The organism is Pseudoxanthomonas sp. JBR18, assembly GCF_028198165.1.
In the GTDB taxonomy this organism is placed as follows: domain Bacteria; phylum Pseudomonadota; class Gammaproteobacteria; order Xanthomonadales; family Xanthomonadaceae; genus Pseudoxanthomonas_A.
On the sequence record NZ_CP116339.1, the window covers coordinates 3,945,605 to 4,003,275 of the forward strand.

49 protein-coding genes and 1 pseudogene (2 of these 50 running past the window's edge) are annotated in these 57,671 nt (G+C 66.3%); 19 read left to right on the forward strand and 31 right to left on the reverse strand.

Annotation, left to right across the window (positions count from 1 at the left end; all coding sequences use genetic code 11):
• Window positions 1-136: the 3' end of an AraC family transcriptional regulator gene (locus PJ250_RS17805; RefSeq protein WP_271645940.1), read on the forward strand. Its footprint begins 716 nt before the window's first position; 136 of the gene's 852 nt are visible here — the last part of the coding sequence; its start codon lies beyond the left edge, outside the window; its stop codon occupies window positions 134-136.
• Between the two features lie 5 nt (window positions 137-141).
• Here the strand turns inward: PJ250_RS17805 and PJ250_RS17810 are convergent, their stop codons facing one another.
• From PJ250_RS17810 to PJ250_RS17825, 4 genes are all read right to left on the reverse strand, one after another.
• Window positions 142-750, reverse strand: a complete 609-nt coding sequence (locus tag PJ250_RS17810; protein WP_271645941.1) for a Fur family transcriptional regulator — start codon at window positions 748-750, stop codon at window positions 142-144.
• A gap of 99 nt (window positions 751-849) precedes the next feature.
• Window positions 850-2,313 carry an efflux transporter outer membrane subunit gene (locus tag PJ250_RS17815; RefSeq protein WP_271648693.1) on the reverse strand — a complete coding sequence of 488 codons (1,464 nt, stop codon included), beginning with the start codon at window positions 2,311-2,313 and terminating at the stop codon, window positions 850-852.
• Between the two features lie 31 nt (window positions 2,314-2,344).
• Window positions 2,345-5,437 (reverse strand): efflux RND transporter permease subunit, encoded by a 3,093-nt coding sequence (locus tag PJ250_RS17820; protein WP_271645942.1) that lies wholly within the window; start codon window positions 5,435-5,437, stop codon window positions 2,345-2,347.
• A gap of 11 nt (window positions 5,438-5,448) precedes the next feature.
• Complete coding sequence (locus PJ250_RS17825) at window positions 5,449-6,588, reverse strand: efflux RND transporter periplasmic adaptor subunit (protein WP_271645943.1); 1,140 nt, start codon at window positions 6,586-6,588, stop codon at window positions 5,449-5,451.
• Window positions 6,589-6,936: 348 nt separating this feature from the next.
• Here PJ250_RS17825 and PJ250_RS17830 point away from each other — a divergent pair, with 348 nt between their 5' ends.
• From PJ250_RS17830 to PJ250_RS17840, 3 genes are all read left to right on the forward strand, one after another.
• Window positions 6,937-9,252, forward strand: coding sequence for a TonB-dependent siderophore receptor (locus PJ250_RS17830; protein ID WP_271645945.1), 2,316 nt, complete (start codon window positions 6,937-6,939; stop codon window positions 9,250-9,252).
• Window positions 9,253-9,325: 73 nt separating this feature from the next.
• Window positions 9,326-9,754, forward strand: a complete 429-nt coding sequence (locus PJ250_RS17835; protein ID WP_271645946.1) for a hypothetical protein — start codon at window positions 9,326-9,328, stop codon at window positions 9,752-9,754.
• An 11-nt stretch (window positions 9,755-9,765) separates the two neighbouring features.
• The gene (locus tag PJ250_RS17840; protein ID WP_271645947.1) at window positions 9,766-10,170 is read left to right on the forward strand and encodes a hypothetical protein; all 405 of its coding nucleotides are present in this window, start codon (window positions 9,766-9,768) and stop codon (window positions 10,168-10,170) included.
• A 635-nt stretch (window positions 10,171-10,805) separates the two neighbouring features.
• On the opposite strand, the gene guaA is transcribed toward PJ250_RS17840, so the two are convergent.
• The 3 genes from guaA to folD all read right to left on the reverse strand — a co-directional run bounded on the left by guaA (window position 10,806) and on the right by folD (window position 15,021).
• Window positions 10,806-12,371, reverse strand: coding sequence for a glutamine-hydrolyzing GMP synthase (gene guaA / locus PJ250_RS17845; RefSeq protein ID WP_271645948.1), 1,566 nt, complete (start codon window positions 12,369-12,371; stop codon window positions 10,806-10,808).
• 183 nt (window positions 12,372-12,554) lie between these two features.
• Window positions 12,555-14,012, reverse strand: a complete 1,458-nt coding sequence (gene guaB / locus PJ250_RS17850) for an IMP dehydrogenase (RefSeq protein WP_271645950.1) — start codon at window positions 14,010-14,012, stop codon at window positions 12,555-12,557.
• A gap of 133 nt (window positions 14,013-14,145) precedes the next feature.
• Window positions 14,146-15,021, reverse strand: coding sequence for a bifunctional methylenetetrahydrofolate dehydrogenase/methenyltetrahydrofolate cyclohydrolase FolD (folD, locus tag PJ250_RS17855; protein WP_271645951.1), 876 nt, complete (start codon window positions 15,019-15,021; stop codon window positions 14,146-14,148).
• Between the two features lie 49 nt (window positions 15,022-15,070).
• On the opposite strand from folD, the gene PJ250_RS17860 reads away from it, so the two are divergent.
• Window positions 15,071-15,367, forward strand: a complete 297-nt coding sequence (locus PJ250_RS17860; RefSeq protein WP_271645952.1) for a DUF1244 domain-containing protein — start codon at window positions 15,071-15,073, stop codon at window positions 15,365-15,367.
• Window positions 15,368-15,557: 190 nt separating this feature from the next.
• Window positions 15,558-17,135: an FAD-dependent oxidoreductase gene (locus tag PJ250_RS17865; RefSeq protein ID WP_271645954.1), complete on the forward strand. Its 1,578-nt coding sequence runs from the start codon at window positions 15,558-15,560 to the stop codon at window positions 17,133-17,135.
• Between the two features lie 32 nt (window positions 17,136-17,167).
• On the opposite strand, the gene PJ250_RS17870 is transcribed toward PJ250_RS17865, so the two are convergent.
• The 11 genes from PJ250_RS17870 to ndk form a co-directional block, all read right to left on the reverse strand.
• Window positions 17,168-18,364: a low temperature requirement protein A gene (locus tag PJ250_RS17870; protein ID WP_271645955.1), complete on the reverse strand. Its 1,197-nt coding sequence runs from the start codon at window positions 18,362-18,364 to the stop codon at window positions 17,168-17,170.
• Window positions 18,361-18,615 (reverse strand): hypothetical protein, encoded by a 255-nt coding sequence (locus tag PJ250_RS17875; RefSeq protein ID WP_271645957.1) that lies wholly within the window; start codon window positions 18,613-18,615, stop codon window positions 18,361-18,363. Before PJ250_RS17875 ends, PJ250_RS17870 begins: the two co-directional genes overlap by 4 nt.
• Before the next feature lie 92 nt (window positions 18,616-18,707).
• Window positions 18,708-19,805 (reverse strand): molybdopterin-synthase adenylyltransferase MoeB, encoded by a 1,098-nt coding sequence (moeB, locus tag PJ250_RS17880; protein WP_271645958.1) that lies wholly within the window; start codon window positions 19,803-19,805, stop codon window positions 18,708-18,710.
• Between the two features lie 41 nt (window positions 19,806-19,846).
• Window positions 19,847-21,064, reverse strand: coding sequence for a molybdopterin molybdotransferase MoeA (gene glp / locus PJ250_RS17885; protein ID WP_271645959.1), 1,218 nt, complete (start codon window positions 21,062-21,064; stop codon window positions 19,847-19,849).
• A 4-nt stretch (window positions 21,065-21,068) separates the two neighbouring features.
• Window positions 21,069-22,466, reverse strand: coding sequence for a ribosome biogenesis GTPase Der (gene der, locus PJ250_RS17890; protein ID WP_271645960.1), 1,398 nt, complete (start codon window positions 22,464-22,466; stop codon window positions 21,069-21,071).
• A gap of 163 nt (window positions 22,467-22,629) precedes the next feature.
• Complete coding sequence (gene bamB / locus PJ250_RS17895) at window positions 22,630-23,817, reverse strand: outer membrane protein assembly factor BamB (RefSeq protein WP_271645961.1); 1,188 nt, start codon at window positions 23,815-23,817, stop codon at window positions 22,630-22,632.
• Window positions 23,817-24,458, reverse strand: a complete 642-nt coding sequence (locus PJ250_RS17900) for a YfgM family protein (protein ID WP_271645963.1) — start codon at window positions 24,456-24,458, stop codon at window positions 23,817-23,819. Before PJ250_RS17900 ends, bamB begins: the two co-directional genes overlap by 1 nt.
• A gap of 61 nt (window positions 24,459-24,519) precedes the next feature.
• Window positions 24,520-25,344 carry a helix-turn-helix domain-containing protein gene (locus tag PJ250_RS17905; protein ID WP_271648694.1) on the reverse strand — a complete coding sequence of 275 codons (825 nt, stop codon included), beginning with the start codon at window positions 25,342-25,344 and terminating at the stop codon, window positions 24,520-24,522.
• A gap of 59 nt (window positions 25,345-25,403) precedes the next feature.
• Complete coding sequence (gene pilW, locus PJ250_RS17910; protein ID WP_271645964.1) at window positions 25,404-26,222, reverse strand: type IV pilus biogenesis/stability protein PilW; 819 nt, start codon at window positions 26,220-26,222, stop codon at window positions 25,404-25,406.
• Complete coding sequence (rlmN, locus tag PJ250_RS17915; RefSeq protein ID WP_271648695.1) at window positions 26,209-27,357, reverse strand: dual-specificity RNA methyltransferase RlmN; 1,149 nt, start codon at window positions 27,355-27,357, stop codon at window positions 26,209-26,211. Before rlmN ends, pilW begins: the two co-directional genes overlap by 14 nt.
• 73 nt (window positions 27,358-27,430) lie before the next feature.
• Window positions 27,431-27,856 carry a nucleoside-diphosphate kinase gene (ndk, locus tag PJ250_RS17920; protein WP_130518656.1) on the reverse strand — a complete coding sequence of 142 codons (426 nt, stop codon included), beginning with the start codon at window positions 27,854-27,856 and terminating at the stop codon, window positions 27,431-27,433.
• A 209-nt stretch (window positions 27,857-28,065) separates the two neighbouring features.
• On the opposite strand from ndk, the gene PJ250_RS17925 reads away from it, so the two are divergent.
• Genes PJ250_RS17925 through PJ250_RS17935 form a run of 3 tightly spaced genes read left to right on the forward strand, consistent with a single transcriptional unit; the run spans window position 28,066 to window position 32,335 of the window.
• On the forward strand, window positions 28,066-28,701 hold the full coding sequence (locus tag PJ250_RS17925; RefSeq protein ID WP_271645965.1) for a TetR/AcrR family transcriptional regulator: 636 nt from the start codon (window positions 28,066-28,068) through the stop codon (window positions 28,699-28,701).
• 28 nt (window positions 28,702-28,729) lie between these two features.
• Complete coding sequence (locus PJ250_RS17930) at window positions 28,730-31,102, forward strand: 3-hydroxyacyl-CoA dehydrogenase/enoyl-CoA hydratase family protein (protein ID WP_271645966.1); 2,373 nt, start codon at window positions 28,730-28,732, stop codon at window positions 31,100-31,102.
• A gap of 24 nt (window positions 31,103-31,126) precedes the next feature.
• Window positions 31,127-32,335, forward strand: coding sequence for an acetyl-CoA C-acyltransferase (locus PJ250_RS17935; protein WP_271645968.1), 1,209 nt, complete (start codon window positions 31,127-31,129; stop codon window positions 32,333-32,335).
• A gap of 102 nt (window positions 32,336-32,437) precedes the next feature.
• Here PJ250_RS17935 and galU read toward each other — a convergent pair whose 3' ends face one another.
• The 8 genes from galU to cmk all read right to left on the reverse strand — a co-directional run bounded on the left by galU (window position 32,438) and on the right by cmk (window position 40,745).
• A complete protein-coding gene (gene galU / locus PJ250_RS17940) occupies window positions 32,438-33,340 on the reverse strand; it encodes a UTP--glucose-1-phosphate uridylyltransferase GalU (protein ID WP_271645970.1) in 903 nt (300 codons plus the stop codon).
• Window positions 33,337-35,244: a polysaccharide biosynthesis protein gene (locus PJ250_RS17945; RefSeq protein WP_271645971.1), complete on the reverse strand. Its 1,908-nt coding sequence runs from the start codon at window positions 35,242-35,244 to the stop codon at window positions 33,337-33,339. The genes galU and PJ250_RS17945 overlap by 4 nt, the downstream gene beginning before the upstream one ends.
• Entirely contained in the window at window positions 35,245-36,228 is a 984-nt protein-coding gene (locus tag PJ250_RS17950) for an MraY family glycosyltransferase (RefSeq protein WP_271645972.1), read from the reverse strand.
• Window positions 36,228-37,406, reverse strand: coding sequence for a lipopolysaccharide assembly protein LapB (lapB, locus tag PJ250_RS17955; RefSeq protein WP_271645973.1), 1,179 nt, complete (start codon window positions 37,404-37,406; stop codon window positions 36,228-36,230). Before lapB ends, PJ250_RS17950 begins: the two co-directional genes overlap by 1 nt.
• A 4-nt stretch (window positions 37,407-37,410) precedes the next feature.
• Window positions 37,411-37,707, reverse strand: a complete 297-nt coding sequence (locus tag PJ250_RS17960) for a lipopolysaccharide assembly protein LapA domain-containing protein (RefSeq protein WP_271645974.1) — start codon at window positions 37,705-37,707, stop codon at window positions 37,411-37,413.
• Window positions 37,708-37,809: 102 nt separating this feature from the next.
• Window positions 37,810-38,118: an integration host factor subunit beta gene (locus PJ250_RS17965; protein ID WP_271645975.1), complete on the reverse strand. Its 309-nt coding sequence runs from the start codon at window positions 38,116-38,118 to the stop codon at window positions 37,810-37,812.
• Between the two features lie 82 nt (window positions 38,119-38,200).
• Window positions 38,201-39,892 (reverse strand): 30S ribosomal protein S1, encoded by a 1,692-nt coding sequence (gene rpsA, locus PJ250_RS17970; RefSeq protein ID WP_271645976.1) that lies wholly within the window; start codon window positions 39,890-39,892, stop codon window positions 38,201-38,203.
• Window positions 39,893-40,064: 172 nt separating this feature from the next.
• A complete protein-coding gene (gene cmk / locus PJ250_RS17975) occupies window positions 40,065-40,745 on the reverse strand; it encodes a (d)CMP kinase (protein ID WP_271645978.1) in 681 nt (226 codons plus the stop codon).
• 180 nt (window positions 40,746-40,925) lie between these two features.
• Here cmk and ykgO point away from each other — a divergent pair, with 180 nt between their 5' ends.
• From ykgO to PJ250_RS18005, 6 genes are all read left to right on the forward strand, one after another.
• Window positions 40,926-41,051 carry a type B 50S ribosomal protein L36 gene (gene ykgO / locus PJ250_RS17980; protein ID WP_010342887.1) on the forward strand — a complete coding sequence of 42 codons (126 nt, stop codon included), beginning with the start codon at window positions 40,926-40,928 and terminating at the stop codon, window positions 41,049-41,051.
• A gap of 102 nt (window positions 41,052-41,153) precedes the next feature.
• Window positions 41,154-41,480, forward strand: a complete 327-nt coding sequence (locus PJ250_RS17985) for a hypothetical protein (protein WP_271645984.1) — start codon at window positions 41,154-41,156, stop codon at window positions 41,478-41,480.
• 103 nt (window positions 41,481-41,583) lie between these two features.
• A complete protein-coding gene (locus PJ250_RS17990) occupies window positions 41,584-42,627 on the forward strand; it encodes an agmatine deiminase family protein (protein WP_271645985.1) in 1,044 nt (347 codons plus the stop codon).
• A gap of 161 nt (window positions 42,628-42,788) precedes the next feature.
• Complete coding sequence (locus PJ250_RS17995; protein ID WP_271645986.1) at window positions 42,789-43,673, forward strand: carbon-nitrogen hydrolase; 885 nt, start codon at window positions 42,789-42,791, stop codon at window positions 43,671-43,673.
• A 22-nt stretch (window positions 43,674-43,695) separates the two neighbouring features.
• Window positions 43,696-44,232 (forward strand): GNAT family N-acetyltransferase, encoded by a 537-nt coding sequence (locus tag PJ250_RS18000; RefSeq protein ID WP_271645987.1) that lies wholly within the window; start codon window positions 43,696-43,698, stop codon window positions 44,230-44,232.
• Window positions 44,233-44,235: 3 nt separating this feature from the next.
• On the forward strand, window positions 44,236-45,468 hold the full coding sequence (locus PJ250_RS18005; RefSeq protein WP_271645988.1) for a TraB/GumN family protein: 1,233 nt from the start codon (window positions 44,236-44,238) through the stop codon (window positions 45,466-45,468).
• Between the two features lie 27 nt (window positions 45,469-45,495).
• On the opposite strand, the gene PJ250_RS18010 is transcribed toward PJ250_RS18005, so the two are convergent.
• The 3 genes and pseudogenes from PJ250_RS18010 to PJ250_RS18020 all read right to left on the reverse strand — a co-directional run bounded on the left by PJ250_RS18010 (window position 45,496) and on the right by PJ250_RS18020 (window position 53,118).
• A complete protein-coding gene (locus PJ250_RS18010) occupies window positions 45,496-48,576 on the reverse strand; it encodes an efflux RND transporter permease subunit (protein WP_271645989.1) in 3,081 nt (1,026 codons plus the stop codon).
• 53 nt (window positions 48,577-48,629) lie between these two features.
• Window positions 48,630-52,016, reverse strand: a pseudogene (locus PJ250_RS18015) (efflux RND transporter permease subunit); the annotation flags it as partial.
• Window positions 52,017-52,026: 10 nt separating this feature from the next.
• A complete protein-coding gene (locus tag PJ250_RS18020) occupies window positions 52,027-53,118 on the reverse strand; it encodes an efflux RND transporter periplasmic adaptor subunit (RefSeq protein ID WP_271648696.1) in 1,092 nt (363 codons plus the stop codon).
• 307 nt (window positions 53,119-53,425) lie between these two features.
• Here PJ250_RS18020 and PJ250_RS18025 point away from each other — a divergent pair, with 307 nt between their 5' ends.
• Together PJ250_RS18025 and PJ250_RS18030 are read left to right on the forward strand one after the other, a co-directional pair.
• Window positions 53,426-53,836 (forward strand): c-type cytochrome, encoded by a 411-nt coding sequence (locus tag PJ250_RS18025; RefSeq protein ID WP_271645991.1) that lies wholly within the window; start codon window positions 53,426-53,428, stop codon window positions 53,834-53,836.
• A 7-nt stretch (window positions 53,837-53,843) separates the two neighbouring features.
• On the forward strand, window positions 53,844-54,299 hold the full coding sequence (locus PJ250_RS18030) for a c-type cytochrome (protein WP_271645992.1): 456 nt from the start codon (window positions 53,844-53,846) through the stop codon (window positions 54,297-54,299).
• Window positions 54,300-54,384: 85 nt separating this feature from the next.
• On the opposite strand, the gene PJ250_RS18035 is transcribed toward PJ250_RS18030, so the two are convergent.
• Complete coding sequence (locus PJ250_RS18035) at window positions 54,385-56,208, reverse strand: hypothetical protein (RefSeq protein ID WP_271645993.1); 1,824 nt, start codon at window positions 56,206-56,208, stop codon at window positions 54,385-54,387.
• 15 nt (window positions 56,209-56,223) lie between these two features.
• Window positions 56,224-56,817 (reverse strand): NfuA family Fe-S biogenesis protein, encoded by a 594-nt coding sequence (locus PJ250_RS18040; protein ID WP_271645994.1) that lies wholly within the window; start codon window positions 56,815-56,817, stop codon window positions 56,224-56,226.
• 116 nt (window positions 56,818-56,933) lie between these two features.
• Between PJ250_RS18040 and PJ250_RS18045 the strand changes: the two genes are divergently transcribed.
• Both PJ250_RS18045 and PJ250_RS18050 read left to right on the forward strand, forming a co-directional pair.
• Complete coding sequence (locus PJ250_RS18045) at window positions 56,934-57,281, forward strand: 4a-hydroxytetrahydrobiopterin dehydratase (protein ID WP_271645995.1); 348 nt, start codon at window positions 56,934-56,936, stop codon at window positions 57,279-57,281.
• An 11-nt stretch (window positions 57,282-57,292) separates the two neighbouring features.
• Window positions 57,293-57,671, forward strand: partial view of an energy transducer TonB gene (locus tag PJ250_RS18050; protein WP_271645996.1) — the 5' portion only. Its footprint extends 50 nt past the window's final position; only the first 379 of its 429 coding nucleotides appear in the window; it begins with the start codon at window positions 57,293-57,295; its stop codon lies beyond the right edge, outside the window.

The window sequence follows — 57,671 nt, forward strand, 5'->3', positions numbered from 1 at the left end:
GAACGCCAGCGGGTTCGTGACCATGTTCCGCAAGGCGGTGGGCAAGCCTCCTGCACGTTATCTCTCGGAACGCGTGAGCGGCAGGGAGCTTGCTTCCGTGCCTGGCATCATGCTTCCCGATGAAATCTCCTCCTGACGGGATCAGGCTGTCCTGGCTCGGGACAAGCGGCCACCCTCCATCGTCAGTTGACCTCCCTTGCGGAGCTGCCGACATTTCGCACACGTCGTGGTGATGGTAAAGACCGACTCCTCGTCGATGGCAAAGCCCTCCGCGGATGCCAGCGACCGCAGGTGTTCACGCAACGCCAAGTCTTCGATGAAGACCAGCCGCGCGCCACAATGACATCGAAGTGTGCCGCACTGTTCGTTCGACGCCTTCGGCTTGATTGCATAGAACGCCCGCCCACGCGCGCCTTCCGTGCGAATCAACAATCCAGCAGCACATAAATCATTCAGAGCCCGGTAGATCGATCCCAGCGTGAGCCTTTTGAATTGTGTGCCGAGGATAAGATACGTCTGACTGGCATCGAGACAGCTCGGGGCTGCCCTCTCCAAGGCACTCAACACACTGGCACGAGTGACCGTCGCGCGCAGCCCGGTAGCCGCCAAACGTTGTTCCTGAGACAACGGCGGCGATCTGGCATCGTCACGGACTTTCGCAGCCTGTTTGTGTTTGCCTGATGGCAGCTTCTTGCTACCGAATGATGCAATCAAGTCAACGATCCGACGCGAGTCATCGTGCGGCTTCATATCGTTATTCCTTCGCCATGCCAGACCTCGGCTGTTTCGCAACCCAAAGCCGCCTGGCTCACGGTTGGTCTGGGCGCCAGCGCAACGGCGACTGCGACGTCACCGCCTCGCCGGCGCCTGTCCAAGCGACTGCGACGCGGCCTGTTCCCATCCGCCACCAAGCGCCTTGAACACACTGATGCGTGCGGAGCCCACTCGCTGGTCGGCCGAAGCCAGCTGCGACTTCGCCTCGATCAAGCTGGTCTGCGCCACGATCACGTCGAGATAGCTGATGGAGCCGGCCCGGTAGCGCTGGTCAGCCAGCCGGAAGGCGTTTTCGGCCCGGTCACGCGCCTCGACCAGGGCATCGCGCTGCTGCATCGCCGCGCGATAGCTGCTCAACGATTGCTCCGACTCTTTCAGTGCGTTCAGCACGGCACCATCGAAACTGGCCAACGATGCTGCGTCTTGTGCCCGCGCCTGTGCGATACGACTGCGTGCCACGGTCGTATTGGGGAACGTCCAGGAAATCAGCGGACCAACGGAGAACGACCAGGTGCGATTGCCCTTCAGGGAGTCGTTGCGCAGGTAGTTGCCCGAGGCGCCCAGCGTGACGTGCGGATATAAGTCAGCGACGGCAATGCCGATACGGGCGGTGTCGGCTGCCAGTTGGCGTTCGGCCTGACGTACGTCAGGCCGACGGCGCAGCAGCGCAGTGCCATCGCCGACCGGCAACGCACCGGCAATCTCGGGCGCCTTGGTGCAGGTACGCGCGGATTCCGGCACTTGCGAGGGCGTACGACCCATCAACGCGGCTAGCTCGAACAATGCGGCGTCGCGCTGGCCTTGCATTGGCGGCAAGGCGGCTTGAGCCTGAGCCAGCGTGACGCCAGCGCGCTCCACATCCAGATGCGATGCGGAGCCAGCGCGCTCCTGGCTGCTGACGATATCCATGCTGCGCCTGGCCAGCGCAATGAAAGAGTTCGCGACGTCGATGGATTCGCCATAGCTGCAAGCGTCCACATAGGCCCGCGTCGTTTCAGCAACGACCACCACCCGGGCGGCATCGTAGGCAGCGGCGACTGCCTCGGTGTCGGCACGTGCGGCCTCGATGTCGCGCCTGACCCGGCCGAACAGATCGACCTCATAGGAAACATCGAGCCCGCCGGTGTAGCTCCACTGTTTGGGAGCTTGGCCGGTGCCCGTCCAGGTGGTCTGGTCGCGTCCGTAGCCTGCGCCTGCCGATAGGTTGGTCGAGGGCAAAAGCCCGCCGCGCGCTTCCTTGTAGATGGCCCGCGCGCGATCGAGATTGGCCAGTGCCACGCGCAGATTGGTATTGGCTGACAATGCTTCCTGCAACACGTCGTTGAGTGCGGGATCGTTGTACAGCTTCCACCAGTCGGCGGGCAGCGCTGCGGCGGCATCCGTGTCAGATGATTGGCTGACAAAGGGCCCGGCTGCGGTTTTCGGCAACGCCGGGGCATGATAGTCAGGGCCACTGGCGCAACCGGCGACGAGCGCAGCGATGGCAGCCGCCAGGGAGGTCGTACGCCACGCACGAAGCGCTGGCCGGCGCGGAGCCATAGTCCCTGCTTCAACGTAGAGAGATAGCAACTTAGAGTTCGACACTGGGAGCCTCCGCAGTAGCAAGTTCACGAGCGCGAGGGCTTTCCGCTGCCGCACGATGATCCTTGGCGATGAAGCTGTAGATGGTGGGCAAAACGAACAGCGTGAAGAAGGTGCCGATCAGCATGCCCATCACCACGACGATGCCGATGGAGAAGCGACTTTCCGAGCCCGCGCCGTCGGCGAACAGCAACGGCACCAGACCCGCAACCATCGCCGCCGTGGTCATCAACACGGGACGCATGCGCACCGCCGCGGCCTTCTCGATGGCTTCGATGCGGCTCACGTTGTCGTGGTGCTGGATATGGTTGGCAAAGGTGACCATCAGGATGCCGTGCTTGGAAATCAGACCGATCAACGTGACCAGCCCGATCTGCGTGTAGATGTTGAGCGTCGCAAAGCCCAGCCACAGCGGCACCAGCGCGCCGCAGACGGCCAGCGGCACCGTCACCAGGATCACTAGCGGATCACGCAGGCTTTCGAACTGAGCCGCCAGCACCAGGAAGATGACCACCAGCGCAAAGCAGAACGACACCAACAAGCGGTTGCCCTCCTGCACGAACTGGCGGCTATCGCTGAGCCAGTCCACGCTGGTGCCGGGCGGCAATTGCTGCGATTGCAGGAACTTCACCGCTTCGCCCATGCTCACGCCCGGGGCCGGCAGCATTTCCAGCGTGGTCGAGTTCATCTGCCCGAACTGGGTGAGCTGGTTCGCCTGCGGCCGCATCTCGACGTGAGCCACGGTCGACAGTGGCACCAGCGCGCCGGAGGTCGCCTTGACATAAAACCGTCCGAGGTCTTCCGGCGTCATGCGCTCGCCGTCACGCACCTGTGGAATCACGTCATAGGAGCGGCCGTGGAAGTTGAAGCGATTGACGTAATTCCCACCGACCAGCACGGCCAGGGTATCGGCGACGGACTGCATGGTCACGCCCATCTCGCTGGCTTTCGCATTGTCGACGGTGATGTGCGCCTGCGGACTGTCGTAGGACAGGTCGTTTTGCACATAGAGGAACAGCCCGCTGGCATAGGCCGCCATCTTGAGCTTCTCGCCGGTCTCGTAGAGCGTCTTGAAGTCGTCGGGTGAGCGCAGCACCATCTGCACCGGCAGGCCTCCGCTGGATCCTGGCAGCGGGGGCAACTGCACGGCGGTCAAGGTCTCGCCGTCGATGGCGCCACCGGCCGCCTGGATCTGGCCCTGAATGTCGGCAGCCGACCGCTTGCGCTGCGACCAGTCCTTGAGGATCGCGCCACCGAGCATCATGTTCTGGCCGCCGGCGGAGTCGCCGATATTCATGAAGCTGCTATCGAACTCGGGAATCTGCTCGAACAGCTTTTCGATCTGTTGAGCATAGCGGGCGCTGTAGCCCACCCCGGCATATTGCGGCGCCTTGGTGACGACGATGACGACGCCCTGATCCTCCGTGGGCGCCAGCTCGCGGCGGGTGCCGGTGAACAACACCACGATCGCGACCAGCACGACCGCGCCAACCAGCAGCACCGCGCCGCGCGCGGCCAGGGTGTGGGCCAGCAGACGCCCATAGAATGCCGTCAGCCGTTCCATGGCGTGTTCGATCCGCTTCGCGAGCCTTCCCTCGCCCTGCTTGGAGTTGAGCAACATCGAACTCATCACCGGCGAGAGCGTCAGTGCGACGATCCCCGAGACGATCACCGAACCGGCCAGCGTGAAAGCAAACTCCTTGAACAGCGCGCCGGTGAGCCCGCCCATCAGGCCGATGGGCGCATAGACCGCCGCCAGCGTGATCGTCATGGCGATCACCGGCCCGATGATTTCGCGAGCGCCGAGCAGTGCCGCGCGCACGGGCGTCAGTCCTTCCTCGATGTGGCGGTGGATGTTTTCCACCACGACGATCGCATCGTCCACCACCAGGCCGATCGCCAGCACCATCGCCAGCAGTGTCAGCAGATTGATCGAGAAGCCGCAGGCCAGCATCAGCGCCGCCGTGCCGACCAGCGACAGCGGGATGGTGACCACCGGGATGATGACGGCGCGGAAGGTGCCGAGGAACAGAAAGATCACCACGATCACGATCACGATGGCTTCGATCAGCGTGTGTTTCACCTCCTCGATGGACGCGTTGACGAAGCGTGCCACGTCGTAGTTGGGGGCCACGCTCAGCCCCGGCGGTGCCATCGCGCGGATCTTGGGCAGCAGTGCGTTGGCGTTCTTGACGATCTCCAGCGGATTGCCATCGGGCGTCGGCTGCAGGGCGACGAAGATGGCAGGCACGCCGGTGGCGAACGACAGATTGTTGTAGTTCTGACCACCGACTTCCACCGTGGCGACATCGGACAGCCGCACCACGCCGCCACCGGTGCTGGATTTGACGACCATCTGGCGGAAGTCATCGACGCTGCGCAGATCGGTGGCCGCGCTGATGTTGGTGACGGTCAGCGAACTCTTCAGTTGGCCCGGCGCGGCTTGCACGTTATTTGACCGCAGCGCGGCCGAAATCTCGCCGGCCGACAACCCATGCGCCGCCAGTCGCACCGGGTCGATCCAGATACGCATGGCCAGCGGCTGGCCGCCATAGACATCGGCCGAGGCAACACCCGGAATGCTGGTAAACAGCGGCTGCGCCACGCGGGACACGAAATCCGAGACCTGCGGGATCGAAAGGGTCTTGCTGTGGAAGGCGATGTACTGCACCGCCGTGCCGCCTTCGGTGGACTTGCTGATGACTGGATCGGTGACACCCGCCGGCAACTGGTACTTGACCTGCTGCACCTTGGCGAGGATTTCCGTCATCGCGCGATCGGCGTTGGCGTTGAGCACCAGGCGCGCCTTGATCTCGCTCTTGCCTTGCGTGGTGGTCGAACTGAGGTATTCGATGCCGCTGGCGGTGGCGATGGACTGCGCGATCGGCGTGGTGACGAAACCCTGCATCACGTCCTGGGTCGCACCCGGGAGCGTGGTGCTGACCGTGATGGTGGCGTTTTCCAGATAGGGATACTGCCGGACGGGGAGCAGGAACACGGCGGTGGCCCCCATCAGCAGGATCAACAGGCTGACGACCAGTGCAAGGATGGGTCGGCGGATGAAGATGTCGGTGAAATGCATGGCGCCGTCCTCTACCGTGTACCAGCGGCAGAGGCGACCGTTGGAGCGGCGTGCGGCGCTGCGGCCGCCGCCGCATTGATCTTCACCATCGCACCGGGCGGGAGCCGATTCTGGCCGGCCATCACCACGATGTCGCCGGCCTTGACGCCCTGGGTCACAACGACGTCTTCGCCGAGTCGCCGACCGGTGATGACCGGCACGGTGACCGCCTTGCCGACTCCCTGCGCATCGGCGCCCTGCACGAGCACCACGCTGTCACCGGAGGCGGATGTCTGGATCGCCGTCAGCGGTAATACGATGCTGTCGGTCGTCGTGGGCAGCGCCAGCCGCGCCGTGGCGTACATCCCGGACTTCAGGAGATGGTCGGCGTTGGACAACAGGGCCTGCACGGCCACATTGCGCGTTTCATCGTTGATGCGTGGCTCGATGCTGGTGATCCTGCCGGTGAACACCTTGCCCGGTGCGGCATCCACCGTGACCCGCACCTGCGCGCCCGGCGTCAGCTTGGCCAAGTCCTGCTGCGGCAGGGTGAAGTCGATGTAGAGCGGATCGAGTTGGGTCAACGTGGCGATCTCATCGCCAGCGTTGAGATACTGACCGGGATTGATGCGGCGGATGCCAAGCTGGCCGGAAAACGGCGCGCGGATGGTTTTCTGCTGGATGCGCGCGTCCAGTTGCCGCACCGCCGCGAGTGCTTGGGCAGCTTCCGCCTTTCGTTGTTCGAGCATTTCGCGCGGCTCGGCGCCGGTGGGCGCCAGTTCCTGCGAGCGCCGGAGTTGCAGTTGGGCGAAATCGGCCTTGGCCGCCGCTGCGGCACGATCCGCTTGTTCGGGGGCGTCATAGAGCTGCACGAGCGCCATGCCCTCCTTCACGGTCTGGCCCGCCTCGAAATGAATGGCCGTCACGCGGCCCGACGTATCGGGGGACAACAGCACTTCGCGCACGGCTTGCAGGTCGCCAACGGCCTGCAATTCCTCGGCCACGCTGCGAGGCTCGGCGCGGATCGTCGAAACCGGCAGCGGCGGCATGGCGTGTTGTTCAGCGCCTGCGCTGTGAATGGTGCGCCAGGCATAGAGCAGGCCGAACACCACGACGAGGCCAACAGCGCTTAGGACAAGGGGCTTGGCACGGGAGACGGCGGCGCGGCTCATGGATTTCCCTCAACGACCGCCGGTGCCGAGGGCACGTGCGGCCGACTGCGCATCACCACCATACAAAGCCAAAGAGGGGACATAACGGGATTCCTCGGTCAGGACAAAGTGCTTGTTTCGGCCGGCCAAGCACTCGAGCTGAGGCGCGGCAAACCGCGATCGAGCGCAGCGTACTCACGCGAGCCAAGCGCAGCATTGCGAAACCAGGTCATAATGTTTTTCATTACGGCCAATTCGCCGCCATCGCCGCTTCTGGCCTAAATGGACAAGAACCTGGCCTGATTTCGCCATCGCCACAGGGCGTCAATATTGTTAAATACGGCTCCTAAATGCGAATGAGTATTGTTCATGGCTGACCCCACAACGGACGGGAAATCTCGCTGGCCGATCGATATGGATACAGGCCCCGGCACCGTCCCCCCTCGTCTGAATGGCCGCTACAAGGGCGCCATCACGGCCACGCCGCGGACCCGGTTGAGCGCTGCCGTTGCGGCCGCAGTTCTTGTTTGCGCACAGGGCGCATCCGCGGCCGAGTCAGCACCGTTGCAAACCAAGACGGGCGAGGCGTCTCAAGAGGCGACCGCCTTCCCGGCCCTCACCGTCAAGGGCCACATGGATACGGCGACCACCGAAGGCACTGGCCTCTACACCACCGGCGAGACGGCTGCCGCTACGCGCATGCCGCTGTCGATGAAGGAAACACCGCAGGCAATGACGGTGATCACGCGCCAGCACATGGACGACCAGCAGTTGAATTCGGTGCAGGACGTGCTGGAGAACACCACCGGCGTCGCGCCGTACCAATCCGACAGCGAACGAACGAGCTTCTATTCGCGCGGTTTCCTGATCAACAACGTTCAGTACGACGGCATCCCCACCGTCGTCGGCGACATCGTCAGTGGGAGCGGCATCGGCTCGATCGACACCGCGTTCTATGATCGTGTCGAGGTCGTGCGCGGCGGTTCCGGCTTGTTGACCGGCACCGGCAATCCGTCGGCCGCCATCAATTTGGTGCGCAAGCGACCAACCCGCGACTTCTCGGCCGCCGCCTCGCTCGGTGCTGGGAGCTGGGACACCTACCGGAGCATGGGCGACATCTCGATGCCGTTGACCGAGGACGGCCACATCCGTGCGCGCCTCGTAGGAACGTACCAGGATGGCCACTCCTACCTCGACAGCTACAAACCGGAGAGGAAGTCGTTCTACGGCATCATCGAGGCGGATCTGACCCTGGACACGACGGCGAGCCTGGGCTATGAGTACCAGGACATCACGCCAAAAGGCGCCACCTGGGGAGGATTGCCACTCTGGTTCAGCGACGGCACGCAGGCGGAATATTCACGTTCCAAGACTTACGCGCAGGACTGGAGCCGTTGGGACAATACCCTCAAGACGGCGTTTGCCGAGATCGAGCACCGTTTTGACAACGACTGGAAACTGCGTGCTATCGCCAACCAGTACCGCACCGAATCCAATGCCCAACTGGCCGGTCTGGTCGGCAGCCCCGATCGCGCCACAGGACTGGGCTTTTTTCCCTTCGGCGCTTATCCAGTCGCACTGGCCTCCGAAGCACGCAGCCGTCAAAACACGTTCGACGTGATGGCGAGCGGCCCGTTCGAACTGTTCGGCCGCCAGCATGATCTGGTGGTGGGTGCCATGAGTTCGCGCCGTACGGGCAACCAAGAGGATATCGCGCCGTTCTATGCGGCCTTGACGCCGGTCAATGTCTATGACTTGACGCCCGCCCTACCCCGGCCCGACTTCGAGGCCATGCCTTGGATACCGACCCGCACCCAAGTCAAGCAGAGCGGTTTCTACAGTGCGGCCCGCTTCTCGCTGGCCACGCCGCTGAAACTCATCGTCGGTGGCCGCCTGAGCAATTACGAAATCGACGACAACGCCAACGGCAGTTCGTTGCACTACAAGAAGAGCGGAGAATTCACTCCTTATGCGGGCCTGATCTACGATATCAACAAGACTTATTCGGCTTACGTCAGCTATACCGGCATCTTCAACCCGCAGACCGACTATCGAGACAGCAACGGCAACGTGCTCGCGCCGTCAAAGGGAAAAACCAAGGAGATCGGCCTCAAGGGCGCTTACATGGACGGGCGTCTGAATGCGTCGGTGGCCTTGTTCGAGACCAACCTGGACAACGCGGCACAGATCGTCGCGGGCACCTATACCCCAGCCGGTGGCCAAGCCTACAAAGGCGCTGACGGGACGAAGTCGCGCGGGATCGAGCTGGATCTGCAGGGTGAACTGGCGCGTGGCTGGAACATTTACGCAGGCGTCTCCCACTTCACGGCGCATGATGGCGATGACGTCCGCCTGAACTCGCAGTTGCCGCGTACGACGGCCCAGTTCTTCACTACCTACCAGTTGCCCGGAGACTGGAGCAAGTTGACGCTGGGCGCAGGCACCAAATGGCAAAGCCGGTTCTACCAGGCGCCCAACAGCGGCACCAGTTCGCTGGGCGGGGAGCAGGGTTCCTATGCGCAGGTATCACTGATGGGGCGCTACTCCATCACCAAGCGGACCAACGTCGCCGTCAACGTCAACAACGCCTTTGACAAGAAGTACGCGCTACAGAAGGGCGACTTCGACACCGTGGGTTATGGCGCACCACGCAATGTGATGGTGACGCTGAACTATCGGTATTGATTTGCGCTGAGACGAACGCTTCAACGGCTGGAAATCCTCGGCCCTATCACCATTGATTATCGAGAAAACGCTTATGCCCCCTCAGCCCCCTACCCCGACTCAAGCCCTGGCCAAGAGCAACTCCAACAAGGTCGCCTTGTGCTGGTTGACGACAGCCGCTGGTGCCGTGCTTTTCGTCACCTTCCAGTTGTTCTTTTACGTAAACGACTTCGTGAGAGCGCAAGGAGCGACGCCGGCGATCACGTTTGATCCCGGGATACTGTGGGTGTTCCCCGCGTTCTATGGTTGCTGGATCGTCACGGTGCTTTTCGCGCTGATCGGAACGCGTAAAGCCCAGTGGGCTGCGCTGGTATTCGGCAGCCTGCTCGTCGTCCTGAATACCCTCGGGGGAATCGCCGACGGGTTGCGCGACGGTTGGTACGTCGCCTTTTCGGCAGTGTTCTTCATTTCGCTGCCCGGCGTGTTCGCTATCGCGACCACCTGGCATCACATCAAACGCTAAGGAAAACGGCCATGCCGATGAATAGCTCCGACTTCCCCTTGGTCTGGATGAATCTTGCGCAAGAACCCGGACATGATCACCAGAAGGACTTCGACGAGTTCGAAACCAATTTGCAGCGCGGAGAGCCCTTCGTGATCTTGAGCGATACCGCACCACCTGAAGAAGAGCACGAGCACTCGCCGGAAGAAAAGAAGCGCCTCGCGCTTTGGATGAAAAAACACAAGGTTGAATTGCGAAAACTGGTCCTGGCAATGATTCAGATCGAGCCGAACCAGGCCAAACGCCTGGGTTACAAGGCATTTGCGGTCCTTTTCGCCAAGTTCTGGGGCTACCCTCTGCTGCTTGCTGCTTCACGTGAGGAGGCAATAGAGATGGCGAGAGAGCTGCTCACCAAGGACGGAAAGGCCGTCCATTGATGGGCCACGCTGGCGTCGGATCTCCCATGAAATGTCTCGCCCGACCTTGGTAGACACCTCGGAGCCGTTCGCAATGGCCAGACAAGCGGCGTCAATGAGCGGCAAGCGGGATACGGACGAGCTCAGATCGAGGCAGTACGCCAGCTGACCAAGCGCGGTCATCGTAGGGTTGCGATGACCGCGCGCCTCGGTATCACAAAGCCCGGTCTCTCGGGCAGGATCCGGAAGTTCAGCAGACCCAAGCCCGGGCGCGCTCGCTGGCGGTCGAACATGGCGCTGAGGTGCGTCGCCTGAAAGGCCATCTCAGCGGGGTGTCCGGGGAACGTGACGTTAAAAAGCCGCCACGCACTTAGCCAAGACGCCCGGAGGGAGTACGTGTTCATAAGGGAGAGCACGTAGCTGTTTCGGCTGCTGCCGTGTGCCGTGTGCCGGGCGCTGGGCGTCCACCGCAGTGACTCCCATACTCGGTTGAAGCCGCCACTCAGTGCGCAGGGGAAGACCAGCGCTTGCTGGGCCCGATCAAGCAGACGTGGCGTGAGAGCGAGTGCGTCTACGCAGATCGCAAGGCGACGCCGGACCTGCGCGACGTTATGACGGACTTTCGATGGCTGGTGATAGCCCCGAAGGACCTGATCTCACTCCCACTCGATCGTCGCCGGCGGCTTGCCGGAAATGTCGTAGACCACACGCGAGACGCCGCGCAGTTCGTTGATGATGCGGTTGCTGACGGTGCCGAGGAAGTCGTACGGCAGGTGCGCCCAGTGCGCGGTCATGAAGTCGATGGTTTCCACCGCGCGTAGTGCGATGACCCATTCGTAGGCACGCGCGTCGCCGACCACACCCACCGACTTGACCGGCAGGAATACGGCAAAGGCCTGGCTGGTCTTGTCGTACAGGTCGGCCTTGCGCAGCTCGTCGATGAAGATGGCATCGGCCTTGGCCAGCAGCTCGGCGTACTCGGGCTTGACCTCGCCCAGGATGCGCACGCCCAGGCCCGGGCCGGGGAACGGGTGGCGGTAGACCATGGTGCGCGGCAGGCCGAGCTCGACGCCCAGGCGGCGCACCTCGTCCTTGAATAGCTCGCGCAGCGGCTCGACCAGGCCGAGCTTCATGTGCTCGGGCAGGCCGCCGACGTTGTGGTGGCTCTTGATCACGTGGGCCTTGCCGGTCTTGCTGCCGGCCGACTCGATCACGTCGGGGTAGATCGTGCCCTGAGCCAGCCACTTGGCGTTGGACAGCTTGCTGGACTCTTCGTCGAAGATGTCCACGAACAGGTTGCCGATGATCTTGCGCTTGGCTTCCGGGTCGGCCACGCCTTCAAGCTTTGCGAAATAGCGCTCGGCGGCATTGACGCGGATCACCTTGACGCCCATGTGCTCGGCAAACATCGCCATCACCTGGTCGCCCTCCTGCCAGCGCAGCAGGCCGGTATCGACGAACACACAGGTCAACTTGTCGCCGATGGCCTTGTGCAACAGGGCGGCGACCACCGAGGAATCGACGCCACCGGACAGCCCCAGGATCACCTCGTCATCGCCGACTTGCTCGCGCACGCGGGCGATCTGGTCTTCGATGATGTTGGCCGCCGTCCACAGCGTGGCGCAGCCGCAGATCTCGGTGACGAAGCGGCGCAGCAGGGTCTGCCCCTGCAGGGTGTGGGTGACCTCCGGGTGGAACTGCACGCCGTACCAGCGCTTGTCTTCGTTGGCCATGGCCGCGACCGGGATGCGATCGGTGGTGGCGGTGACGGTGAAGCCCGGCGGGGCCTTGGAGACGTGGTCGCCATGACTCATCCACACGTTGAGCCTGGCGGCACCCGGATGATCGGTCAGGCCCGAGAACAGCGCGTCGGGTGCGATGACCTCGACCTCGGCATGACCGAACTCGCGCTGGTCGGCGGCCTCGGTGGCCCCGCCCAACTGCGCGGCCAGGGTCTGCATGCCGTAGCAGATGCCAAAGATCGGCAGACCGCTGTCGAACACTTCCTGCGGCGCGGCGGGCGCGCCCGGCAGCGTGGTCGATTCAGGGCCGCCGGACAGGATGATGCCCTTTGCGCCGAAGGCTGCGATCTCGGCCGGATCGTGGTCCCAGGCCCAGATTTCGCAGTACACGCCGATCTCGCGGATGCGACGGGCGATCAGTTGCGTGTACTGCGCGCCGAAGTCGAGGATCAGGATCTTGTCGTGATGGATATTGGTCATCGGCCTGGCGCACCCTTGGCATCTGGATAAGACAACGCGCGCAAACCGGAACCTGCGCGCGTCACTTTGATTGTGTTCTTGCTGCCTTCCTGGCGCGAGATCTCGGCTTTGGAACGTCCGGCCCGGCCATCCGTGGCTAGACATTCGGCAGGCGGCGCGGCAGGGCCGCGCAAGCGGCCTGCCTTACCCCGCCCGGTAGTTCGGCGGTTCCTTGGTGATCTGCACGTCATGCACATGGCTCTCGCGCATGCCGGCGCCGGTGATGTGCACGAACTGCGGCTTGGTGCGCATCTCTTCGATGGTCGCGCAGCCCACGTAGCCCATGGTCGCGCGCAGGCCACCGACCAGCTGGTGGACGATGCTGCCGACCGAACCGCGATACGGCACGCGACCTTCGATGCCCTCGGGCACCAACTTGTCAGCATCGGAGGCGTCCTGGAAATAGCGATCCTTGGATCCTTTCTCCATCGCGGCCAACGAACCCATGCCGCGATAGCTCTTGTAGCTGCGGCCCTGGAACAGCTCGACCTCGCCCGGGGCTTCCTCGGTGCCGGCGAACAGGCCGCCGATCATCACCGTGGACGCGCCGGCGACTAGCGCCTTGCCGATATCGCCAGAGAAGCGGATGCCGCCGTCGGCGATCAGCGGGATGCGATCCTGCAGAGCCTCGGCGACCATGTCCACCGCGGTGATCTGCGGCACGCCAACGCCCGCGACCACGCGCGTGGTGCAGATCGAACCAGGACCCACGCCGACCTTGACTGCGTCGGCACCGGCATCCATCAACGCCAGCGCAGCGTCGCCGGTCACGATGTTGCCGCCGATGACCTGCAGCTGCGGGAAGGTCTTCTTGACCCAATTCACGCGGTCCAGCACACCCTGGGAATGACCGTGGGCGGTATCGACGATCACCACGTCCACGCCGGCAGCCGCCAGCGCCTCGACCCGCTGCTCGGTATCGCCGCCGACGCCGACCGCGGCGCCGACCAGCAAACGACTGGAGGCGTCCTTGGCAGCGTTGGGGCTGTCGGACTTCTTCTGGATGTCCTTGACCGTGATCAGCCCGCGCAGGGCGAAGCCGTCGTTGACCACCAGCACCTTCTCGATGCGGTGCTTGTGCAGCAGCTCCAGCACTTCCTCGTCGCTGGCGCCTTCGCGCACGGTGACCAGGCGATCCTTCTTGGTCATGATGTGGCGGACCGGATCGTCGAGCTTCTTTTCGAAGCGCATGTCGCGGCTGGTCACGATGCCGACCAGTTGGCCACCGTCAACGACCGGCACGCCGGAAATATTGCGGTCGCGGGTGAGCTTGAGGACTTCGGCGATGGTGGTGTCCGGGCCGACCGTGAACGGCTCGGTGATCACCCCGGATTCGAACTTCTTGACCCGGGCCACTTCGGCGGCCTGCTCGTCGACGCTGAGGTTCTTGTGGATGATGCCGATGCCGCCCAGCTGGGCCATCGTCACCGCCAGGCGATGCTCGGTGACGGTATCCATCGCGGCCGAGAGGATCGGCAGTTTCAGCTTCAGGTCGCGCGTGAGCCGCGTTTCCAGGCTGACGTCCTTGGGCAGGACGATCGAATGGGCGGGGACGAGGGAAACGTCGTCGTACGTCAGTGCTTCAGCCAGGATGCGGAGCATCGGCCACCTAACCGGTTCTTGGGAAGCGCGACATTGTACCGCAGCGCCGCAGGCTTTTCCTCAGTCCACGGATGGAAAGCAGCATTGAAAGCGCCAGCGGGCGGGACGCTCGGCCAAATCCCCCCTGCCCGGCTCAGCCGGCGTCGCCGGCTTCGGCCGCTTCCAGGGTGTTCTGCATCAGGGTGGCCACGGTCATAGGGCCCACGCCGCCGGGCACCGGCGTGATCCAGCTGGCGCGCGCCGCGGCGGCCTCGAAGCCAACATCGCCGGTCAGGCGGCCGTCCTCGAGCCGGTTGATGCCCACGTCGATCACCACCGCCCCGGGCTTGACCCACTCGCCGGGAACCAGGTTCGGCCGGCCGACGGCGACCACCAGGATATCGGCGTTGCGCACATTGGCCTCCAGTACCTCGGCCGGCGTGAACTTGTGGCAACAGGTCACCGTACAGCCAGCGATCAGCAGCTCCAGCGCCATCGGCCGGCCGACATGGTTGGACACCCCGACGATGGTGGCGTTGCGACCGCGCACCGGCTGATCGGTGTGCCCGAGCAGGGTCACGATGCCGCGCGGCGTGCACGGGCGCAGGCCGAATTCGCGCAAGGCCAGGTGACCTACGTTCTCCGGATGGAAGCCATCGACGTCCTTGCGCGGATCGATCCTGTGGATCAGCCGGCGCGCATCGGGAATCCCGGGCAGCGGCAGCTGGACCAGGATGCCGTGGATCGCCGGGTCCGCATTGAGTCGGTCGATCAGGGCCAGCAACTCGGCCTCGGTGGTGCCCGCCGGCAGGTCGTAATCGTGGGCGATGATGCCCACCTTCTCCGCGGCGCGCCGCTTGTTGCGCACATACACGGCGCTGGCCGGGTCGCCGCCCACCAGCACCACCGCCAGACCGGGCGCTGGCTTGCCCGCCGCCACGCGCACCTCGACCCGCTGCTTGAGCTGATCCAGGAGGTCCTCGGCGATACGACGTCCATCGAGGATGCGGGCGGGCATGGCAGCGGTCATCGGGGTGCGGTGTAGAGTCCTTGGCTCCCTATTGTCCCCGATTGCCCCCATGACCGACACCACGCAGTTCGAAGCCGCCGCCTTCCGCCGCCTGCTCCGGCATCTCAACGTCGAACGCCCCGACGTGCAAAACATCGATCTGATGATCCTGGCCGGCTTTTGCCGCAATTGCCTCTCGGACTGGTACCGCGAAGCAGCGGAGGCCGCCGGTACGCCGGTGAGCAAGGATCAGGCCCGCGAGGCCGTCTATGGGATGCCCTTCGCCGAGTGGAAGGCCCAGCATCAGGCCGAAGCCACTCCCGCCCAGCTGGCGGCCTTCGCCGAGGCGCGCAAGCGCCACGGCTGACGGGGATGATCTGCGGCAGGTCTTCGCGCCGGACGCCTGCGGATGGGCGCTGCATGCACGTGTCCATCACGCCAAACCCGCCCGGTACTGAACAACGGTGCTACGCATACGCGATCGCAGCGATTTGTTGACGTAGCCCTGCCAGCGAGGCCGGCAAGGTCGAAGCTCCCCCGTACGATCAGGTGAGCGCATGGCCACGATCCATTTCCAGACCCGCGACATTCCCGATGGCGGCATGCGCGGTTACGCCGCCGATGACCAGAAGATCCTGATCCTGCGTGATGGCGAACGCATCCGCGCGTTTCAGGGCACCTGTCCGCACGCCGGGGCCGACCTCAGCGAGGGCGTGCGCTGCGCCGGGCGCGTGGTGTGTCCCTGGCATCATGCGGCGTTCGATACCACCGATGGCGGCCTGCGCGAACCGCCGGCCACCGAGCACCTGACCCGGTTCGTGGTCGAGCGCGACGGCGATGGCTGGTGCGTGGATACCTCCCGCACCGCGCCGACCAGCGCGCCCATTCCCCAGCTGGCAAATGACCACGTGGTGATTGTTGGCGCGGGCGCGAGTGCGTTCATGACTGCCCAGACCCTGCGCCTGCGCGGCTATGCCGGGCACATCACCATGCTGGCGCCGGAAGGCGTGGCCCCCTACGACCGCACCATGCTCTCCAAGGCGTTTCTCGCCGGGGAAATGGACGCGGACGACCTCCCCCTCGGTGGGCAGGACTGGGCGGACAGGCAGCGGATCACCCTCGTCAAGACACCGGTTAGCGCCCTGGACATGGCCCACAAGCACGTCACCCTTGCTGGCGGGGAACGGCTGCGCTACGACCATCTGGTGGTCGCTACCGGCGCCTCGCCGGAGTCCGCCGACCTGCCAGGCGCAGACTTGTCCGGCGTGCACATGCTGCGTTCGCTGGATGACGCGAAGTCGCTGCGTGAGGGCGCCCAGGGGCAGGACATCGTCATTGTCGGGACGGGCTTCATCGGCCTGGAGGCCGCCGCCAGCCTGGTCGGCGATGGCGGAGCGAAATCGGTCACCGTGATTGGACCGGACGATCAGATCCTGCGCGGCTTGCTCGGCCCGGAGCCCGCTCGCGCCATCCAGGATCTGCATGCGCACAACGGCGTGCGCTTCCGTCTCGGCCAACGCGTGGAGGCGTTGCATGGCGATGGCCAGGTGGACGCGGTGATCCTGGAGGATGGCACCCGGGTGAAGTGTGGGCTGGCGCTGCTCGGCTTGGGTGTCACACCGGATGCAGGGCTGCTCGGCGAGTTCGTCGACGAGGACGGCGCAGTCAAGGTCGACGCGGGAATGCGCGTGGCGCCCAGCGTCTATGCGGTGGGCGATATCGCAGCGGCCCCCACCGCGTGCGGACGCCTACGCGTGGAACATTGGCGTGTGGCCATGCAGGAGGGCATGGCTGCGGCCGAAGCGATCCTCGCCCGCCAGCAGGGCGCCATGGACGGGCGCGTCCCCTTCTTCTGGACCATGCAGTACGGCAAGAGCCTGCGCTACGTGGGCCACGCCCGGCCCGGCGCTGAGCGCCACCTCTGGGGCGATCCCGGCAGCCTGGACTTCATCGAGTTCAGCCTGGAAGGTGGCTACGCCGTGGCGGCAGCCGGTGTCGGGCAGGGCAAGGCACTCGCGGCCTTCGAAGAACTCTTGCGCGGCGGCCGCTCCCCAAGCGCGGACGAGATCAAGGCGGGGCCTTTCGATCTGGTGCAAGCCTTGCAGGAGTCGGACGGTCAGCGTCGGGCGGCCTGATCCGTCTCGGCTGTGTGATCAGACGGGCGGCACTAGGCGTGTCGCCCGTTCTTGTCAGCGCGCATGCGCATGCGGCTGCGGGTCTCCAGGACCCCGGTCACGGCCGTATTGAGGCCTGCCAGTCCCAGCCACGGTGCGCCACCGGTCACGACGAGCAACAGCGCCAGCCCGATCAGGTGCGAGAGCGGGAAACGCGCATAGACCACGCGCTTGTAGAGGCCGTTGCCCAACAGGAACAACAGCGCGCCGCCAACTACCACCGCGAACGCCAACGCGGAAACATGTCCATGTCCGCCGGCGATGGCCAGCTCATTGCCGACCGCGGTCACGATCACGCTGCCCACCACAATCAAATGCATGTAGTGGAACAGCGCGCCATATCGTCCGGGGTCGTCGGCGTGGACGATCACCTCGGTGGCATCGCTCACGGCGGTGTTGAAATAGAGCCACCACATCGCCAGGCTCCCCACGAAAGCGACGCCGAACGCCGACAGCACCGCACCGGACCAGTCATGCGCATGGGCCAGGGTCGCACCGCTGACCAGGATCGATTCCCCCAGCGCGACGATGACGAACAGCGCGCAGCGCTCCACCAGATGCCCGCCCTCGATCGTCCACTCCCGAGCGCTGTCCGAGCGCCCCAGCCCGGGCAGGCGGAACCCGAACATCGGCGAGATGTATTCGCAAAGGATCGCCACGGCCCAGCACGCCAGGCGCCAGTTGCCGTCCAGCAGCCCACCGCAGATCCAGAACACTGCGCAAATGCACGCCCAGGCCAGGATCCGGCTGAAATTCGGCCCCAGCGGATGCGTGCCCAGCTGAAGCCGCAGGAACAGCGCCCGGCCCACCTGCATCACCGCATAGCAGCCGGCGAAGATCAGCCCGCGCTCACCGAAGGCCCCGGGCATCGCGGCGGCCATGACCAGGGCCACGCCCATCTGTGCGAACAGCAGCAGGCGGATCGGCCGCGTCTCCGGATCAAACCAGTTGGTGGCCCAACAGGTGTACTGCCAGCCCAGCCACACCGCGCACCAGAGCAGCAGGGCCTGCAACACGCCCAGGGCGGTGAGATGCGCGAGCAGGTAGTGCGAGACCTGGGTGACCGCGAAGACATAGACCAGGTCGAAGAACAGTTCCGCGTAATGGACCTTGGCTTCGTGCCCATCGCGCGCGCGTAGTAGCGGGTGGGGCTCGGTCGCCGCGCGCGCGGAATGCGCCGCAGCGCTCACCTCGGCCTCCGCAGCCTGATCGCCAGAATCCAAGCCAGCGCCACCGGCAGCGCGAAGATCAGCAACTGCAGCGGGGCCTCCTCGCCCAACGAGTAACCGTGCGACAGCCCGGTTCGCAGGTTCCAGCCTACCGCCAGCAGCCATAGCACGGTGAAGGCGACCGCGCCATGGCGCCGGTAGTGTGGCGGCATGCGGAAAACGGCGCCCACGGCGATGAGCAGGCCGGCCAGGATCAAGATCAGGGTGCGCATCGCGGGGAGCTTCGAAAGGACATGGACTGAAACGTTAACGCATCACTTCAGCCACGGGGAGCGCGATAGCAACGCTCCCTCCGCTCAGTCGCTCAGGTCCGGGCAGTCACCGCGCAGACCGGACACGTGGGATCGACCGGAAGCGCCAGTTCGTGAAACCGCATCGACAGTGCATCGAAGTTGAGCAAGCGCCCGGCCAGCGTCGTCCCGACCTGCAGCAGCAGCTTGATCGCCTCGGTGGCCTGCAGCAGCCCGATGACACCCGGCAGGACGCCCAGCACCCCGGCCTCGGCGCAGTCCGGCGCCAGCCCGGCGGGCGGCGGCATGGGGAACAGGCACCGATAACACGGCGCCCTGCCCGGTTGCCGGCCCGCATCGAAGACGCTGACCTGCCCCTCGAACTGCTGCACGGCGCCGTAGACCAGGGGTTTGCCGGCCGATACGCAGGCGTCGTTGAGGACGTAGCGCGTGCGGAAGTTGTCCGCGCCGTCGATGACCACGTCCACGCCGTCCAGCAGCGCGGCGACGTTGTCGGCATCGAGCCGCGTCTGGAGCGCCTGGACCGTCACACCGGGATTGAGCGCCTCCAGCGCGGCGGCGGCCGAGTGCACCTTGGCCATCCCGATCCGCGCCTCGGTGTGCAGGATCTGGCGCTGCAGATTGCTGCGCTCGACCGCGTCGTCATCCACGATCCGCAGCTGCCCGACCCCAGCGGCCGCCAGATAGTAGGCAGCCGGCGAGCCCAATCCTCCGGCGCCGACCAGCAGCACGCGCGATGCCAGCAGGCGGCGCTGACCCGCCTCGCCCACCTCCGGCAGCAGCAGGTGGCGTGCATAGCGCTCACCGAAATCGCGCTGTCCGGCCTCCAGCTCTGGGACGACCATGGGCAAGCCCTCGGCGCGCCAGCGCGTGGTACCGCCTTCCACCGTGGCAAGCCGCGTATAGCCCTGGCCCAGCAGGGCCTGCGCCGCCGCCAGGGAGCGCTGCCCGCTCTGGCAGATCAGCACGATCTGCGTCGAGGCGTCCGTCAGGAAGTCCGCTGGCTGCTCCAGCAGGCGCGCAAGCGCAATGCCCTGCGCGCCTTCGGCCTGCCCCTGGGCGCGCTCATGTGTTTCGCGTACGTCGACCAGCACGGCCCCGCCGCGCTGGCGCTGCAGTGCTTGTGCAGGCGTGAGGTGTTCGATGTCCATGCGCGGATTATCGTCCCCTCCGACACCGGCGGGCGCGAACGTCAGTAGGGCAGCACCGGCACCACGAAGCCGGCGGGATATTCGCGCTCACCGGCGTCCAGGACGATCAGCGCATCGCTGTCGGCCGCCCCGCGCAGCTGGTGGGAGGCTTCGGCCGGGTTGGGCTCGACCAGCAGGCTGCCATCGTCGGCGCTGTGCAGCCGCCCGCGCAGGAACTCCTGGCGCGCATGCGTCTTGCGCCAGGCGCTGGACAGGCGCGCCATGAAGCGCGGCCGCAGCTCCGCCCTGCCCTGCATCGCATCCAGCAACGGCCGGCCCAATGCCAGGAACGTGGCCAGGACCGAGACCGGATTGCCCGGCAGCCCCAGGAACGCCGCCCGGTCCAGCACGCCGAACAGCACCGGCATGCCGGGCTTGATCCGCACCTTCCAGAAATGCACTTCGCCGTGGGCCTGCAGCAGTCCGGGGACCAGGTCCTTCTCACCGGCCGACACACCACCAGCGGTGATGACCACATCGAAGGCCGCCGCCGCATCGCGCAGCGCGGTCTCCACGCGCTGCGGATCATCCGGCAGGCGCGGCCAGGCCACCGGCTCCAGGCCCAGTTGGCGCAGCAGCCCCATCAGCAGGTCACGATTGCTGTCGTAAATCCGCCCTGGGCCCAGCGGCATGCCGGGCTCGGTCAGCTCGTCACCGGTCGAGAACACCGCGACTGTCGGGCGAGGAAACACCGCCAGGTCGGACTGCCCGAGCGCCGCGGCAAGCGAGACCCGGGCCGGGGTCATGACCTGCCCCATCTCCAGGACCCGCGTACCGGCCTGCACATCCTCACCTGCGCGGCGCACGTCATTTCCAGCCGCCACGCCGGCGGGGACGATCACCTGCTCACCGCTCCAGTCGAGCAGTTCCTTCATCACCACCGTGTCGGCGCCTGCCGGGAGCGGCGCGCCGGTCGTGATCCGGGCGCACTGCCCTGCCCGCAGCGTCAGCCCCGCATCGGCCCCGGCGAACTGCTCGCCCACCAGGGTCAGGGTCGTCGGGCCGCTGTCACTCAGATCCACGCTGCGCACCGCAACGCCGTCCATGCGGCTGTTGTCGAACGGCGGCAGCGCAATGGCCGCGTCCACCGGTTCGGCCAGGATCCGTCCATCGACACGCTGGATCGCCAGACGCTGCGGGGTCAGGCGGCGCTGGGCGCCGACCCTGAGGACGGTCTCCAGCGCCTGGGCGTAATCGATGCGCGTCGGGAATGCAGCCATCGGCCTACTTACGTTTGGCGTGGCGGATTAGGCGCTTCTTCTTGGCCACCTGGCGCTCGGTCAGCACGTTCTTCTTGCCCTCGTACGGGTTGGTGCCCTCACGGAACAGGAAGCGCACCGGGGTGCCGACCAGTTTGAAGCGCTTGCGGAAGAAGTTCTCCAGATAGCGTTTGTACGATTCCGGCAACACCTTCAGGCGCGTGCCGTGGACGATGAAGGTCGGCGGGTTCTCTCCGCCCGGGTGCACGTAGCGCAGCTTGGACACGTGGCCACGGATGGATGGCGGCGGGTTGGACTCGTAGGCGATTTCCAGCGCCTTGTTGACCTCGCTGGTGCCGAAGGTGCGCGTGGCCGAGGCGTGCGCGCGATGGACCGCCTTGAACAGCTCGCGCAACCCCGAACCATGCTTGGCGGAGATGCGCACGGCTTCGGCCCATTCAACGAACCCCAGCTTGCGCGACAGCAACTGCTCGGCCTGCTGGCGCTGGTAGTCGGTCAGTCCGTCCCACTTGTTGACCGCCACCACCAGGGCGCGGCCGGCATCCAGGATCGCGCCCAGCACGCTGGCGTCCTGGTCGGTGACGCCTTCGGTCGCGTCCAGCAGCAACACCGCGACCTGGCATTGCTCGATGGCCTGCAGGGTCTTGACGATGGAGAACTTCTCCACGACCTCGTCCACCCGGCCCTTGCGGCGCAGGCCCGCGGTATCGACCAGACGATACAGGCGCCCGTCGCGCTCCATGTCCACGGCGATCGAATCGCGCGTGGTGCCGGGGACTTCGGAGGCGATCATCCGCTCCTCGCCCAGCAAGCGGTTGACCAGGGTGGACTTGCCGACGTTGGGCCGGCCCACGAACGCGATCCGGACCCGGTTGGGATCGGTATCCAGCGTCTCGCCGGCGCCCTCCTCCGGCAGCCGCCCCAACACCTCGTCCAGCAGTTCATCCAGGCCCTGCCGATGCGACGCGGACAGGCTCACCACGTCGGAGAACCCGTAGCGGGCGAAATCCGCCAGGGCGTTGTCCTCATCGACGCCGTCGATCTTGTTCAGCACCAGCATGGTGGGCCGGGCGGTCTTGCGCAGCCATTCGAGGATCTCGTCGTCCAGCGCCGAAGCGCCTTCGCGCGCATCGACCACGAACAGGACCAGATCGGCCTCGGCCGCAGCGGCGCGCGCCTGACGGGCCGTGGCGCCCGACAGACCCTCCTCGTCGCCGGCGATGCCGCCGGTGTCGACCAGCACGAAGGGCTGCTCGGGATCCAGGCGGCAGATGCCGTAGTTGCGGTCGCGGGTCACGCCGGGCTCGTCGTGGACCAACGCGTCGCGACTGCGGGTCAGCGCATTGAACAGCGTGGACTTGCCCACGTTTGGGCGGCCCACCAGGGCGACAAGTGGAAGCATTGGAATCGGTCCAGGACCGGGGTGTTGAAACAAGGGAAGGCCTGTGGCCGGGACGCCGCAGCAGTGCCGGCAGGCCCGCGCCAGGACGCGTCATGGCGCAACAGGATACGAAAACGGGGAGCCGGACGCATGTTCCGGCTCCCCGTGTCGGCAGCGGACGGGTTTACTTGATGCGGAACGCCGTCAGCTTGCCGTCGGTGTTCTGCACGATCAGCACGCCGTCGGCGAAAACCGGCTTGGCCCGGATCGGGTCGCCGCCGGCACGCTCACGCGCGACGATTTCACCATTGTCCAGCCGCAGCCAGTGCACGTAGCCGTCGTAGTCACCGACCACGGCGTAGTCGCCGTCCACCGTCGGCGCAGTCAGTGAACGACGCAGCAGCTTCTGGTTGGACCACAACGAACCGCCGCTGTTCTTGTCCAGCGACCACACCGCGCCCTTGTTGTCGGCAACCACCAAGCTGCTCGGACCGACGCCCAGCCCGGCAAACCCACCGTTGTCGCGGCTCCAGAGGGTGCGACCGCTGGGACCATCGACCGCGATGGTCGCGTTTTTGTAGCTGGAAGCGTAGATCGTGGTGCCATCGACCACCGGTGCGCCGTCCACGTCGGCCATGCGCTCCAGTTCGGTGCGCCCTTCGGGCTGGCCCACGGTCTGGTCCCACAGCGAGTGACCATCGTTGAGCGCCAATGCGCTCAGGGTGCCGTCGTCATTGCCCACGAACACGATGCCCGGCCCCAATTCCACCGGGCCATTGCCGCGCACGGTCAACGCTGGCTGTTCACGGTTCCAGAACCAGCGCCGGGTGCCGTCGGTGACCTGGTAGCACAGGACCTGACCGTCGTTGGCATGCACCAGCACGTTGCCCTGACCGATCACCGGCGGGGCGATCACCTCGTTGCTCGCCTGGGCGGTCCACTTCTCGTCCCCGGTGGCCGGGTCAAGGGCGATGACCTTGCCCGACAGCGTGCCGATCACCACCAGGCCCTCACCCGCACCGATGGCCGAGACGCGCTCGTCCTTCATCTTCTTGTGCCACAGCTCCTTGCCGGTCTGCAGGTCGAGCGCGCGCACGCCACCCTCGATCGCGGCTGCATAGACATGACCATCGGCGATCGCCGGGCCCTGACGGGTCCCGAGGAGCTTTTCACCATCACCGGCCTTGGCGGTCCAGACCTTGTCGACCTCGATCGACGGCTTGAACTTTTCCAAGGGCAGCGGTTCGACTGCGGCCTTCTCGGCGGCTTTCTTGTCATCGGTGAACCAGCCCTTGACGGTGGTGCACCCAGACATCACCGCGACGAGCGCGACGACCACGGCCACGCGCTTGAGGTTGACAACCAGTTTCATCAGATCGACTCCGCGGACCCGGGCGGGGTGCCGCCGGCATGGGTGAGTTTGATAGCGACGATGCGGCGCTGTGGCGATGCCACATCCATGCCGGTCATGGCCTTCAGATAGGTGTCGCGGGCCTCTTCAAGCTTGCCAGCCTGGACCAGCGCGTCACCACGCACTTCCAGGGCGGATGGGCTGTCATAGGAAGACAGCAGCTTGACGGCGTCCTCAGGCTTGCCGGCCGCATTGAGCAAGCGCGCCGCATGCAGGTCCGCGTAAGGCTTCATCGGGGAATCCGCAGCGACCTGCTTGAGGGTGGCCAGCGCGGCGTCTAGCTGCTTGGCCTTGACCTGTGCCTGGGCCAGTTCAAGGACAGCGAGTTGGGCATACAGCGACTGTGGAGACGCCTCGCGCAGCGCGGCGACCTTGGCCTGGGCCTGCTTGAGGTCATCGCCCCCGATCGCCTTGACCGCCTCGGCGTAGGCGGCATAGCCCGCCTGGGCCTGCTGGTCGCGGTGCTGCACCCACCACTTCCATCCAAAAATAAGTGCCAGTCCCAGCGCGATACCACCGATCAGTCCGGCGCCGTTGTTCTTCAGCCAGTTGCGGACGCGCTCACTCTGCTCGTGCTCGTCCAGCAGGTCATCAATTGCCATGCGTACTCTCGCCCCGCCAAGACGCGGGGTCATCAAATTGCTTCAGGAAGACCCTCGCGGATCAGTCCTGGACCGGCGCGAGTGATCCGTCGGAGGATACCGCAAAGCGCGCCACGTTGGCCCGCTGATACGGCGTGAGGTCCACCGTACTCCCGTCATGCTGAACCTGAACCGCAGTCGCATTGCCCAGTTTGATCCAGCCAACCTGTCCGGCCGAAAACGCGCGTTCATCGCCCGACTTGAGCAGGCCGCGCTCGATCATGTGCCCCTCCGGATCCTCGATCTCGACCCAGCTGTCGCCGCTGAAGCTCAGGTGCAGCGCGGAGGTCGGCGGTCCGACGGCCTCGGCCGCGCGATTCAGGCGCGGCGCCATGGACGCGGTGATCGGCCCGTTGTCGTCATAGGCAGCCGAGGAGGCAGGCGGCGGCGTCACTGGGCGCTCCTCGGAAGCCGGCTTGGTCGCAGGCTGACCGGCCACTTCGGCCTTGGGAATCACATCCAGCGACGCGGTCTTCAGGGCACGCGTGCCAGCACCATTGTTCGAAAACAGCAGCCACATCGGCACCGCGAAGAAACACACCGTGATCACCACGTAGACCGCACGCCGGGCCGTGCTCTCCAGGACGCGCTGGTAGCGCGGCGTATGGGTATGACTGACCAGCTCGACCGGCCTTACGGCCTGCAGGGAGGCCTGGTCCAGGTAGGCCGCGACATCGACACCCAGCAGTTTTGCGTAACTGCGCAAATGTCCGCGCACGAAGACCGGCGCTCCAAGTCGCGCCCAGTCGCCCTCCTCGAGCGCGCTGACCACGCGCGTGGGAACCTTGAGCCGGGAAGCCGCCTGCGCGACGGTCATGCCCTGCTGCTCGCGGGCGCGGCGCAGCATCGCGCCGGTCTCCGCCTGTTGCCCATCACTGGGCACGGAGAGGGTCGTGTTCCGATCCGTCATGGTCTTGCAGTGTCCCCGGAACTTGCGGCAGCAGCATCCGGGAACTCCGCCCGCAGTCGCTGCCGATATTTCTCGGCAGCTGCCCTGTCGCCGAGCTTGGTCTCAATGTCGGCTGCCAGTTGTAGCACGCTTGCGTCCGCTGGTGCAGCTGCCAGACGCCGTTCGGCGAATGCGCGTGCATCCATGAAGTGGCCCAGTCGGTACTCGTTGCGCGCCATGGAAACCAGCGCATAGGCATTGGTCGGGTCTAGCGACAAGGCCTTGCGCAGGTCAGGCTCCACCCGCTCGTATTGCCCGGTCTGCAGCGCGCATCCCCCGGCATTGGCCAGTGCCGAAGCCGGAGCCGCGTAGCCGGGCGCAGCCAGGGCCCGGTCAAACCACACCAGCGCTTCAGCGGCATGTCCATTGCTGCACAGCCAAGCGCCATAGTTGTTGAGCACGCTGCCGCTGTTGGGCGACAGCTCGGCCGCACGGCGGTAATGCTCGCCCGCCGCCTCGCCCTGCCCGCGACGCCCGGCGACAATGGCCAACAAGGTGTGCGCATCGGCCGAATCAGGATTCAGCCTGAGCGCCTTGTTCGCTTCGCGCTCGGCCGCATCCAGGTCGCCCACACGCAGGCGCTGCTCGGATAATCCCAGGCTTTCCCGCTCTTCCAGCCGCAGCTGCGTCGCCTTGCTGTCGCGCACGTGGTAAGTGCTCTTGGGGACCTCGATTTCCTTCATGCCCCCCTTTGGGCGGACAAAGGTCAGCCGCGAGCAGCCGGCGCCAGCCACCGCAAGGATGATCCCCGCCAGCAGCAGCTTACGCAGCGGCATCACCCAGGCCCTGCTCACGCAGCTGGCGATTGAACTCGGCCTGGCGCCGCGTGCGGTCCATGACCTGTCCCTTGAGCTGCCCGCAGGCCGCGTCGATGTCGTCACCGCGGGTGCGCCGGACCATGGTGAGCACCTGATTGTCCAGCAGGATCTTCTGGAAGGCACGGATCTGCGGCTCCTCCGAGCGCTCGTAGCGCGTGCCGGGGAAAGGATTGAACGGGATCAGGTTGACCTTCCCCGCTTCGCGGGACTGCATCTGGTTACCGAACTGCCGCATCAGCCGAACCAGCGCCCGCGCATGTTCCGGCTGGTCGTTGACGCCCTTCATCAGCGTGTATTCGAAGGTGATCGAGTCCCGCTTCGGACTCGCCTTCAGATAGCGCGCGCAGGCCGCCATCAACTGCTCGACCGGGTATTTCTTGTTGAGGGGAACAAGCTGGCTGCGCAGGTCGTCCTGTGCCGCGTGCAGGGACACGGCCAGGGACACGTCGCTCTCGGTCGAGAGGCGGTCGATCATCGGCACCATGCCGGCCGTCGACAGGGTCACCCGCTTGCTCGCCAGCCCGTAGCCCAAGTCGTCGCGCATGATGCTCATTGCGCGCACGACGTTGTCGAAATTGGCCAGCGGCTCGCCCATGCCCATCATCACCACGTTGGTGAGACGGCGGATCTGCGCCGGCACGTTGCCCAGGTGGCGCGCGGCCACCCAGACCTGGCCGATGATCTCGGCCGTGGACAGGTTGCGGTTGAAGCCCTGCGTGGCGGTCGAGCAGAACTGGCAGTTCAAAGCGCAACCGACCTGCGAGGACACGCACAGCGTGCCGCGGGTCTTGTCCGGGATATAAACGGTCTCGATAGCGTTCTTGCCATCCACGCCCATCGACAGCAACCACTTGTGGGTGCCGTCGGTGGAAGGCTTGTCGAACACCACGCCGGGGACGACGACCTCGGCATGTTGCTGCAGCTTGGCGCGCAGCGACTTGCCCAGGTCGGTCATCTGGTCGAAGTCGGTGACGTAGCGGTGGTGGATCCACTTCATCACCTGGTGGGCGCGGTAGCGCTTCTCGCCGAGGGTCTCCTCGAAGAAGCGCTCCAACCCGACCCGATCGAGATCGAGCAGGTTCTGCTTGCGCACCAGCCCACCGGCGAGCGCGTCGCCAGTGGTGGTCACAACCGGAATCGGCTTGGTCTCGGTCACGGGCCCTCCCTTAGCGGGACACCACTTCGGTGGCGGCGAACCAGTACGCCACCTCGATCGCGGCATTCTCCAGCGAATCCGAGCCGTGCGCGGCGTTGGCATCGATCGAATCGGCGAAGTCGGCGCGGATCGTGCCCGGCGCGGCGTCCTTCGGATTGGTGGCGCCGAGCAGCTCGCGGTGCGCGGCCACGGCGTTCTCGCCTTCCAGCGCCTGGATCATCACCGGGCCGGAGATCATGAACTCGACCAGCGCGTTGAAGAACGGGCGATCCTTGTGCACGGCATAGAAGCCTTCGGCTTCGCGGCGCGACAGCTGCTTGTACTTGGCGGCCACGATCTTCAGGCCGGCCTTCTCGAAGCGGGCGTAGATCTCGCCGATGACGTTCTTGGCGACGGCGTCGGGCTTGATGATGGACAGGGTGCGCTCAAGCGCCATGGAATTTTCTCCGAAAAAACGGACCTCGCGATCCGCAGGTGCACGAAAAACCCGCGTCAGGACGCGGGCTTAGGTTGGTTTGTTGTGGGAATTCTAACGTATCGCCCGCAACGATGCAGCCCGCGCGTGATTTTGTCGCACTGCAACATGACAGGGGCGCATCGAGGGCGCAGACTCAAACAAGCGTTTGATTCACACCCCGACCGACCATGGCCAACGGCAACCAGTTTTCCACCAAGGACCGCATCCTCGGCGCCGCCGAAGAGCTGTTCGCCCTGCATGGGTTTGCCGGCACGTCGCTGCGCCAGGTGACCAGCCGCGCCGACGTCAACATCGCAGCGGTGAATTACCACTTCGGCTCCAAGGAAAACCTCGTCAATGAGGTCTTCCGGCGTCGTATGGACGTCATGACGGCCGCGCGCCTGGGCCAGTTGGAGGCTGCGACCCGCGAGCATCCCGGCATGCTCGAACCCGTGCTGGCGGCCTTCGTACAGCCGGCCCTGGCCATGGCCGAGGATGGCCAGGGCGGCGCGGCTTTCGTCCGGGTCATCGCCAGGGCCTATGCCGAAAAGAACGACAACCTGCGCAAGTTCCTGTCCGACCACTACGGCCACGTGCTGCGTGACTTCGCCAAGGCCATCTCCGCCTGCCTGCCGGCCCTGAGCAAGGAAGAGCTGTACTGGCGGCTGGACTTTCTGGCGGGGGCGCTGACCTATGCCATGGCCGACTTCGGCCTGATCAAACGACCTGCCGGCGTCACCGAGGCGGCGCATCGTGAGCGCGCCGCCCGCGAACTGATCCGATTTGCCGAGGCGGGGTTTCGTGCCGCCATCCTTGAATCATGATTTCAACCAAAACAAGGGTTTGTTGAATATGTCTCAGAAACTACTTGTGCGCCGCGCCGCCGTCCTGGGCGCTGGCGTCATGGGCGCCCAGATCGCGGCGCACCTGACCAATGCGGGCGTGGATACGGTCCTGTTCGACCTGCCCGCCAAGGAGGGGCCTGCCAGCGGAATCGTGCTCAAGGCGATCGCCCAACTGGGCAAGCTCTCCCCCGCTCCGCTGGCCTCCAAGACGTTGGCCGAAGCCATCACGCCCGCCAACTACGGCAGCGATCTTGACCTGCTGCGCGAGTGCGACCTGGTGATCGAAGCCATTGCCGAGCGCATGGACTGGAAGCAGGACCTGTACGCCAAGATCGCGCCCTTCGTGGCCGACCACGCGGTGCTGGCCTCCAATACCTCGGGGCTGGGCATCAACAAGCTGTCCGAGGTGCTGCCCGAGCAGCTGCGCCACCGCTTCTGCGGGGTGCACTTCTTCAATCCGCCGCGCTACATGCACCTGGCCGAGCTGATTCCGGCCAAGACCACCGACAAGGCCGTGCTCGAGGGCCTGGAAACCTTCCTGGTCACCACCCTGGGCAAGGGGGTGGTCTACGCCAAGGACACGCCGAACTTCATCGGCAACCGCATCGGCGTGTTCTCCATTCTCTCCACGATCCATCACACGCAGGCCTCGGGCCTGGGCTTCGATGAGGTGGACGCGCTGACCGGCCCGTTGGTCGGCCGGCCGAAGTCCGCCACCTACCGCACCTCCGATGTGGTCGGCCTGGACACCATGGCCCATGTCATCAAGACCATGGCCGATACCCTGCCCGACGACCCGTGGCATCAGTACTTCACCTCGCCGAAGTGGCTGGAGGCGTTGATCGCCAAGGGCGCGCTCGGTCAGAAGGCCGGCGCCGGCATCTTCCGCAAGGTCGGCAAGGACATCGTGGTGCTGGACCTGGAGAAGCAGGACTACCGCCCCGCTGATCGCGCCGCCGCCCCGGAAGTGGTCGAGATCCTGAAGATCAAGGACCCGGCCGAGAAGTTCGCCAAGCTGCGCGAGAGCCAGCACCCGCAGGCGCAGTTCCTGTGGGCGACCTTCCGCGACCTGTTCCATTACAGCGCCTATCACCTGGCCGACATCGCCGAGACCGCGCGCGATGTGGACCTGGCCATCCGCTGGGGCTATGGCTGGTCGCTGGGCCCGTTCGAAACCTGGCAGGCCGCCGGCTGGAAGCAGGTGGCGCAGTGGATCGCCGATGACATCGTCGCCGGCAAGACCATGTCCGATGCCCCGCTGCCGGATTGGGTGTTCGACGGTCGCGACGGCGTGCATGGCGCCGAAGGCTCCTACAGCCCGGTGCAGGATGCCAAGCTGCCGCGTTCGTCGCTGCCGGTCTACAAGCGCCAGCGCTTCCCCGATCCGGTCCTTGGCGAACAGTTCCCCAAGGGCGAGACCGTTTACGAGAACGACGGCGTGCGCATGTGGCACGACGGCGACGATGTGGCCGTGGTCAGCTTCAAGACCAAGATGCACACCGTTTCCGACCAGGTGCTGGATGGCCTGCAGGAAGCTGTCGGCCGCGCCGAGAAGGACTTCAAGGGCCTGGTCATCTGGCAGCCGAAGGAGCCCTTCTCCGCCGGTGCCGACCTGGCCGGCGCGCTCGGCCTGCTGCAGGCAGGCAAGGTGGATGCGTTCGAGGCCATGGTCGCCAACTTCCAGGCCACCAGCCAGCGCATCAAGTATTCGCTGGTGCCGGTCGTGGCCGCGGTGCGCGGCCTGGCCCTGGGCGGCGGCTGCGAATTCCAGATGCACAGCGCCAAGACGGTGGCCGGGCTGGAAAGCTACATCGGCCTGGTCGAGGCCGGCGTCGGCCTGCTGCCTGCCGGCGGCGGGCTGAAAGAGCTGGCCGCGCGTGCTTCGGTCGCCGCAGGTCCAGGCGGCGACGTGTTCGCCGAATTGAAGAAGACCTTCGAGACCATCGCCATGGCCAAGGTCTCCAACTCCGCGGTCAACGCGCAGGAACTCGGCCTGCTGCGCCCGACCGACAAGGTGGTCTTCAACGCCTACGAATCGCTGTACATCGCCAAGAACGAAGCCTCGGCGCTGGCCGAATCCGGCTACCGCCCGCCCCTGCCCGCGCGCCGCATCCAGGTCGCCGGCGACGTCGGCATCGCGACCTTCAAGATGCTGCTGGTCAACATGCTCGAAGGCCGCTTCATCAGCGAGTACGACTACGAGATCGCCACCCGCATCGCGACCGTCCTGTGTGGCGGCGAGGTGGACCGCGGCGCGATCGTCGACGAGGAATGGCTGCTCAAGCTGGAACGACGCCACTTCGTGGAACTGGCCCAGCAGGAGAAGACGCAGGCGCGTATCGCGCACATGCTCAAGACCGGCAAGCCCCTGCGCAACTGACGCGACGAGACGAGGACACTATTTATGAGCAAGCAGATCCAGGATGCCTACATCGTCGCCGCCACCCGCACCCCGGTGGGCAAGGCGCCGAAGGGCGTATTCCGCAACACCCGTCCCGACGACATGCTCGCCCACGTGCTCAAGGCCGTGGTCGCGCAGGCCCCGGGCATCGACACCTCGCGCATCGATGACGCCATCATCGGCTGCGCCATGCCCGAGGGCGAGCAAGGCATGAACGTGGCACGCATCGCCGTGCTGCTCGCCGGCCTGCCCAACACCATCGCGGCCCAGACGATCAACCGCTTCTGTTCTTCCGGCGTGCAGGCCGTGGCGCTGGCAGCGGACCAGATCAGGCTGGGCAATGCCGACCTGATGCTGGCCGGTGGCACCGAATCGATGTCGATGGTGCCGATGATGGGCAACAAGGTGGCGCTGTCGCCGTCGGTGTTCAAGGACGACCACGTGGCCATCGCCTACGGCATGGGCATCACCGCCGAGAAGGTCGCCGAGGAGTGGAAGGTCAGTCGTGAGGACCAGGACGCCTTTGCCCTGGCCTCGCACCAGAAGGCCATCGCGGCGATCCAGGCCGGCGAGTTCAAGGACGAGATCACCCCTTACGAGATCACCTCGCACCAGCCCGACCTGGCCGACGGCAACACCATCCGCCTGCGCAAGCTGCTGGTGGAACAGGACGAGGGGCCGCGCCCGGATTCCTCGATCGAAGGCCTGGCCAAGCTGCGGCCGGTGTTCCGCAACGGCCAGTTCGGCGGCAGCGTCACCGCGGGCAACTCCTCGCAGATGAGCGATGGCGCCGGCGCGGTACTGCTGGCGTCCGAACAGGCGATCAAGGATTACGGCCTCACGCCCCTGGCACGCGTGGTGAGCTTTTCGGTCGCCGGCGTGCGCCCCGAAGTGATGGGCATCGGCCCGATCGCCGCCATCCCCAAGGCACTCAAGCAGGCTGGCCTGACCAAGGATCAGCTGGATTGGATCGAACTCAACGAAGCCTTCGCCGCCCAGTCGCTGGCGGTGATCCGCGACAGCGAGCTTGACCCGTCCAAGATCAACCCGCTCGGCGGCGCGATTGCCCTGGGCCACCCGCTGGGTGCGACCGGCGCGATTCGCACCGCGACCCTGGTGCATGGCCTGCGTCGTCGCCAACAGAAGTACGGCATGGTGACCATGTGTATCGGCACCGGCATGGGCGCGGCGGGGATCTTCGAGGCGCTTTGAGTGCAGGCCTGAGGCGCGCCGGTATTGCGCCGGCGCATCCTGACCAAAAACAAAGGCGGCCGATGGCCGCCTTTGTTTTACGCTCTAGGCAATGCGAAACCGCTATTGCGATTCGCGCACACCCAGCTCCTTCAGGGCGTTGCGCATGGCTTCGGCCGCGGCCTCACCGATCTTCTCGCTGTGCAACGCGTAATGGATGGTGGCTTCGACCAAGCCGATGTGCGCGCCGCAGTCGAAGCGGGTGCCCTTGAAGCGGTAGGCGTGGACCGGCTTCTGCTTGAGCAGGGCGGCGATGGCGTCGGTCAGCTGGATTTCTCCGCCGGCACCCGGCTTGGTCTCTTCAAGCAGTTTGAAGATGCTGCCATCGAGGACATAACGCCCCACGACGCCGAGGTTGCTCGGCGCATCGGCTGGCTGCGGCTTCTCGACCATGGCGTTGATCTTGCCACTGCGACCGTCGAATGCATCGGTGTCGACGATGCCATAGCTGGCCGTCTTGTCCGGATCCACATCCTGCACGGCGATCTGGCTGGCGCCGGTGCTCTCGTGGGCGTCGGCCATCTGCTTGAGCGAGCCGTCCCCGTCGCGATTGACGATCAGATCGTCGGGCAGCATCACCGCAAACGGCTCCTCGCCCACGATGGACTTGGCGCACAACACGGCGTGGCCGAGGCCGAGCGCCTCGTTCTGGGTGACAAAGATCGCCCGTACGCCCTTCGGCAAGGGATTGCGGACCTTTTCAAGCAACTCGAGCTTTCCGGACGCCTCGAGCTTGTCTTCCAGCTCATAGGCCTTGTCGAAATAATCGCCGATCGCATGCTTGTATCGATTGGTGACGAAGATCAGGGTGTCGCAACCCGCTTCAACGGCTTCATCGACGGCGTATTGGATCAACGGCCGGTCGATGATCGGCAGCATTTCCTTCGGCACGGTCTTGGTTGCCGGCAGGAAGCGGGTGCCAAGGCCTGCGACGGGAAAGACTGCCTTGCGGATACGTTGGGTCATCGGTGGGTCCTGGCCTCTCTGGATGGGAATGGAACAACGGTATCGACGAGTTCATGATCCTGTGCGCGGATGAACTCCGGCACGGCGGTATGCAACAGATCGCTGATCGTTTGGTCGTCGTAATCCGCAACAGCCTGACGCAACGCGTGCAACGTACGTGTGACGGCCTCCGGAGAGACGGCCCGTGCACGGGCCTCCAGGATCTTCGAATGGGCCGTGGGGCGGTAGAGTTCCTCGGCGTGGAACAGGGTTTCGTGCAGCTTCTCACCGGGCCGCAAACCGGTGTAGGTGATGGCGATGTCGCGGCCCGGATGCTTGCCAGCCAGGCGGATCATCTGTTCGGCGAGTACCCGGATCGGAATCGGCTCGCCCATGTCCAGCGTGTAGATGGACGCATGGGCCGCGCTCGCGGCGGCCTGCACGATCAACTGGCAGGCCTCCGGGATGGTCATGAAATAGCGCGTGACTTCCGGGTGGGTCACCGTGACCGGGCCGCCTGCGCGGATCTGCTCGCGGAACAACGGCACGACCGATCCGGCTGAGTCGAGCACATTGCCGAAGCGCACGGTCGTGAAGCGCGTACCGTCCCGATCGTCCAGGCTCTGGCACGCCATCTCAGCAAGACGCTTGCTCGCGCCCAGGACGTTCGCCGGATCCACGGCCTTGTCGGTGGAGATGAAGACGAAGGTACCGACCTTGGCATCGCGGCAGGCACGGGCCATGGTTTCGGTGACCAGCACGTTGTTGCGTACGGCCTCGCGCAACTGACCTTCCAGCAAGGGCACATGCTTGTAGGCGGCGGCATGGAAGACCGCATCGGGCTGGACGACCCGCAACGCATGGGCGATCGCAGCCGGATCGCCACAGTTCCCGAGGAAGGGAATCACCTCGATATCCGGAAAGGCGCGCAACAGCGCCTCATGCGACTTGATCAAGGCCAGTTCGCTGATTTCCATCAGCGCAATGCGCTGGGCGCCGTGCCGGGCGCACTGGCGACACAACTCCGACCCGATCGAACCGCCCGCACCCGTCACGAGCACGGTCCGTCCGCCCAGCCAGCCGCGGATCAATTTCCAGTCTGGCGTGACCGGCTTGCGCCCGAGCAGATCGTCGATGGCGACTTCCTTGAGCTCGCCCGGCAGGGAGCGGCCTTCCAGAATGTCCACCAGTCGTGGAACCGTCCGGAACGGCAACCCGGTGGCTTCGCAGATGGAGACCACCCGCTGCATCGCCGTGGCATCCAGCGAGGGAATGGCGATCACGATCAACCGCGCGGCGGTTTCGCGCGCGATGACGGGGGCATCCGCAAGCGCCCCCAGGACGGGCACGTCCCGCAGCTTTGTCCCATGCAGCCGTTCGGCATCGTCGAGCACGCCAACCGGCTCCCAGGCACCGCTGCGGCGCAGGTCCCGAAGCAGCGCCTCGGCCGCACGGCCGGCCCCCAACACCAGGACGCGCTTGGCCCCGACCTCCACCGCATCGCGCGTCTGATTATCCTTCCAGGCGCGGTACAGCAGTCGCGGAACACCGAGCATGCCGACCAGGGCGAACGGATACAGCACCAACGCCGCACGCGAAACCGCGTCAATCCGGTTATAGATCACCAGTCCCATCGCGATGGCGAGCAAGCCGATCAGGCCGGCCTTGAAGATATTGCCCAGGTCCGGAACGCTCGCAAAACGCCACAGACCGCGATACAGGCCCACGCGCCAAAACACCAACCCTTGGGCCACCAGGACGATCACGGACTCAGCCGACCACCACGGCAGCGCTGGTGCCCCCTGCACCATGGCATAACGGAGCCAGTGCAGCCCATGCCAGCACAGCCAGACCATGATCAGGTCGTGGCAGACAATAGCCACGCGAGGAAGCGTGACCGAAAGGCGCGTACGCCAATACTTCATTTAGTGTTCCTCATCCGTGGGGAAGTCCCGGGCCAGCTGCAGCCACCACAGTGAGGAAGCCAGCACGTGGAACACGACTACAACCCCTGTCGCCAGCACGATATCGCTGCCCCAGGTCATTACCATCAGCATCGTAGCGGTCGCGGTCAGGGCTGCACAAGCAAGGGTTACCGGCGAGTGCCCCCAGCGTCGGGCGGCATGTTGATAGGCGTGCGTGGTATGCGGACGCCACCACGCTTCGCGCGCCAGTACACGACGAGCAAGCGTGAAGCCAGCGTCAATGCAGCACACGCCTAGTGGCAGCAGTACCAGACAAGGCGAACCGGGGTTTTGCGCCATGGCCATGGCCGCCAGCCCGGCCAGCGTGTAGCCGAGCGCCCCGCTGCCGACGTCACCCAGGAAAATGCGTGCCCCCGGGAAGTTGAACGGCAGGAAACCGACGAGCGCAGCGCAGAAGCAAGTCGCCAGCCAGGACCATGGCGCCACCAGCACCCAGGCGAAACCAAGGCTTCCAATCAAGGCTTGGCTCGCGACAAGGCCGTTGATGCCATCCATGAAATTCCAGATGTTGACCAGCGCCACGCACAACATGGCTCCAGCGATGGCCTGCCACCACGCCAGACCCTCCAAGCAAAGGCCCGCTCCCAGTAGCGCGCCGGCCAGCACATGCACCAGGAGTCGTGGCCACGGCGAGAGGGCGCGATGATCGTCCACCCACCCAATGCCGGAGACCAGAGCCAAGCCCACCACAAACAGCACGAGCGCGGGGCGATGCGCGGGCCATATCAGGCCAGCTGCGCAGCACGCGCCCAACACCACCAGCACAATGGCCAACCCGCCGCCGCGTGGCGTGGGCACCACATGACTGCGCCTTGCGCCAGGCGCATCGATCATGCCGCGCCGCAGGGCGTATTGCCGCGTGATCCAGGTCAGGCCAGCCGAAGCCAACGCGCACACCACATAGCCCAACGCCAGGTCGGACATCAGACGACGGCGTAGTTCAACAGCGGCTTGACCGTTCCCCATTCCTTGCAGCTGGGGCACTGCCAATGATGGGTCCGCGCGCCGAAGCCGCAGCGCGTGCAGCGATAGCTCGGGTTACGCACCAGGAGTTGGTCGGTGATGTGCTTGAGATCGTGCAGCGTTGCCGAAGCATCGCTGCCTTCGGACAGCGTCAGCTCGATCAGCGCCGCCTCGCCGCGCACGGACGGCCGATCCTTCAGCTGCCGGGCAAGGTAGACCCGCGCCTCATGGAGTCCATCGTGCGTTTGCACCAGGCGGGTTAGCGCCAGCACGGGCGCGATGCCCCGGTAGTGCTCGCACATTTCGGACAGGAAGGCACGCGCGCCAGAAACATCGCCGACCTTCTCGTAGCTGGCCAGCAGCCCTGGCAGGATTTCGGGCAGGTAGTCGGGGTCGTGCCGGGCGGCGCGCTCGAACGCACGGATGGCCAACTCGGCATGTCCGGATTCGGCCTCCAGCCGTCCTTCAAGGATGCCGGCACGAACGGACTTGGCATCTGCCTGATAGGCGCGGGCGATCGCTTCACGCGCAGAATCGATCGCGTTGGCGGTGCGGTAGCGCTCGGCCAGTTCGCACTCGAATTGCGCGACCAGCTTGCCCATCGGCTCACCGGTGACTTCCTCGAAGCGGGTGGCGTTATCGATGGCCTTTTCCCAGTCGCGCTCGGCTTGGTAGATGCCGATCAGGTGCCGCAGCGCCTGCGGGGCACGCTGGTCGATCCTGGCCAGATCGGTGAACACGGTCTCGGCGCGGTCGAGCAGGCCCGAACGCATGTAGTCCTCGCCGAGTGCCAGCAGGGCCTGGACGCGCTGTTGGTCGGTCAGGTCACTGCGCTGCACCAACCCCTGGTGCAGGCGGATCGCACGATCCACCTCCCCACGCCGGCGGAACAGATGGCCCAGGGCGACTTGGGTTTCGAAGGTTTCCTTGTCCAGCTCGGCGATATGCAGGAATAGTTCGATCGCCTTGTCCGGCTGCTCGTTGAGCAGGTAGTTGAGGCCACGAAAGTATGTGCTGGACAGATGGCTGACCTGAGTCACGTTGTGCCGTTGACCACCGCGTCGGCCGATTACCCAGCCGACCAGCGCGGCCAGCGGCACGAACAGGACGAACCAGAACCACTGGTTGAGAAAATCCATTCGGTCAGATTCCCGACTTTGGTGGCACGTTGGATGTGGTCTGGACAGGCGCTTCTGCAGCTATTGGCGTCGCCCGGCCGGCCTTGCGCAGGCGTGCGTAGAGCGGCCAGGCCACGGTGGCCAGGACGATCAATGCACCGATGCAGACTCCGCTCAGCAGCGACACGATGATCGCCGCGCCCGAGCCGGTCTGGATCTGGGTAAACAGCAGGTTGAGCTTGATCGGCTGCGTATTGAGGATGCCCACGACAAGCCCAACGGCCAGAAAGACCAGGGCGATGATCAGGCGGATGATGTTCATGGAGTCCCTCCAGGGGCGTAGGCGCCTAGCTTAGCCGAGGCGGACACGACGGGACGTTGGATCAGGGTCGCGACGCTGCGCGACGTGGACCGAAGCGGCAGCTCAATCGCCGCCGATCTCTTCGATCGGAGACACGGTGCTGACGCGCTCGCGCAGCTCCTTGCCTGGCTTGAAATGCGGCACGTGCTTGGCCGGCAACGCAACCGGATCACCGGTCTTCGGGTTGCGACCCATGCGCGGCGGACGATAGTGCAGGGAAAAACTGCCGAAACCGCGGATCTCGATGCGTTCGCCGCGGGTCAAGGCGCCCCCCATCATTTCCAGCAACGACTTGACCGCAAGGTCGACGTCGTCCGGCTTCAGGTGTGGCTGCCTGCGGGTCAGGATCTCGATCAGTTCGGATTTCGTCATCGGCTGCTATGCGCGAAACATCTGGACATGACCACCGCCGGCCCGGGATCCGGGCCGGCGGGGCTTCACTCATGCAACAGGCTTACTCGGACTTGCCGCCGTCCAGCTGCGCGCGCAGCAGCGCACCCAGGCTGGTGGTACCGGTAGACGCTTCGGCCGTGGTCTTGTTGTACTCAGCCAGGGCTTCGGCGGTCTCCGCCTCGTCCTTGGCCTTGATCGACAGCTGCAGGCTGCGGCCCTTGCGATCCATGCCCATGAACTTGGCTTCGATCGTCTGCCCGACCTTCAGGTGCTGGCTGGCGTCGTCCACGCGGTCGTAGGAAATATCGCGGGCCATCACATAGCCCTCGACACCATCGGCCAGTTCGATCGTCGCGCCCTTGGCGTCGACTTCCTTGACCACGCCTTCGACCTTGGAGCCCTTCGGATTGGCGGCCATGTACTGGCCGAACGGATCCTGCTCCAGCTGCTTGACGCCCAGGCTGATGCGCTCGCGCTCCGGATCGACGGCCAGGACGACTGCGTCCAGGTTGTCGCCCTTCTTGAAGTTGCGCACGATGTCTTCGCCAGTGGTGTTCCAGCTGATGTCCGACAGGTGGATCAGGCCGTCGATGCCGCCGTCCAGGCCGATGAAGATGCCGAAGTCGGTGATCGACTTGATCTGGCCGGACACCTTGTCGCCCTTCTTGTGGATGGCCGCGAAGGTCTCCCACGGATTGGCAGCGACCTGCTTCATGCCCAGCGAGATGCGGCGACGCTCTTCGTCCACGTCCAGGACCATGACCTCGACCTCGTCACCGACCTGCACGACCTTGGACGGGTTGACGTTCTTGTTGGTCCAGTCCATCTCGGACACGTGCACCAGGCCCTCGACGCCCGGCTCGATCTCCACGAACGCGCCGTAATCGGTGACGTTGGAGACCTTGCCGAACACGCGGCTGTTGGACGGATAGCGACGCGAGATGTTGTCCCACGGATCCTCGCCCAGCTGCTTGAGGCCCAGGCTGACGCGGTTGCGCTCGCGGTCGTACTTGAGCACGCGCACTTCCAGCTCCTGGCCGACTTCCACCACCTCGGACGGATGGCGCACGCGCTTCCAGGCCATGTCGGTGATGTGCAGCAGGCCGTCGATGCCACCCAGGTCGACGAACGCGCCGTAGTCGGTGAGGTTCTTGACCACACCCTTCAGCACCACGCCTTCCTGCAGCTTGTCCATCAGGGCCTCGCGCTCCTCGGAGTGCTCGGACTCGACGACGGCACGACGGGAGACCACGACGTTGTTGCGCTTGCGGTCCAGCTTGATGAGCTTGAACTCCAGCTCCTTGCCTTCCAGGTAGCCGGGATCGCGCACCGGGCGCACATCGACCAGCGAACCGGGCAGGAACGCGCGGACGTCCTTGATGTCGACGGTGAAGCCGCCCTTGACCTTGCCGCTGATGCGGCCGGTGATGGTCTCGTTCTTCTCCAGGGCTTCTTCCAGCTCGTCCCACACCATGGCGCGCTTGGCCTTCTCGCGCGACAGGACGGTTTCGCCAAAGCCATTCTCGAGCGAGTCGAGCGCGACCTTCACCTGGTCGCCCACACCCACGTCGATCTCGCCGGCGTCGTTACGGAACTGTTCGATCGGCACGATGCCTTCGGACTTCAGGCCGGCGTTGATCACCACCACGTCGTTGCGCACCTCGACCACGGTGCCGACCACGATGGCGCCGGGCTTCAGCTTGGCCAGATGGTTCTGGCTCTGCTCAAACAGTTCTGCAAATGATTCGGTCATTGTTGATTACTCGGTTGGACACACAGACAGGTGGCGACCGGAGAAAGCCGGCCTTGCCCCTGTCCACCCTTTTGCGGCACCGTGACGGCTACCGTGTGTTGGTTGGTTTGAAAGAACACCACGGCGACCAAGGACGGCCGCGACGTGGCACGGGATCTGCCGCACGAGCGCTTCAGGCGGCGGAAGCAGGCACCAGGGCCAGCACCCGCTCGACGACGGCCTCGATGCCAAGCCCGGTGGTGTCGATGAGGACGGCGTCTTCGGCCGGCCGCAGCGGCGCCACCGTACGTTGGGCATCGCGAGCGTCGCGCGCGAGGATCTCGCGCAGCAGACCGTCAATTGTCACCGAAACCCCCTTGTCTTTCAACTGCTTATAGCGCCGCTCCGCACGCTCCTCCGCGCTGGCGGTCAGAAAGACCTTGAAAGAGGCATCCGGGAAGATGACCGTGCCCATGTCCCGGCCGTCCGCCACCAGGCCGGGCGCGACCCGAAACGCCCGCTGGCGCTCTTTCAGCGCCGATCGGACTTCCGGGATGGCGGCGATCGCCGAGGCCACCGTTCCGGTGGTTTCCAGGCGCAACTCGTCGGTCGCGTCGACCTCGTTGACCAAGACCCGCATGTCGGCCCCGACCTGTTCACGAAACGAGACCCGGGTGTCGAAGGTGCAGCGCACCAGCGCCGCGGCATCGGACAGATCCAGGTCGGCCCAACTGGCGGCCACGCCCACTGCGCGGTATAGCGCACCAGAATCGAGGTAATGCCAGCCCAGGCGCGTGGCCACCAGGCGACTGACCGTCCCCTTGCCCGCCCCAGAGGGGCCATCGATCGTGAGCACGGGAATGGCGTCGGTCATTGCAAAGGCTTCCTTGGGCGGGGAGAAGCATGAAATTATGGACGAAGCGCCTGGCCCGCGCCGGCAGCTGGCGATGTACAGTCGAAAAAATTCGCCCAACCACTTGAACGGGAACGGAAACACCCGCTAGAATGGCGGGCTTAGTACGTTCCATCCCATTCCACGCCGAGGTTTTACGTCATGAAGGTCCTGTCCTCCCTGAAGTCGGCGAAGGCCCGTCACCGCGACTGCAAGGTGGTCCGCCGTCGTGGCAAGGTCTTCGTGATCTGCAAGTCCAACCCGCGTTTCAAGGCCCGCCAGCGCTGATTGACTGGCGCCGCGAGGCACGCAGAGAGCCGCCCGCCCGGGCGGTTTTTTGTTGCCCGGGGTCTGCTATAAAGGCCGTCTCAACTGGGGAGCCCGTGAGCCATGAAGCATTGTCTGTCCCTGCTGTCCCTGATCGCCCTGGCTGGATTGAGCGCAACGGTGTCCGCCGAGACGCTGCTGATCGACCGGGTTCACGAACCGGCTTCCAACCTGCCCGTGCGCGGCTTGACCGGCGCCCAGGTCCAGGCCAAGTACGGCGTACCGCAGCAACGCCTGGATCCGCGCGGTGGCCAGAAGCGCCAGTGGCCCACGATCAACCGCTGGGTGTACCCGGAGTTCACCGTCTACTTCGAAAAGAACAAGGTGATCGACGTGGTGGCCAACAAGGCCAGCCCCGACGAGATCGGGCCCAAGCCGCCGATCCGCTGAAACATGCCGGCGCGATGCTGAAAGGACCGCGCCGCCTGCACTGACCGCCGTTGTCAGGCAGGATTTTCAACCTGAGTGCCGGTGACCCGTCCCGGCCCAGCCCATGGAACACACGATGAGCAATGTCCGTTTCCCCGCGGAGTGGGAGCCCCAGTCCGCGATCCTGATCGCGTGGCCGCACGCCGGCACCGACTGGGCCGAACGCCTGGAACAGGTCGAAGAGACCTACATCGCGCTGGTCGCCGGGATCACCCGGTTCCAGCCCGTGGTGATCTGCGTGGCCGACGCCGACCTGCAGATCTATGCCGAGGCGCGCCTGCGTTCGGCGCGTGTGGACATGGCACGGGTGCATTTCGTCGAGGCGCCCTACAACGACACCTGGCTGCGCGACTCCGGTCCGATCAGCCTGCGTGGCGAGGACGGCTTCAGGCTCATGGACTTCCGCTTCACCGGCTGGGGCGGCAAATACGAAGCCTCGCTCGACGACCTGCTGGTCGGCGCGCTGTCTGGCGCTGGCGTCTTCCGCGACGCCTCGGTCCAGAGCGTCGATTTCGCCCTGGAAGGCGGCGCCATCGAGACCGATGGACACGGCACCCTGCTCACGACCTGGCGTTGCCTGCATGAACGCCACCCCGAGGCTTCGCGCGCCTCGCTGTCGGACACCTTGAAGCACACCTTGCAGCAGGACCGCGTGCTCTGGCTGGACCACGGCTACCTGGAAGGCGACGACACCGATGCCCACATCGACACCCTGGCCCGCCTGGCGCCAGACGATGCCATCGTCTACCAGGCTTGCGACGATGCCACCGACGCGCATCACGACGAGCTGCAGGCGATGGGTGCCGAGCTTGCCGCCCTGCGCACCGCCGAGGGGAAGCCGTACAAGTTGTATCCGCTGCCCTGGGCCCAGCCGGTCCTGGACGGCGGCCGCCGGCTGGCGGCCAGCTACGCGAACTACCTGATCCTCAACGGGGCGGTGCTAATGCCGGCCTATGGCGATCCGGCCGACGGCCCCGCCGCCGCCGTGCTGGCCCAGGCCTATCCGGGGCGGGAAATCGTGCAGATCCCCTGCCGTGCCCTGATCTGGCAGAACGGCAGCCTGCATTGCGTGACCATGCAGCTACCCGAGGGCCTGCTGGCGCTCTGAACTTTCGGCTTGCGCAGCGTTCCAAGTGCCGTGCTTCGGCGCCGGCGTTCTAATGAGGGCGCCAAGTCGCTCCCATGCGGTGCTCATGGCGACACGCCTGCCGGGCCTGCGATGCAACCGCGTTACCATCCTCCGCTCCCCTGTTACCGCGCAGTCCCGACATGACGCCTGACCGACTCCCCGTTGCCCTGATCCAGGAAAAGAACCAGGGCGACGCCGACGCCAACCTGACGGTGATCGAGCAACGCGTGGCCGAGGCGGCCAAACGCGGCGCCAAGCTGGTGCTGCTGCAGGAGCTGCACAACGGCGCGTACTTCTGCCAGCACGAGTCGGTGCACGAATTCGACCTGGCCGAGCCCATCCCGGGCCCCAGCACCACGCGCCTGGCCGAACTGGCCAGGCAGCACAAGGTCGTGCTGGTGAGCTCGTTGTTCGAACGCCGCGCCGCGGGGCTTTATCACAACACCGCCGTGGTCTTTGAAGCCGACGGGTCGGTCGCTGGCAAGTACCGCAAGATGCACATCCCGGACGACCCGGGCTTCTACGAGAAGTTCTACTTCACTCCGGGCGACCTTGGCTTCAAGCCGATCGATACCTCGGTCGGCCGCCTGGGCGTGCTGGTGTGCTGGGACCAGTGGTATCCGGAAGGCGCGCGCCTGATGGCGCTGGCCGGTGCCGACCTGCTGCTCTACCCGACCGCGATCGGCTGGGACCCGGACGACGCACAGGACGAGAAGCAGCGTCAGCGCGATGCCTGGGTGCTGAGCCACCGCGGCCACGCCGTGGCCAATGGCCTGCCGGTGCTCAGCTGCAACCGTGTCGGCCACGAAACTTCGCCGCTGGGCGCATCAGGGATCGACTTCTGGGGCAACAGCCACGTGCTGGGGCCGCAGGGTGAGTTCCTGGCCGAGGCCGGCGGCACCGCCGAGATCCTCAGCGTCGAGGTCGACCTGAAGCGCAGCGAGCACGTGCGGCGGATCTGGCCGTTCCTGCGCGACCGCCGCATCGACGCCTATGGCGACCTCACCAAGCGCTACATCGACTGATGCCGGCAAAAGCGCAGTGCGCATGAGCACGCCGCCTCGAATCCGGCCGGTGCGCGCCGACGACATCCCCGCCATCACGGCGATCTATGGCGCACAGGTCAGCAGTAGCGTGGCGACCTATGAATATGACCCGCCGGACGCAGCCGAAATGCAGCGCCGCATGCAAGCGCTGCTCGACCAGGGCTACCCCTACCTGGTGGCGGAACTGGACGGCCGCGTTGTCGGCTATGCCTACGCCAGCAGCTATCGCGCCCGGCATGCCTACCGGTTCACCGTGGAGAACACGGTCTACGTAGACGCTGACTGTCACGGCCAGGGCGTGGGCGCGTTGCTGCTGGAGGCGCTGATCGAAGCCTGCACCGCGCGCGGCTTCCGGCAGATGATCGCGGTCATCGGCGAGGCGGCCAATGCGGCCTCGGTCCGCCTGCACACCCGCGCCGGCTTCCGTGTCGTGGGCACCTTCCAGGGCATCGGCCGCAAGCACGGCCGCTGGCTCGATACGCTACAGATGCAGCGGGCGCTGGGTGACGGCGACGCTGGCGCACCTTTCGACGAGTAATCCATGACCGACTCCGATTCCCCAACCCTGCCCGCCGCGTCCGCAACCGAGGAGGCTGTCGAACAGCCCATGCGCGTGGTCGAGCGCGATGGCGTGCGCTATACCCTGCTGGGCACCGCGCACGTGTCCAAGGCCAGCGTCGACGCCGTGCAGCGGGCCATCGAAACCGGCGCCTACGACGCCGTCGCGGTCGAGCTGGACACCCAGCGGCTGCAGGCCCTGAGCGATCCGGACGCGCTGGCCAAACTGGATCTGGTGCAGGTCATCCGCAAGGGCCGCGTGGCCCTATTCGCCGCCAACCTGGCCCTGGCCGCCTACCAGCGGCGGCTGGCCGAGCAGTTGGGCATCGAGCCCGGCGCCGAACTCAAACAGGCCGTCGCCTCCGCCCGCGAGCGCGGGTTGGCGGTGCACCTGATCGATCGCGAGGTCGGGCTGACCTTCAAGCGCGCCTCGGCCGGGCTGGGCTTCTTCGGCAAGCTCAAGCTCGGGACCGGGCTGCTGGGCGGCCTGTTCGCCTCCGAGGAGGTCGGCGAGGAGGAGATCGAGCAGCTCAAGCAAGGCGACATGCTGGAAGCCAGCTTCGGCGAGTTCGCCAAGGAGAGCCCGGCCCTGTACGAGGCAGTCATCGCCGAACGCGACCGCTACATGGCCGCGCGCCTGCGCGAAGACGCCGGAAACGCCCGCGAGGTCCTGGCCGTGGTCGGGGCCGGCCACCTGCAAGGCCTGGCCAGGCATCTGGTCGAGGACCAGGCCGATCCGGCCACCGTGCGCAGCGAGCTGGAGTTCGTGCAGGCCAAGCGCAAGCTGCCGTGGATCATGATCCTGCTCAGCGTGCTGGTGCTGGGCGGCATCGCATGGGGCTTCTACAGCGGCGGCCTGAAGGTGGGCAGCACCCTGCTGCTGCAGTGGCTGGTCCTGACCGGTGGCCTGGCCGGACTGGGCTGCCTGGCCGCTGGCGGACACCCCTTCAGCATCCTGGCGGCGATCATCGCCGCCCCGCTCAAGCCCTTTCGCCCGGGCCTGCCGGCCGGCGCGTTCAGTGCACTGGTGGAAGTGCACCTGCGTAAGCCGGCCTACGGGGATTTCCTGGCGTTGCGCGACGATGCGCAGACGCTCAAGGGCTGGTACCGCAATCGCGTCTGCCGCGTCGTGCTGACCTTTTTGCTGACCAACCTGGGCAGCATCATCGGCTTCTGGACCACCGGCGCGCTGGTCGCCCGCAAGCTGCTGGGCTGAGGCCTGGCCTCCCGATCGGCGTCAGCCTCAGGCTGCGCCGGTCGCCAGTTCCGTCGGCACGCCGCGCGCGCGGCGCACCAGGCGGGCCATACCAGCGCTGAGATCGTCCAGGATCGCGTAGATCGTCGGCAGGAACAGCAGGCTGACCACGGTCGAGAACGCCAGCCCACCGGCAATGGCGCGCGCCATCGGGAAATACGGCGGGCCGTCGCCGCCCATCTGGGTCCCGCCCAGTGCAATGGGGACCATCGCCAGGATCGCCGTGCCCATCGTCATCATGATCGGACGCAGGCGCTCTCGACTGCCCTCCACCAGGGCCTCGGTACGGCTCAGGCCACTGCGGCGCAGGGTGTTGATGTGTTCGATCATCACGATCCCGTTGTTCACCACCACGCCCATCAGCACCAGGATCCCAATGAAGGACATGATGCCGAACGTGGTGCCGGTGACCCAGAACAGCCAAAACACGCCGAAGATCGAGAACACCACCCCGGACATGATCGCCGCCGGGAACAGCAGCGACTCGAACACCGCTGCCATCACCAGGTAGATCATCAACAGGGCGATGACCATGTTGAACAGCATCTGCTGCATGGCCTCGCCATCGTCCTGGTAATCGCCTCCGTCAAAGGTGTAGTGATACCCAGGCGGGAAGCTCATCGCCTTGAGTGCCTCCTCCATCGCTTCGCGTCCCTTCGGGGCGGGCACCTGCTCGGCCAGGTTGGCGGTGATGGTCAGCGTGGTCTGGCGATTGAAGCGCGAGATCTGCGACGGTGACGGCGACTGATCCACGCTCACCATCGACATCAGCGGCACGCTGCGCCCGTCCTTGGCCCGCACCGTGAAGCCTTCCAGATCGGCGATGGTCGACTGCTCGGCACCGGCGAAGCGCACCGTCACCGGCACTTCGGTCTCGCCACGACGCAGCTCGCGCAATTGGCCGCCACGCAGGGCGATGTTGACGAAGCTGGCGACGTCCTGCGCCGAGAACCCGAAGGCCGCCGCACGCTCACGATCCACACGGACCTTCAGCTCGCTGCTCTGGTCACCGGCATCCACGCGCACGTCGCGCAGCTCCGGCCGCCGCGCCAGGGCCGGCACCACATCGCGTGCGATCTCGCGCAGCATGCCGGTCGAATCGCCGGTGAGCTGGACCTGCACGCTGTTGCCGCCCTTGCCATTGTTACCGTTGCCATCGCCCAGCACGATGTCGGCCCGGGCCGAACGCGGCATCAGCTTGCGCAGCGCTTCGACCCGGCGCCGGGTTTCCTCCGGATCCTTGGTGTCGAAGGTCACCATGGTCGAGGCGCCCTCCGATTCGCTGAACCACGAATAGATCTGCTCGATGCCCATCGCCTTGCGCTGGCCCTCGAGCACCTGCTCGGCACGAGCAACCTCGGCGGACATCTGGTCGCGGGTGTAGGAACCATGGAACTGGTACATGACCCGGGTCTCCCCGGCCGAACCCCCGCCGAACATATCCATCTGCGTTCGCACCATCGGCACGACGCTGGCCGCCACGATCAGCACGATGCCCAGCACGCTCCAGCCGCGATGGGCCAACGACCAGCGCAGTCCACGGGCGTAATGACGCTGCATCCACGGGATCAGGCCACGATGCGACTGCAACTGGGGCGGGGTCTTCATGCGCGCGGCCAGCATCGGGATCAGGCTGATCGCCACCAGCCAGGAGGCCAGCAGCGAGACCGAGATCGTCACCGCGATCTGCGCCATGAAGATGCTGATCTGGTTGATCTCGCCGAACAGGTTGGGCACGAACACGATGCAGTGGCACAGCGTGCCGGCCGACAGCGCGATGGCGACATGCTTGGTGCCCAGCAGTGCGGCCTTGACCGGTTCACCAGGCATCTTTTCGCGCTCCTGGAAGATGCTTTCGACCACCACCACCGCGTTGTCCACCAGCATGCCCACGGCCAGCAGCAGGCCCATCATGGTCAGGATGTTGAGCGTGACCCCGGCGAAGTACATGAAACCCAGGGTGATCACGAAGCAGATCGGGATCGCCAGGGTCACCATCAGGGTCGAGGGCCAGTGGCGCAGGAAGAAGAACAGCACCGCGATGGACAGCACCAGGCCGATCGCGCCGGCCTCGGCCAGTTCCAGCAGCGAGGAGGTCACGTTGTCGCCCTGGTTCTCCATGATCTTGACCTGCACGTCGCGCAGCTGCGGCTGGGCGCGGATCGCCTCGACCTCGGCCAGCGCATCGCGCGAGACCTGTACCAGGTTGGCGCTGCGCTCCTTGTAGATGTCCATGCCCACGGCGGGCTTGCCGTCCAGCCGGCGCCCGTAGTCCATGCGCGAGGGCTTCAGCTGCACCTGGGCCACATCGCCCAGGCGCAGGCCGTGGTCACCGATCACCAGTTCACGCAACTGCTGCAGGTCGGCCACCTCTCCCATCGGCTGCACGCGCAGGCGCTGGCCGTGGTCGTCGATCTGACCTGCGGAGATGGAGAAATTGGCGGCCTTCAACCGCGTGGTGAGGTCGTTGAGATTCAGTCCATGCGCGGTCAGGCGATCCGGCGCAATGGCGACCTCGACCTCGTTGGGCGCCGCACCGGAAATCTCCACCCGTGCCACGCCTGGGATGCGCTCGAGCCGGCGTTTGAACTCGCGGTCGATCATGTCGTAGGCGTTGGTCATGTCGCGGTCGCCGGCCAGGCGCACGCGCAGGATCGGCTGGTCGCCGCTGGACCACTTGAACACCGAATAGCGGGTCAGGTCGTCTGGCAGCTCGCTGCGGATGGCATCGATGCGCTCGCGCGCATCGGAAGCGGCGATGGCGATGTCCCGATCCCAGTCGGAGAACTCGATGAACAGGTTCGCCCCATCGGCGGTGGCCGTGCCGCGCAGGCGTTTGATCCCCGGCATGATCGCCACGGCCTCTTCGGCCGGACGCAGCACGTTGCGCTCGACTTCCTCCGGCGTGGAGCCCGGATATGGCAGTTGCACGAACAGGAAGGGCGCGGAGATGTCGGGAAAGGCCTCCAACGGCAGGCGGATGGCGGCGATCGTGCCGACCACCAGCAGCGAGACGAAGCACATCACCGTGGTCACCGGGCGGCGGATGGACAGCGCGGCGATGCTCATGCGCGGGCCCCCTCGACCACTTCACCCTCCGCGTGCGCGGCGCGCAACGCGGGACGCCGGTCCAGCAAGTCGTAGACCACCGGGATCACCAGCAGGGTCAGCAGCGTGGACACCAGCAGGCCGCCGATCACGGTGATCGCCATCGGTGCGCGCACCTCGGCGCCTTCGCCGGAGGCCAGCGCCAGCGGCAGGAAACCCAACAGCGTGCACAGCGTGGTCATGACGATGGGGCGCAGGCGCGAACGCGCGCCTTCGACCAACGCCTGCACCTTGTCCATGCCGCCAGCCCGCAGCTGGTTGACCGAATCGATCAGGATGATGGCGTTCTTGGTCACCAGGCCGACCAGCAGGATCAGGCCGATGAACACCACCACCGACACCGGCGAGCCGCTGAGCTTCAGCGCCAGCACCGCGCCCACCAGCGCCAGAGGAATGGTGAACAGGATGACGAAGGGATGCAGCAGCGACTCGAACTGCGAGGCCATCACCAGGTACACCAGGAACACCGCCAGGCCGAAGGCAAACAGCAGCGAGCGCACCGAATCGCCCAGTTCCTCGCCCTGCCCGCCGATGTGCATTGACACGCCCGCGCCCAGCGGATGCGCGGCCACCAGCGCGCGGACCTCGCGCACGGCCGTGCCCAGGTCGATGCCATCCAGCCCCGCCGAGACGATCGCCACCCGACCCTGGTCGGCACGATGGATCTCGCTGGGCCCGACGGTGGCGACCACGTCGGCCACCGCGTCCAGCGTCACCGGTCGGCTGCTGGACGGATTGACCACCAGCTTGCGCACATCGGCCACCGAGGCACGGTCGGACGGCTGCGCGCGCACCAGCACGTCAATCTTGCGATCACGGAAGCTGTAGCGCGTGGCCACCTCGCCGCGCACCTTCTGCACCACCGCGTCGGCCACCTGGCGCGTGGTCAAGCCCAGGGCGCCAGCGCGCTCCTGGTCGAAATGGATCTGGATCTCGGGGAAGCCCTGCTCGGCCGAGGAGCGCACATCGGTGTAGTGCGCGTTGCCGCGCAGCAGCTGGGCCAGGCGCTGGCCGGCCTGATCCAGCGTGGCCAGATCCTGGCCGCGCAACTCCACTTCCAGCGGCGTGGACAGGCTGAACAGTGCCGGGCGGGCGAAGTCGACCTGCGCGCCAGGCCAGGCCTGCATCGAGGCACGCAACGCGGCGGTCTCGCGCGCTTCCAGCTGCGGGCTACCTCCGCCGGCCATCACCACGGTGAGCTTGCCGATGTTCTCGCCACTCTCGGTCGGATTGGCATCCAGGCGCGTGCCGCTGCCGCTCACGCCGAAGATCGCCGCCACGCCCTCGTCCTTGGCATGGCGCTCCTGCAGGGTGCGCAGCACCGCATCGGTGTCGCGCAGCGGCGTGCCCGGCGGCAGCTTGACCGTCATTTCGAAGCGATCCTGGGCCAGCTGCGGGATCAGGTCCGTGCCCAGCGTCGGCACCAGCGCGGCGGTGCCGGCCAGGGCCAGCGCGGCCAAGCCGAGCACGCGCCACGGGTGCGCCAACGCGGCTGGCAGGGTGCGCAGATAACCGCGCTCCAGCCAAGCGTAGGGTTTCATCGTCCAGTCGCTCAGGCGGCGCATCACCGGCCCGATCACGCGGACCACGCCGCGACACGCCTTGACCACCAGCCAAGCGATGGCGAACACCAGGCCGCGGATCGCGGCCCCCAGACCGCGCCCGCCCAGGGCCAGCGGCTTCTGCCAGCGGGCCTGCGGTGCCCAGTGCGGATGCGGCGGCTCCGGCGCGAAACCCAGCGGCGCCTGCCCGCGCAGCGAACTCAGCATGGGGATCAGGGTCATGGCGACCACCAGCGAGATCGCGATCGCGATGGCCACGGTCAGCGCCTGATCGCGGAACAGCTGGCCGGCGATGCCCTCGACGAACACCAGCGGTAGGAACACGGCGATCGTGGTCAGCGTCGAGGCCACCACGGCCATGCTGACCTCGCGGGTGCCGACGATGGCGGCCTGCACGATGCCCAGGCCGCGCTCGCGCGCCTTGGCGATGCTCTCCAGCACCACGATGGAGTCGTCCACCACCAGGCCGGTGGCCAGGGCCAGGCCGCCCAGCGACATCACGTTGAGGCTCAGCCCCAGCCGGTCCATGAAGAAGAACGTCGCCACGATCGAAACCGGCAGCGACAGGCCAATTACGAAGGTGCTCCAGCCATCGCGCAGGAACAGGAAGATCACCAGCACCGCCAGCAGGCCGCCGATCACCGCATCGCGCTTGACCTCGCCGATGGCGTGTTCGATGAAGGTGGACTGATCGTCCAGCGTGTCCAGCGCCATGTCGCCTGGCAGCTGCGCCTTCAGGCGTTCCAGCCGGCCGCGCAGCGCCTTGGCGGTGGCTACGGTATTGGCATCGCCTTCCTTGTAGATGGCCAGTTCCACCGCCTCGTGCCCGGCGCGGCGGATCACCGCCTCGCGCTCCTTGTAGCCCTGGTGGACACGGGCCACGTCGCGCAGGCGCACCGGCATGCCGCCTGCGACGGTCGTGGTGCCGCTACCGGAGGCGCTCTGTACCGAAGCCGCCGCCGCCAGCACTTCGGCCGATCCGCTGGACGCGGCGATCGCCGCCATCTGCGCGGCCGCGTTGGCCGCGGCGTTGTCGCCACCGCTGTGGGTGGTCAGCAGCAGGTTGCCGATCTCCTCCACCCCGGCGAACTGGTTGACCGTGCGCACCAGATAGCGCTGGCTGCCCTGTTCCAGGCGGCCCCCTGACAGATTGACGTTCTCGGCCTTGAGCCGGTCGATCACCGTGGACAGCGGCATGTGCAACTGGGCCAGCTTCTGCTGGTCGATGTCCACCTGGATCTCATCCTCCAGGCCGCCACCGACCTTGACCGCGGCCACGCCGTCCACCGGTTCGAGCTTCTTCTTCAGGTCCTCGTCGGCGTAGCGGCGCAGTTCCACCAGCTGACGCTGGGCGCCGCGCGCGTCGTCGGCCGGCACCTTGGCCGACAGCGCCAGGCGCATGATCGGTTCGGTGGACGGGTCGAAGCGCAGCAGCACCGGCGCGGCGGCCTCCAGTGGCAGCTGCAGGGCCTCTAGCTTGTCGCGGACCTCCAGCGCGGCCTGGTCCATGTTGGTGCCCCAGGCGAACTGCAGCACCACGTCGCTCTGCCCGGTGCGCGAGACCGAGCTGAGCTGGCGCAGGTTCTTGACCACCCCCACCGATTCCTCGACCGGCTCGGACAGCAGGGTCTCGATCTCCGCCGGTGCGGCGCCGGTGTATTCGGTGCGCACGGTGAGCGTGGGATAGCTCAGGTCCGGCAGCAGGTTGACCTTGAGGCTGCGTAGGGCGATGAAGCCGAACAGCAGCAGCGTCACGGTGACCATCGCCACGGTCACCCGCCGGCGCACGGCCAGGCCCACGGTCCCGCCACCGCTCTGGTGTTCTGCGCTCCCCGTCATGGCAATCCCCTCAGCGCTGGCCGGACATGGCCACGGCCTGGGGCCGCGGCGGGGCATCGATGACCGTCACCGCGCTGCCATCGCGCAGGGCGACCTTGCCGGCGGTCACCACGGCATCGCCGACCTTCAGGCCTTTGCGGATTTCGATCCATTCACCATCCACGTAGCCCGGTTCGACCGCCGTGCGCACCGCCTTGCCGTCATGCACGCGATAGACCGCCGGGTCGCCGTCGTCCAGCAGCGCCGCGCGCGGAATCACCAGGGCATCGGCGCGGTGGTCGTATTCGATGCGCAGACGACCAAACATCCCGGCCTGCAGCTGCGTATCGCCCTCCCCGTCGAACGCACAGACCACGCGGAAGGTACCGCTGCCCGAATCGACCAGCGGCGCGACCCGGTCCACGGTGCCTTCGAAGGTCTGTCCGGGCAGCGCATCGGCCTGCAGGCTCACCGGCTGGCCGGCACGCAGGGTGGACAGCTCGCGCTCGGGCACGTTGAGCGTGGCTTCCAGGCGCGAGCGATCGATGATACGGATGATCGGCGTATTGATCTGCACGAAGTTGCCGGTCTTGATCGAGCGCGAGGCCACCACGCCGGAGATCGGTGCGGTCACGGTGGTGTAGGACAGTTCCAGACGGGCGAGGCGGTTCTGCGCGCGGATGTCCTCCAGGTCGTAGCGCAGCTGGTCCACGTCGTTGGCGCTGATCATCTGCTGGGCGACCAGTTTGGTCGCGCGCTGGTAGTTGCCTTCCAGCTTGCGCATCTGGGCCTCGGTCTGGGCCACGGCCAGACGCGCGCGATCGGCATCCAGCCGCACCAGCGGCTGCCCGGCATGCACCTGCTGGCCTTCCTCCACCAGCACGGCCAGGGCCACGCCGGAGGTCTTGGCCACCACCTGGGATTCGGCACGCGGCTCCAGGCTGGTGGTGCCCGAATAGCTCGCCGCCACCGGACGCCGGGCGGCCTTGACCGCCTCGACCGGCACCGCCTCGGCGGCGGCCGGCTTGTCCTTGTTGCTGGCCTCGGCAGCGGGTTTGGCATCGGCGCCATCGGCCTTGCCGCAGCCGGACAGGATCGGCAGCGCGGCCAGGGCCAAGAGCATGAGGCCGGTGCGGGCGGGGAAACGCGAGGGGGTGGCGCGGCGCATGGCGGTCAACCTTGACTGGTGTTGTAGACAACTACATCACCAGTTCTATAGAACGACATGCGCCGAAGGTCATGGTGACCTGTGTCACTTCGTGTCACCGCACGACATGGGCGCCGGAACGCCCACGACGCGCGTAAGTTGTTGCGTCGCGTCATTTTTTTGCCGATCGCAGGCCTTGCCGGACGACCTGAACGGCAGGCTATACTCGGCCCAGCCAAGCGCCGCGGACGGAACGGGGCGCGCGCAAATCACGGAACACGACATGACGCGACCGCTGTTGTTCGCCGCCTGTTTCGCCCTGCTCTACGCCGGCGTGACCGCATCCAGCCAGGCCCGCCAGGACGCCACCGAACCCAACGCCCCGCCCTCCGCCCCCGCCCAACCCGCGGCAACGGCGCCCACACAGCCCGCCGCGGCCGTGGTCGGCAACGCCGAGACGGGTAAGCAGCTGTCCTACACCTGCCAGGGCTGCCACGGGGTGACCGGCTACAAGAATGCCTACCCCAACTTCCACGTGCCCCGGATTGGCGGGCAGTCCGCCGAGTACCTGGTCCAGGCCCTGAGCGAATACAAGGCCGGCAAGCGCAAGCATCCGACGATGCAGGCCCAGGCCCAGAGCTTCTCCAACCAGGACATCGCCGACCTGGCCGCCTACCTGTCCAGCCTCAAATAAGCCGACCATGCGCACAGCCGTTCACGCCACCCGCCTGACCCTGGCCCTGCTCGCCGCCCTGGCGCTCGGCGCCTGCAGCAAGATCGAGACCACCGATACCGCAGCGGCCGACCCCGGTCACGCCAGCGGCGAGCACGGCAGCGCCTCCTCGGCCGGCCTGCCGCCCGGCAACATCGCCGCCGGGGAGAAGCTCGCCCAGCAGAAGGGCAAGGCCACCGGCCAGAGCTGCGTGGACTGCCACGGCGCGGAGGGCAACGCGCCGATCGCGGCGACCTATCCGCATCTGGCCGGGCAATATGCCGACTACCTGGCCCACGCGCTGCAGGCCTACCGCAGCGGCGACCGCGAACAAGCGCTGATGTCGCCCCAGGCCGCCCAGCTCAGCGACCAGGACATCGCCAACCTCGCCGCATATTTCGCCTCGCGCAAGTCCAGCCTGCGCGATCTGCACGGACTGGACTGAGCCCGTCCGCGACACCGAACGCGCACGCGTTCCATGTCCAACCGCACGGGCCCATCGGGCCCGTTTTTTTGACTGCCACCCTGGATCAGCTGCCGACCGGGATGGGATGGCGCTTGACCGGGATGTCCGGCGGCGGACGCGCGGTCGCCGGATGGTCGTTCTTGTTGGGGTCGTACACGCCACACGCCCCGCCGGCCTGCAGGACCGACATCACGCAGCGGATCCGCTTGCTGGTGCCCGGGATCGGAATCTCCATCTCACGCACGCCCCGGCGGACCCAGTCCTGCAGAAGGCTTCCCCCCGGCAGCCAGTACTTGTCGAACATCGTCGGCTCATAGCCGATATTGGGTCGATCCAGCCAGGTGCCGGCCCGATCGGCGTCCAAACGCGCCTGCTGGCGCGAGCCCGGCACGCCCGGCTTGACGGTGCTGCCGCCTCCGGCCAGGTCGTCCGGCAGCTTTGCACTGCCATCAGCGTTGAACAGCCCCTGCCCGCCCGCGTCCCCTGGCGTGGCCTTGCTGGCTGCGCCCCAGTCGTCGGCGACCTGCTGACCCGGCGCACCCCAGTCATCGCGTTGCGTTGCGCCGGCACCGGGCCGTGCGGCCTGGTTGCCCGCCGTCTCGCGCCCTGCCACAGGTGAGGAGGGGGCGCCGCTTGTCCCGGTCGCCGATGCGGGCGCCTCCGCCGGTGCGGAAGCAGCCGTGGAGGACGGCTCCGCAACGGCGCCAGCCGGGTTCACCGCCTGTGTCGACGCGGGGGCTGGCGACTGGGCAGCGGTCGCATCCGGGGTGGCGTCCATTGCGGCGCCGTCCTGCTGCGCGGCGGACGGTTGCGGCGCGGGGGGAGAGGGGACATCCCGCAGGCGCACCTGTGCCGGTGCCGCCTGGCTCAGCCGCACCGGGGCGGCTGTCTCCGTCGGCCGGACCTGCTGCATCTGCGGTGCCTGAAGCGTCGGGACGGGCTCGGGCATGGGAATCTCACGCTGCCGGACCTGGGTCGGCATCGCCTCCAGCGTAGGTACCGGCGTCGCGCGCGGCGCGACCTGCTGCACGGCAACCGGCTGCTGGGTCTCCACCGGTTCCACCTCGCGCAACCGAATGTTCGTCTCCGGCAGGCTGAGCTGCGGACTTGGCAGCGTGACCTGCGGCGGGGTCACCGGTGGCAGGACGAAGGACTGGGTGGGCTGCGGCGTTTGCGTCACCTGCAGGGGTTGCTCGGTCGCAGCGGGCGTGGGCGGCTGCGGCGCGGGCTCGGCGGCCGCGACCGGCGCAGGGGGCTGCGCCTGCTGTTGCGGTTCTGGCTGGGCTGGTGAAGACGCGTTCGACGGCGCGGGCGGCGCGGCTGCGGCCTGCGCCGCGGCTGGCGGACGGCGCGCGGACTTGGCCGGCGCTTGTGGAGCTTCATCAGCCGACGTTGCCGTTGCGGACGCTGCGGCTGGGGATGCAGGCGTCTGTGGCCCCGCGCCCCCGCCCTCCCCCTGTGTGCCACGCCCGATCAGGGTCAGTTGGATCCGTCCTTCCTGATCCTGCACTGGTGGCACCGGCACGGTGAGCATGCTTGCGAGCAGGAGAACAAACACGAAGCCCAGATGCAGCACCAAGCTGCCGATCCGGCCGACCCAGCGCGTCCCACGTTCTTCCTTCGGGGGCGGATCCCAGTGCTGCCACAACAGCGAGCGGGCCGCGCGCCAGCCCTCCATCGGCACGGGCCGCGCAGGCGGCCGGGCGCGCATCGCGGCGACCGCGGCCGCGGTGATGTGGGCGATGGGTTCGTAGGTCAGCTGGCCGTCGCGCGTCGGCGCGTTACGCAGCCAGATGCCCCAGCCGTGCGGCAGGCCCGTGGTCTTCTCGACGACGTGCACGGGCCGGCGCGCCCGCAGGAAAGCGATGATCTCGGTGGCGGTCGTCACCGGGCAGCGTTGAGGTCAGGCAGCGTCGCGCGGCATGTACGGCGCTTGGCCGGTGTCGTGATCGGTCGCATCCCGCACCGCCGTCACGCCAGGCACGCGGGTCAGCAGGGTCTTCTCGATCCCCTGCTTGAGGGTCACATCGGCCATGCCGCAGCCATGGCAACCGCCGCCGAAACGCAGGAACACCACGCCCTCGCCGGTCACTTCCTCCACGGCCACCCGGCCCCCGTGCGATGCCAGTTGCGGGTTGACCTCATGCTCGACGACCCAACGCACCCGCTCGACCAACGATGCGCCTTCGGCGGGCGCCTTGCCCTTGATGTGCGGCGCCTTGATCGTCAGCTGGCTGCCTGCCCCCTGGGTGACGAAATCGATCTCGGCATCGTCCAGCCACGGCACGCTGGCCGCATCGACATAGACCGTGAAGCCTTCACACTCCACGACCCATTCGTCGCCAGCCAGGTCGCGGGGCTCGGCGAACTCCAGCCGCGCATCGGCACGCGGGGTGCCGGCGTCCACTGCGCTGAGTCTCACGCCCAGGCCGGGCGTGGCCTCGCGCTCGATGAGTTTGCGGAAATGGCTCTGGGCAGTGTCGGAAATCTGGATCATGCCCGTATTCTAACGGCCCGCCGCCGACACGTCAGAGCCACTCGTTCACGGCTCCCGGTGGTACGTTCAGCCGCCCGACCCGCGCGCCCAAGTGCGCGCCCCGCAGGAGAACCGCCATGTCCGACCTCATTCCGCTGGCCCAGGCCCATTGCCTGCCCCGCAGCGGCGCCGAGCACCGGCTCGGGCAGGCCCGCATCGCCGAACTCATGCCGCAGCTGCCCGGCTGGGAACTGGTCGAACAGGGCAAGGCCCTGAGTCGCACGTTCCGCTTCACCGACTATTACCGCACCCTGGCCTTCGTCAACGCGCTGGCCTTCATCGCCCATCGCGAAGACCACCACCCCGACCTGGGCGTGCACTACGACCGCGTCGTGGTGCGGTTTTCCACCCACGACGTGGGCGGACTGAGCGAGAACGACTTCATCTGCGCCGCCAAGGCGCAGGCCCTGGACCCCGAACAATGAACCTCAAGCCCATGAACCGATCGCTTCGCCTGTCCCTGACCGCGCCGTTGCTGCTGCTGGCCGCATGCAACCAGACGCCGGCAGGCAACGAGCAGGCCGCCCCTGCCGCGCCCGCTGCCACCGAATTGACCGCCGTGCAGACCCCGCCGCCCCAGTATCCGCTGGAAGCGGCCTGCAACGGACAGGGCGGGACGACCACCCTGAAGGTGACCGTCGGCACCGAAGGCACGCCCACCGATGTCACCGTGGCCCATGGCAGTGGCAACGACGCCCTGGATCAGGCGGCCATGACGGCCGTGAAGACCTGGAAGTTCAAGCCCGCCACGCGCGGCGGTCAGCCGTTCGCCCAGACCATCAACGTGCCGGTGAACTTCCCCGCCCCGCAGGTCC

Coding starts and splice junctions, on each gene's coding strand:
- bamB (WP_271645961.1), bottom strand. CDS start 23,817: ATGAAACTGGTTGTCAACCTCAAGCGCGTGGCCGTGGTCGTCGCGCTC.
- PJ250_RS17960 (WP_271645974.1), bottom strand. CDS start 37,707: ATGAACATCATCCGCCTGATCATCGCCCTGGTCTTTCTGGCCGTTGGG.
- PJ250_RS17830 (WP_271645945.1), top strand. CDS start 6,937: ATGGCTGACCCCACAACGGACGGGAAATCTCGCTGGCCGATCGATATG.
- pilW (WP_271645964.1), bottom strand. CDS start 26,222: ATGCCGCTGCGTAAGCTGCTGCTGGCGGGGATCATCCTTGCGGTGGCT.
- cmk (WP_271645978.1), bottom strand. CDS start 40,745: ATGACCGACGCCATTCCCGTGCTCACGATCGATGGCCCCTCTGGGGCG.
- folD (WP_271645951.1), bottom strand. CDS start 15,021: ATGACCGCTGCCATGCCCGCCCGCATCCTCGATGGACGTCGTATCGCC.
- guaB (WP_271645950.1), bottom strand. CDS start 14,012: ATGCTCCGCATCCTGGCTGAAGCACTGACGTACGACGACGTTTCCCTC.
- PJ250_RS17825 (WP_271645943.1), bottom strand. CDS start 6,588: ATGAGCCGCGCCGCCGTCTCCCGTGCCAAGCCCCTTGTCCTAAGCGCT.
- PJ250_RS17865 (WP_271645954.1), top strand. CDS start 15,558: ATGGCCACGATCCATTTCCAGACCCGCGACATTCCCGATGGCGGCATG.
- PJ250_RS17810 (WP_271645941.1), bottom strand. CDS start 750: ATGAAGCCGCACGATGACTCGCGTCGGATCGTTGACTTGATTGCATCA.
- PJ250_RS17820 (WP_271645942.1), bottom strand. CDS start 5,437: ATGCATTTCACCGACATCTTCATCCGCCGACCCATCCTTGCACTGGTC.
- PJ250_RS17815 (WP_271648693.1), bottom strand. CDS start 2,313: ATGGCTCCGCGCCGGCCAGCGCTTCGTGCGTGGCGTACGACCTCCCTG.
- PJ250_RS18030 (WP_271645992.1), top strand. CDS start 53,844: ATGCGCACAGCCGTTCACGCCACCCGCCTGACCCTGGCCCTGCTCGCC.
- PJ250_RS17925 (WP_271645965.1), top strand. CDS start 28,066: ATGGCCAACGGCAACCAGTTTTCCACCAAGGACCGCATCCTCGGCGCC.
- PJ250_RS17930 (WP_271645966.1), top strand. CDS start 28,730: ATGTCTCAGAAACTACTTGTGCGCCGCGCCGCCGTCCTGGGCGCTGGC.
- PJ250_RS17990 (WP_271645985.1), top strand. CDS start 41,584: ATGGAACACACGATGAGCAATGTCCGTTTCCCCGCGGAGTGGGAGCCC.
- PJ250_RS17995 (WP_271645986.1), top strand. CDS start 42,789: ATGACGCCTGACCGACTCCCCGTTGCCCTGATCCAGGAAAAGAACCAG.
- PJ250_RS17835 (WP_271645946.1), top strand. CDS start 9,326: ATGCCCCCTCAGCCCCCTACCCCGACTCAAGCCCTGGCCAAGAGCAAC.
- PJ250_RS18000 (WP_271645987.1), top strand. CDS start 43,696: ATGAGCACGCCGCCTCGAATCCGGCCGGTGCGCGCCGACGACATCCCC.
- PJ250_RS17985 (WP_271645984.1), top strand. CDS start 41,154: ATGAAGCATTGTCTGTCCCTGCTGTCCCTGATCGCCCTGGCTGGATTG.
- PJ250_RS18045 (WP_271645995.1), top strand. CDS start 56,934: ATGTCCGACCTCATTCCGCTGGCCCAGGCCCATTGCCTGCCCCGCAGC.
- PJ250_RS17840 (WP_271645947.1), top strand. CDS start 9,766: ATGCCGATGAATAGCTCCGACTTCCCCTTGGTCTGGATGAATCTTGCG.
- der (WP_271645960.1), bottom strand. CDS start 22,466: ATGCTTCCACTTGTCGCCCTGGTGGGCCGCCCAAACGTGGGCAAGTCC.
- PJ250_RS17875 (WP_271645957.1), bottom strand. CDS start 18,615: ATGCGCACCCTGATCTTGATCCTGGCCGGCCTGCTCATCGCCGTGGGC.
- PJ250_RS17935 (WP_271645968.1), top strand. CDS start 31,127: ATGAGCAAGCAGATCCAGGATGCCTACATCGTCGCCGCCACCCGCACC.
- PJ250_RS17950 (WP_271645972.1), bottom strand. CDS start 36,228: ATGTCCGACCTGGCGTTGGGCTATGTGGTGTGCGCGTTGGCTTCGGCT.
- ndk (WP_130518656.1), bottom strand. CDS start 27,856: ATGGCGCTTGAGCGCACCCTGTCCATCATCAAGCCCGACGCCGTCGCC.
- PJ250_RS18025 (WP_271645991.1), top strand. CDS start 53,426: ATGACGCGACCGCTGTTGTTCGCCGCCTGTTTCGCCCTGCTCTACGCC.
- rpsA (WP_271645976.1), bottom strand. CDS start 39,892: ATGACCGAATCATTTGCAGAACTGTTTGAGCAGAGCCAGAACCATCTG.
- PJ250_RS17900 (WP_271645963.1), bottom strand. CDS start 24,458: ATGGCAATTGATGACCTGCTGGACGAGCACGAGCAGAGTGAGCGCGTC.
- PJ250_RS17860 (WP_271645952.1), top strand. CDS start 15,071: ATGACCGACACCACGCAGTTCGAAGCCGCCGCCTTCCGCCGCCTGCTC.
- PJ250_RS18005 (WP_271645988.1), top strand. CDS start 44,236: ATGACCGACTCCGATTCCCCAACCCTGCCCGCCGCGTCCGCAACCGAG.
- glp (WP_271645959.1), bottom strand. CDS start 21,064: ATGGCTGCATTCCCGACGCGCATCGATTACGCCCAGGCGCTGGAGACC.
- PJ250_RS18040 (WP_271645994.1), bottom strand. CDS start 56,817: ATGATCCAGATTTCCGACACTGCCCAGAGCCATTTCCGCAAACTCATC.
- ykgO (WP_010342887.1), top strand. CDS start 40,926: ATGAAGGTCCTGTCCTCCCTGAAGTCGGCGAAGGCCCGTCACCGCGAC.
- PJ250_RS18010 (WP_271645989.1), bottom strand. CDS start 48,576: ATGAGCATCGCCGCGCTGTCCATCCGCCGCCCGGTGACCACGGTGATG.
- PJ250_RS18020 (WP_271648696.1), bottom strand. CDS start 53,118: ATGCTCTTGGCCCTGGCCGCGCTGCCGATCCTGTCCGGCTGCGGCAAG.
- moeB (WP_271645958.1), bottom strand. CDS start 19,805: ATGGACATCGAACACCTCACGCCTGCACAAGCACTGCAGCGCCAGCGC.
- PJ250_RS17905 (WP_271648694.1), bottom strand. CDS start 25,344: ATGCTGCGCCGCGCCCGCGAGCAGCAGGGCATGACCGTCGCGCAGGCG.
- PJ250_RS17945 (WP_271645971.1), bottom strand. CDS start 35,244: ATGAAGTATTGGCGTACGCGCCTTTCGGTCACGCTTCCTCGCGTGGCT.
- guaA (WP_271645948.1), bottom strand. CDS start 12,371: ATGACCAATATCCATCACGACAAGATCCTGATCCTCGACTTCGGCGCG.
- lapB (WP_271645973.1), bottom strand. CDS start 37,406: ATGGATTTTCTCAACCAGTGGTTCTGGTTCGTCCTGTTCGTGCCGCTG.
- galU (WP_271645970.1), bottom strand. CDS start 33,340: ATGACCCAACGTATCCGCAAGGCAGTCTTTCCCGTCGCAGGCCTTGGC.
- PJ250_RS17965 (WP_271645975.1), bottom strand. CDS start 38,118: ATGACGAAATCCGAACTGATCGAGATCCTGACCCGCAGGCAGCCACAC.